The 56024-nt window shown below is 62.6% G+C and carries 52 protein-coding genes and 2 pseudogenes (1 of these 54 cut by a window edge); 34 read left to right on the forward strand and 20 right to left on the reverse strand.

Features of this window, described 5'->3' with window-relative positions; translation table 11 throughout:
* Positions 1–25 precede the first annotated feature (25 nt).
* The gene (locus NKH23_RS09325; RefSeq protein WP_352911628.1) at positions 26–367 is read left to right on the forward strand and encodes a YkgJ family cysteine cluster protein; all 342 of its coding nucleotides are present in this window, start codon (positions 26–28) and stop codon (positions 365–367) included.
* A 34-nt stretch (positions 368–401) separates the two neighbouring features.
* On the opposite strand, the gene NKH23_RS09330 is transcribed toward NKH23_RS09325, so the two are convergent.
* Positions 402–1331, reverse strand: a complete 930-nt coding sequence (locus NKH23_RS09330) for an AraC family transcriptional regulator (RefSeq protein WP_353034586.1) — start codon at positions 1329–1331, stop codon at positions 402–404.
* Between the two features lie 161 nt (positions 1332–1492).
* Between NKH23_RS09330 and NKH23_RS09335 the strand changes: the two genes are divergently transcribed.
* Entirely contained in the window at positions 1493–1912 is a 420-nt protein-coding gene (locus NKH23_RS09335; RefSeq protein WP_352911270.1) for a nuclear transport factor 2 family protein, read from the forward strand.
* An 86-nt stretch (positions 1913–1998) separates the two neighbouring features.
* On the forward strand, positions 1999–2610 hold the full coding sequence (locus NKH23_RS09340; RefSeq protein ID WP_352911268.1) for a LysE family translocator: 612 nt from the start codon (positions 1999–2001) through the stop codon (positions 2608–2610).
* A gap of 6 nt (positions 2611–2616) precedes the next feature.
* Here the strand turns inward: NKH23_RS09340 and NKH23_RS09345 are convergent, their stop codons facing one another.
* The 3 genes from NKH23_RS09345 to NKH23_RS09355 are packed head-to-tail and all read right to left on the reverse strand — an operon-like array spanning position 2617 to position 4530.
* The gene (locus NKH23_RS09345) at positions 2617–3003 is read right to left on the reverse strand and encodes a nuclear transport factor 2 family protein (RefSeq protein ID WP_352911265.1); all 387 of its coding nucleotides are present in this window, start codon (positions 3001–3003) and stop codon (positions 2617–2619) included.
* Positions 3004–3020: 17 nt separating this feature from the next.
* On the reverse strand, positions 3021–3467 hold the full coding sequence (locus tag NKH23_RS09350; protein ID WP_352911262.1) for an OsmC family protein: 447 nt from the start codon (positions 3465–3467) through the stop codon (positions 3021–3023).
* Positions 3468–3519: 52 nt separating this feature from the next.
* Positions 3520–4530 (reverse strand): zinc-dependent alcohol dehydrogenase family protein, encoded by a 1011-nt coding sequence (locus NKH23_RS09355; RefSeq protein ID WP_352911260.1) that lies wholly within the window; start codon positions 4528–4530, stop codon positions 3520–3522.
* A 97-nt stretch (positions 4531–4627) separates the two neighbouring features.
* On the opposite strand from NKH23_RS09355, the gene NKH23_RS09360 reads away from it, so the two are divergent.
* On the forward strand, positions 4628–5227 hold the full coding sequence (locus NKH23_RS09360; RefSeq protein ID WP_353024987.1) for a TetR/AcrR family transcriptional regulator: 600 nt from the start codon (positions 4628–4630) through the stop codon (positions 5225–5227).
* 95 nt (positions 5228–5322) lie between these two features.
* Here NKH23_RS09360 and groL read toward each other — a convergent pair whose 3' ends face one another.
* A complete protein-coding gene (gene groL / locus NKH23_RS09365; RefSeq protein ID WP_352911254.1) occupies positions 5323–6978 on the reverse strand; it encodes a chaperonin GroEL in 1656 nt (551 codons plus the stop codon).
* Between the two features lie 62 nt (positions 6979–7040).
* Complete coding sequence (gene groES, locus NKH23_RS09370; protein ID WP_006203049.1) at positions 7041–7337, reverse strand: co-chaperone GroES; 297 nt, start codon at positions 7335–7337, stop codon at positions 7041–7043.
* 218 nt (positions 7338–7555) lie between these two features.
* On the opposite strand from groES, the gene NKH23_RS09375 reads away from it, so the two are divergent.
* Entirely contained in the window at positions 7556–8491 is a 936-nt protein-coding gene (locus tag NKH23_RS09375; protein WP_352911252.1) for a bifunctional helix-turn-helix transcriptional regulator/GNAT family N-acetyltransferase, read from the forward strand.
* A 40-nt stretch (positions 8492–8531) separates the two neighbouring features.
* On the opposite strand, the gene NKH23_RS09380 is transcribed toward NKH23_RS09375, so the two are convergent.
* Positions 8532–9920, reverse strand: a complete 1389-nt coding sequence (locus NKH23_RS09380) for an FAD-binding oxidoreductase (protein WP_352911250.1) — start codon at positions 9918–9920, stop codon at positions 8532–8534.
* A 150-nt stretch (positions 9921–10070) separates the two neighbouring features.
* Here NKH23_RS09380 and NKH23_RS09385 point away from each other — a divergent pair, with 150 nt between their 5' ends.
* The 5 genes from NKH23_RS09385 to NKH23_RS09405 all read left to right on the forward strand — a co-directional run bounded on the left by NKH23_RS09385 (position 10071) and on the right by NKH23_RS09405 (position 17496).
* Positions 10071–10979, forward strand: coding sequence for a LysR substrate-binding domain-containing protein (locus NKH23_RS09385; RefSeq protein ID WP_353034588.1), 909 nt, complete (start codon positions 10071–10073; stop codon positions 10977–10979).
* A 156-nt stretch (positions 10980–11135) separates the two neighbouring features.
* Entirely contained in the window at positions 11136–11615 is a 480-nt protein-coding gene (locus tag NKH23_RS09390) for a MarR family winged helix-turn-helix transcriptional regulator (protein ID WP_352911623.1), read from the forward strand.
* A complete protein-coding gene (locus tag NKH23_RS09395) occupies positions 11612–12790 on the forward strand; it encodes an HlyD family secretion protein (RefSeq protein WP_352911245.1) in 1179 nt (392 codons plus the stop codon). The genes NKH23_RS09390 and NKH23_RS09395 overlap by 4 nt, the downstream gene beginning before the upstream one ends.
* 312 nt (positions 12791–13102) lie before the next feature.
* Positions 13103–14638 carry a DHA2 family efflux MFS transporter permease subunit gene (locus tag NKH23_RS09400; protein ID WP_292653931.1) on the forward strand — a complete coding sequence of 512 codons (1536 nt, stop codon included), beginning with the start codon at positions 13103–13105 and terminating at the stop codon, positions 14636–14638.
* A 173-nt stretch (positions 14639–14811) separates the two neighbouring features.
* The gene (locus NKH23_RS09405) at positions 14812–17496 is read left to right on the forward strand and encodes an EAL domain-containing protein (protein WP_352911243.1); all 2685 of its coding nucleotides are present in this window, start codon (positions 14812–14814) and stop codon (positions 17494–17496) included.
* 45 nt (positions 17497–17541) lie between these two features.
* On the opposite strand, the gene NKH23_RS09410 is transcribed toward NKH23_RS09405, so the two are convergent.
* From NKH23_RS09410 to NKH23_RS09420, 3 genes are all read right to left on the reverse strand, one after another.
* A complete protein-coding gene (locus NKH23_RS09410) occupies positions 17542–18060 on the reverse strand; it encodes a CAP domain-containing protein (protein WP_352911241.1) in 519 nt (172 codons plus the stop codon).
* A gap of 151 nt (positions 18061–18211) precedes the next feature.
* Positions 18212–19051, reverse strand: coding sequence for a hypothetical protein (locus NKH23_RS09415; protein ID WP_352911239.1), 840 nt, complete (start codon positions 19049–19051; stop codon positions 18212–18214).
* A 516-nt stretch (positions 19052–19567) separates the two neighbouring features.
* Positions 19568–19933 carry a winged helix-turn-helix transcriptional regulator gene (locus NKH23_RS09420; RefSeq protein ID WP_352911237.1) on the reverse strand — a complete coding sequence of 122 codons (366 nt, stop codon included), beginning with the start codon at positions 19931–19933 and terminating at the stop codon, positions 19568–19570.
* A 108-nt stretch (positions 19934–20041) separates the two neighbouring features.
* On the opposite strand from NKH23_RS09420, the gene NKH23_RS09425 reads away from it, so the two are divergent.
* Together NKH23_RS09425 and NKH23_RS09430 are read left to right on the forward strand one after the other, a co-directional pair.
* Positions 20042–20746 carry a glutathione S-transferase family protein gene (locus NKH23_RS09425; RefSeq protein WP_352911234.1) on the forward strand — a complete coding sequence of 235 codons (705 nt, stop codon included), beginning with the start codon at positions 20042–20044 and terminating at the stop codon, positions 20744–20746.
* 143 nt (positions 20747–20889) lie between these two features.
* Positions 20890–21714, forward strand: a complete 825-nt coding sequence (locus NKH23_RS09430; protein WP_352911232.1) for a DUF2189 domain-containing protein — start codon at positions 20890–20892, stop codon at positions 21712–21714.
* 6 nt (positions 21715–21720) lie between these two features.
* Here NKH23_RS09430 and NKH23_RS09435 read toward each other — a convergent pair.
* A pseudogene (locus tag NKH23_RS09435) lies at positions 21721–22352 on the reverse strand (LysE family translocator).
* Between the two features lie 262 nt (positions 22353–22614).
* Here NKH23_RS09435 and NKH23_RS09440 point away from each other — a divergent pair.
* On the forward strand, positions 22615–23475 hold the full coding sequence (locus tag NKH23_RS09440; protein WP_352911229.1) for a TIGR01459 family HAD-type hydrolase: 861 nt from the start codon (positions 22615–22617) through the stop codon (positions 23473–23475).
* Positions 23476–23484: 9 nt separating this feature from the next.
* Positions 23485–24468, forward strand: a complete 984-nt coding sequence (locus tag NKH23_RS09445; RefSeq protein ID WP_353034591.1) for a bifunctional riboflavin kinase/FAD synthetase — start codon at positions 23485–23487, stop codon at positions 24466–24468.
* A 77-nt stretch (positions 24469–24545) separates the two neighbouring features.
* On the opposite strand, the gene NKH23_RS09450 is transcribed toward NKH23_RS09445, so the two are convergent.
* Positions 24546–25100 (reverse strand): HdeD family acid-resistance protein, encoded by a 555-nt coding sequence (locus NKH23_RS09450; protein WP_352911224.1) that lies wholly within the window; start codon positions 25098–25100, stop codon positions 24546–24548.
* Positions 25101–25451: 351 nt separating this feature from the next.
* Here NKH23_RS09450 and NKH23_RS09455 point away from each other — a divergent pair, with 351 nt between their 5' ends.
* Positions 25452–26357, forward strand: coding sequence for an alpha/beta hydrolase (locus NKH23_RS09455; RefSeq protein WP_353015992.1), 906 nt, complete (start codon positions 25452–25454; stop codon positions 26355–26357).
* A gap of 200 nt (positions 26358–26557) precedes the next feature.
* Positions 26558–27370, forward strand: coding sequence for a MipA/OmpV family protein (locus NKH23_RS09460; protein WP_352911219.1), 813 nt, complete (start codon positions 26558–26560; stop codon positions 27368–27370).
* A gap of 16 nt (positions 27371–27386) precedes the next feature.
* Here the strand turns inward: NKH23_RS09460 and NKH23_RS09465 are convergent, their stop codons facing one another.
* A complete protein-coding gene (locus NKH23_RS09465) occupies positions 27387–27821 on the reverse strand; it encodes an RES family NAD+ phosphorylase (RefSeq protein WP_352911216.1) in 435 nt (144 codons plus the stop codon).
* Between the two features lie 2 nt (positions 27822–27823).
* A complete protein-coding gene (locus NKH23_RS09470; protein ID WP_254817430.1) occupies positions 27824–28198 on the reverse strand; it encodes an Xre family toxin-antitoxin system antitoxin in 375 nt (124 codons plus the stop codon).
* A gap of 301 nt (positions 28199–28499) precedes the next feature.
* On the opposite strand from NKH23_RS09470, the gene ileS reads away from it, so the two are divergent.
* Together ileS and NKH23_RS09480 are read left to right on the forward strand one after the other, a co-directional pair.
* Positions 28500–31481, forward strand: coding sequence for an isoleucine--tRNA ligase (gene ileS, locus NKH23_RS09475; RefSeq protein ID WP_352911212.1), 2982 nt, complete (start codon positions 28500–28502; stop codon positions 31479–31481).
* 195 nt (positions 31482–31676) lie between these two features.
* Positions 31677–32357: a hypothetical protein gene (locus tag NKH23_RS09480; protein ID WP_352715085.1), complete on the forward strand. Its 681-nt coding sequence runs from the start codon at positions 31677–31679 to the stop codon at positions 32355–32357.
* A 70-nt stretch (positions 32358–32427) separates the two neighbouring features.
* On the opposite strand, the gene NKH23_RS09485 is transcribed toward NKH23_RS09480, so the two are convergent.
* Positions 32428–32880, reverse strand: coding sequence for a nucleoside deaminase (locus tag NKH23_RS09485; protein WP_292653914.1), 453 nt, complete (start codon positions 32878–32880; stop codon positions 32428–32430).
* A gap of 76 nt (positions 32881–32956) precedes the next feature.
* On the opposite strand from NKH23_RS09485, the gene NKH23_RS09490 reads away from it, so the two are divergent.
* The 5 genes from NKH23_RS09490 (at position 32957) to NKH23_RS09510 (ending at position 39288) form a co-directional block, all read left to right on the forward strand.
* Positions 32957–34885 (forward strand): pseudouridine synthase, encoded by a 1929-nt coding sequence (locus NKH23_RS09490; RefSeq protein WP_353034593.1) that lies wholly within the window; start codon positions 32957–32959, stop codon positions 34883–34885.
* Positions 34866–35420 (forward strand): 16S rRNA (guanine(966)-N(2))-methyltransferase RsmD, encoded by a 555-nt coding sequence (gene rsmD, locus NKH23_RS09495; protein WP_352911208.1) that lies wholly within the window; start codon positions 34866–34868, stop codon positions 35418–35420. Before NKH23_RS09490 ends, rsmD begins: the two co-directional genes overlap by 20 nt.
* A gap of 97 nt (positions 35421–35517) precedes the next feature.
* On the forward strand, positions 35518–36882 hold the full coding sequence (locus tag NKH23_RS09500; protein WP_352911205.1) for a M16 family metallopeptidase: 1365 nt from the start codon (positions 35518–35520) through the stop codon (positions 36880–36882).
* 289 nt (positions 36883–37171) lie between these two features.
* Positions 37172–38422: a M16 family metallopeptidase gene (locus NKH23_RS09505; RefSeq protein ID WP_352911202.1), complete on the forward strand. Its 1251-nt coding sequence runs from the start codon at positions 37172–37174 to the stop codon at positions 38420–38422.
* Positions 38419–39288, forward strand: coding sequence for a patatin-like phospholipase family protein (locus NKH23_RS09510; RefSeq protein ID WP_352911199.1), 870 nt, complete (start codon positions 38419–38421; stop codon positions 39286–39288). The genes NKH23_RS09505 and NKH23_RS09510 overlap by 4 nt, the downstream gene beginning before the upstream one ends.
* 91 nt (positions 39289–39379) lie before the next feature.
* On the opposite strand, the gene NKH23_RS09515 is transcribed toward NKH23_RS09510, so the two are convergent.
* Positions 39380–40276 (reverse strand): MBL fold metallo-hydrolase, encoded by an 897-nt coding sequence (locus tag NKH23_RS09515; protein WP_352911196.1) that lies wholly within the window; start codon positions 40274–40276, stop codon positions 39380–39382.
* 146 nt (positions 40277–40422) lie between these two features.
* On the opposite strand from NKH23_RS09515, the gene NKH23_RS09520 reads away from it, so the two are divergent.
* Positions 40423–41325 carry a LysR family transcriptional regulator gene (locus NKH23_RS09520; protein ID WP_353015990.1) on the forward strand — a complete coding sequence of 301 codons (903 nt, stop codon included), beginning with the start codon at positions 40423–40425 and terminating at the stop codon, positions 41323–41325.
* A gap of 65 nt (positions 41326–41390) precedes the next feature.
* Here the strand turns inward: NKH23_RS09520 and NKH23_RS09525 are convergent, their stop codons facing one another.
* The gene (locus tag NKH23_RS09525) at positions 41391–41933 is read right to left on the reverse strand and encodes a dihydrofolate reductase family protein (protein ID WP_352911192.1); all 543 of its coding nucleotides are present in this window, start codon (positions 41931–41933) and stop codon (positions 41391–41393) included.
* A gap of 229 nt (positions 41934–42162) precedes the next feature.
* Complete coding sequence (locus tag NKH23_RS09530; protein ID WP_352911621.1) at positions 42163–43893, reverse strand: adenylate/guanylate cyclase domain-containing protein; 1731 nt, start codon at positions 43891–43893, stop codon at positions 42163–42165.
* Positions 43894–44519: 626 nt separating this feature from the next.
* Here NKH23_RS09530 and NKH23_RS09535 point away from each other — a divergent pair.
* Positions 44520–45419 (forward strand): HNH endonuclease, encoded by a 900-nt coding sequence (locus NKH23_RS09535; protein WP_352911190.1) that lies wholly within the window; start codon positions 44520–44522, stop codon positions 45417–45419.
* A 148-nt stretch (positions 45420–45567) separates the two neighbouring features.
* On the opposite strand, the gene NKH23_RS09540 is transcribed toward NKH23_RS09535, so the two are convergent.
* Entirely contained in the window at positions 45568–46491 is a 924-nt protein-coding gene (locus NKH23_RS09540) for a LysR family transcriptional regulator (RefSeq protein ID WP_353025037.1), read from the reverse strand.
* A gap of 185 nt (positions 46492–46676) precedes the next feature.
* Between NKH23_RS09540 and NKH23_RS09545 the strand changes: the two genes are divergently transcribed.
* From NKH23_RS09545 to NKH23_RS09560, 4 genes are all read left to right on the forward strand, one after another.
* Entirely contained in the window at positions 46677–47429 is a 753-nt protein-coding gene (locus NKH23_RS09545; RefSeq protein ID WP_352911187.1) for an SDR family NAD(P)-dependent oxidoreductase, read from the forward strand.
* 31 nt (positions 47430–47460) lie between these two features.
* Complete coding sequence (locus NKH23_RS09550; RefSeq protein WP_353015237.1) at positions 47461–48060, forward strand: NADPH-dependent F420 reductase; 600 nt, start codon at positions 47461–47463, stop codon at positions 48058–48060.
* A gap of 83 nt (positions 48061–48143) precedes the next feature.
* Positions 48144–48557 carry a nuclear transport factor 2 family protein gene (locus NKH23_RS09555; RefSeq protein WP_352911184.1) on the forward strand — a complete coding sequence of 138 codons (414 nt, stop codon included), beginning with the start codon at positions 48144–48146 and terminating at the stop codon, positions 48555–48557.
* Positions 48558–48665: 108 nt separating this feature from the next.
* A complete protein-coding gene (locus tag NKH23_RS09560; RefSeq protein WP_353034596.1) occupies positions 48666–49298 on the forward strand; it encodes a class I SAM-dependent methyltransferase in 633 nt (210 codons plus the stop codon).
* 234 nt (positions 49299–49532) lie between these two features.
* Here NKH23_RS09560 and NKH23_RS09565 read toward each other — a convergent pair whose 3' ends face one another.
* Positions 49533–50519: a 5'-nucleotidase gene (locus tag NKH23_RS09565; RefSeq protein ID WP_352911178.1), complete on the reverse strand. Its 987-nt coding sequence runs from the start codon at positions 50517–50519 to the stop codon at positions 49533–49535.
* Between the two features lie 363 nt (positions 50520–50882).
* Here NKH23_RS09565 and NKH23_RS09570 point away from each other — a divergent pair.
* The 5 genes and pseudogenes from NKH23_RS09570 to NKH23_RS09590 all read left to right on the forward strand — a co-directional run.
* Positions 50883–51039 (forward strand): annotated as a pseudogene (locus tag NKH23_RS09570) (LacI family DNA-binding transcriptional regulator); the annotation flags it as partial.
* 204 nt (positions 51040–51243) lie between these two features.
* Complete coding sequence (locus NKH23_RS09575) at positions 51244–52653, forward strand: DUF6600 domain-containing protein (protein ID WP_353034598.1); 1410 nt, start codon at positions 51244–51246, stop codon at positions 52651–52653.
* Positions 52654–52902: 249 nt separating this feature from the next.
* Positions 52903–53952 (forward strand): LacI family DNA-binding transcriptional regulator, encoded by a 1050-nt coding sequence (locus NKH23_RS09580; protein ID WP_352911173.1) that lies wholly within the window; start codon positions 52903–52905, stop codon positions 53950–53952.
* 70 nt (positions 53953–54022) lie between these two features.
* Positions 54023–55276, forward strand: a complete 1254-nt coding sequence (locus NKH23_RS09585; RefSeq protein ID WP_352911170.1) for an ABC transporter substrate-binding protein — start codon at positions 54023–54025, stop codon at positions 55274–55276.
* Between the two features lie 172 nt (positions 55277–55448).
* A protein-coding gene (locus NKH23_RS09590; RefSeq protein WP_352911168.1) for a carbohydrate ABC transporter permease crosses the window boundary here: on the forward strand, positions 55449–56024 show its 5' portion. Its footprint extends 351 nt past the window's final position; the window shows 576 of its 927 coding nt (coding positions 1–576); the start codon lies at positions 55449–55451; its stop codon lies off the right edge, out of view.

Here is a 56024-nt window from a genome sequence, read left to right on the forward strand (position 1 = left end):
GAAATCCGCGCCAAGGCCGCTTGCCTTGGCGGTCGCGGAGGATTTTTCGTCGCCACAAGAGGGCGCCGGTCCGGTTGCCTTCGATTGCCAGACCTGTGGCGCCTGCTGTGCCTACTCGTCCAGATGGCCGCGCTTCTCCACCGAGGATGACGCGCAGCTCGACCTTATCCCGCAAAAATACGTGGCTGCCGACGAAGCCGGCATGCGCTGCGACGGCGCGCGCTGTTCGGCACTGTGCGGCGAGGTCGGCAAGTCGACCGCCTGCGGCATCTACGAGATCCGTCCTGACGTCTGCCGCGCCTGCATGCCGGGCGATGACGACTGCCTGATGGCGCGCCGGGCTCACGGACTGCCGACGCTTGAATGACGGCCCTCGGGCTGGCGTCCCAGTTTGAATTTCTTCAGTCAGATGATCGAAAGTCGCTGCGGTAGAGGCCGGGCGATCGTCCGGTCAACCGTTTGAATGCCTGCGAGAACGACGGCACCGATTCATATCCGACGGCGCGCCCGATCTCGCCAATGTTCTGGTTCGTTTCCCGCAGGGCCTTGGCGGCAAGGTTCATCCGCCACCGGGTCACATAGGACAGCGGCGGCTGTCCCACCAGTTGAGCGAAGCGACGCGCGAAGGTGGCCCGGGACTGTGCTGCGCCGCTGGCAAGGGAAGCGACAGTCCAGGGATTGCCCGGCCGCTCGTGGATCAGCCGCAAAGCTTGCGCAATGCCTTTGTCGCGCAAGGCGCCAAACCATCCCCCCGTTCCGAGTGGCTGATGTTCGATCCAGGCACGCAACAAGAAGATCAACGTGCTGTCGAGAAGGCTTGGGGCGACAATGTCGTGGCCGCCGAGATCGCCTTTCGCTTCGACCTGCAGAAGTTCCAGGGCAAGCCGCAGCGGCTCGCTGGTGCCTATCTGATTTCGGGTCAAATGAATCAGCGGAGGAAGCAGCGAAACCATCGGGTATGGCCCGACGCCGTCGAGTGAATATCTCGCACAAAGAAGAGTTGTCGCGGGGCGCTCGCTTTTCGGTTCTGGTCCGCTCTGATTTGCGGAAAGGACGGCGGATATCGATGCCGTCGGTGCATCCGCCGGATTGCAAAGGGCATGCCCGATACCGCTCGCGACAAGGATGACATCTCCCTGGTCTAAGCGGATCGGCACCTTTTCACCGGCTAGCCGCAGCCAGCATTCGCCGTTCTGTATGACGTGGATGGCGGCATTCCTTGTCGGATCCACCGAAATACCCCATGGCCGATGCAGGGTCGCGCTGCCGATCATGGCGCTGCCAAATCTCAGCGAAGCAAGAACTTCGGACAAGGCGTCCACGAGAACCATCCTCCAACGATGAATAGGACGACGCTATTAGACGATCGGATAAGAATCTAGCGGAATAGCGTATCGACCATCTCACAATCGCGACAGATTATGTTGGCAATGTTGGCGTGCGGACGCTCCTGTCCACGCCGGGCAGAAGCAGGCACCTGACGGAGCAAAACATGCGTGACGAACCATCAAATCCACTTCCAGCCAAGGCTCATAGTTCGCTCGAGACCAACAAGATGATCGTCCTGGACTTCATCGACAAAGCGGTAAACCAGGGCAACATCGAAGCTGCTTCGATGCATTTTGGCGAACGCTACATACAACACAATCCGAACATTGCGGATGGTGGGGAGGGCTTCAAAGCCTATCTGCAGCAGCTCAAACAGTCATTTCCCCTCGTGAAGGGAGAGGTGAAGCGGATTTTTGCCGAAGGGGATTTCGTCATCGTGCACATGCACGCAAAACGTGAACCGGAGGAGGAAGGCTTGGCCATCGTCGACATTTTCAGGCTGAACGAAAGTAAGCTCGTCGAACACTGGGAAGTTCGGCAGCCCATTGCCGATAGCAAGCTGCACGCCAACAGCATGATCTGAATGCGCATAGGCTCTCAGGCTGGCTTGTGCCCGCACGTTTCGCTGACTACGCTGCCGGCGGCAGGGCCAGCACCGGGAGACCATCCGTGAGCATCGAATTTTTGTTGACGTCGCTGATTGTCGTGGCTTCGCCCGGTACCGGCGTTCTCTATACGCTGAGCGCCGGGCTTTCACGTGGTGTGCGGGCCAGCATCATTGCCGCTTTCGGCTGCACGCTCGGCATCATTCCGCACATGGCGGCCGCCATCACCGGCCTGGCGGCTCTGCTGCATACCAGTGCCGTCGCCTTCGAGACGCTGAAATATCTGGGCGTCGCCTACCTGCTCTACATGGCCTGGAACACGCTGAAGGAGAAGGGCGGCCTGAGCGTCGACGAAAATGTCGCGCCGCGCTCGGCCGGCAAAGTGATCGCCTCCGGCATTCTGATCAACATCCTCAATCCGAAGCTGTCGATCTTCTTCTTTGCCTTCCTGCCGCAATTCGTCAGCACCACCGAATCGCATGCGCTGTCGAAGATGCTGGAGCTCAGCAGCGTCTTCATGGTGCTCACCTTCGTGGTCTTTGTCGGCTACGGCGTTTTTGCGGCGTCAATCCGCAGCCATGTCGTGTCGCGGCCAAAGGTGCTGACCTGGATGCGCCGCACCTTCGCCGGAGCCTTTGTCATGCTCGGCGCCAAACTGGCGCTGGCGGACCGGTAGACAGCTTTATGCCTTCACGTAGCCCATGGCCTCGACGATCTGCCCGTCCGCCACGCGCATCAGGTTGACGCCGCGCAGCGAATTGCCGTCGGCCATCCAGTAGCGCCAGCGGATCGTCGCCCGGTCGCCGGCGACGAAGGTTTCTTCGATGTCGAAGCGCGTGCCGGGTCCGGTCGCGATCGCCGACCACAGTTCGACGCAGGCGCCCTTGCCGATGCGGCGGGCACCGTCCGGGGCTGGCGTGGTGTTCTCGATCACGCAATCTTCCGCCACCAGATCGTCGAGCGCCGACGGGTCGTGGCGCTGGAAGACGTCGTTGTAGCGCCGCATGATTTCGGCCGTTTCGGCGGAGCGTTCGGCTGCGGCGATATCGATGATGAGTTCCTGTGTCATTGGATATTCCTTTCCCTTCAGTGATCAGTAGCGGCCTCGATGAGGCGGGCCTTGAGCGTGATCACGGCGACGCCGGCCAGCGCCCGCGACACGAGGCAGCTCTCCTTGGCGGTCTGCGCCAGCCGCTCGAAATCCGCCGCCGCCAGCCCGGCGACGCTTGCCTCCGTCTCCAGTTCGATACGGGTCAGCGTCGGTCCGGCCGCGGTGGCGCCGAGATGCGCTTTCGCGATCGTGTGGATGTGCGCGGGAGTGTGACCTTCGCGGCCGAGGATGGCGCTCAGCGCCATCGAGAAGCAGCCGGCATGCGCCGCCACAATCAATTCCTCCGGGTTGGTACCGGGACCGTTCTCGAAACGCGACGGGAAGGAGTAGGCACCTTCGAAGACGCCGCTGCCGAGCCTCAGCCGGCCCGAACCTTCCTTCAACGATCCCTGCCATTGGGCCTCTGCTTCACGAATGGTCATTGTGTCTCTCCTTTTAGTTTGAGGGTTGATCAGTTTTTTGGGGGCGAACCAGTCAGGCGCCGTCGACGACCACTTTTCCGAAGACGTCGCCTTGCTGGAAATAGCGGTAGGCGTCGTTGGCCTCGTCGAAGGCGAACACCTTGTCGATGACGGGCTTGAGCCGATGCACCGAGATGGCGCGCAGCATGGCTTCGAGGTTGGTGCGATTGCCGACGAACAGGCGGCTGATGGTGGCGAGGCTGCGCTGGTAGACCGGGCCGGGGATCTGCACGGTCCCGCCTTTCGCATCCTGTATGGTGAGAAGCACGATGCGCCCGTAAAGGGCGCAGGCGATCATCGATTGTGCGAAGGTCGGCGGGCCGCCGGTCTCGACGACGAGGTCGATGCCGCCGGTCTGCTCGCTCACCGCAGCACCCCATTCCGGCATGCCGGCTGTCGAGACGACGAGGTCGGCGCCGAGCGCCCGCAGCCGGTTCAGCTTCTCGTTGCGCGAGGTGACGGCCACGACACGGCAGCCGAGCAGCTTGGCGAATTGCAGCGCAAACAGCGCGACGCCACCTGAACCGATGACAAGAACCCATTGGCCGGGCTTCGGCATCTCGGCCGCCGTCACGGCATTCCAGGCGGTCAGGCCGGCGCAGGTCAGCGTCGCCGCTTGATGCCAGTCGAGATGATCGGGAAGCGGCACCGCCCATTGCTCGTCGAGCACGGCGTATTCAGCCAGCATCCCGTCCAGCGTGCAGCCAAGTTGGTCGATAAGACCGGCATTGATGCGGCCATCGATCCAGCGCGCAAAATAACTGCCGGTGACGCGGTCGCCTACGGCAAAGCGGGTGACGGCCTCGCCGAGGGCAACGACTTCGCCGGAACCGTCGCTCAGCGGGATAACGCCTTGGCGCGGCGCCAGCGGATAGGTGCCGTTGAGGATCATCGTATCGCGGCGGTTGAGCGAGGTGGCGCGGACACGCACGACGATCTCGTGCGGCTTCGGCGTCGGCTGCGCCTCGTCGCGCATCACCAGGCCCTTGGTCCCGCTCGTTCCTTCAAGGCGATAACTGCGCATCTGCTTCTCTCTATATGTAGACTGATCTACATATTATGTAGACCGGTTGTCATATTCGAGGCAAGGCCTATAATGCTCACTCCTGGCAGAGGTTGACATGGCGAACGACACCCGCACCCGCATACTCGAGACGACGGCGCTGCTGCTTAGGCAGCGCGGCTACCACGGCACGTCGCTCAGCGACATCTTGAGCGCCTCCGCTGCACCGAGAGGCTCGCTCTACTTTCACTTTCCGGGCGGCAAGGATCAGCTGGTCATCGAGGTGACGCGCGACAGCGTCGCCGATGTGACGCAGAGGCTAGACGCCGCGCTCGCTGCCGAAAAGGACCCGGCGGTGGCTGTCCACCACATCTACCAGTCGGTCGCGCGCATGCTGGAAGACAATCAGTTCACGCTCGGTTGCCCGATCGCGCCCGTGGTGTTGGACTCGCCGAACGACATGCCGGAACTGGCCGAGTTGTGCCGGTCGGCTTTCGAGCAATGGATAGGCCTGCTCGGGGCCGCCTTCGTCAGGGCTGGGGTGCCCGAGCGCCGCGCGCATGCGCTGGCGCTGCTGGTCGAATCATCGCTGGAAGGGCTGATGGTGATCGCGCGCGCCACCCACGACCGCGCCCCGGTGCTGGCGGTAGCCGATGAGGTCGCCGCGCTGATTGAGGGGGCATTGCTGGCTAAGGGCGCCGCTGCCGCGGTGCATTGACGCCGCTGTTTGAGCTTAGCGGCTTGCTCTCAAAGCAGAAAGGGCGACCTCTCGGTCGCCCTTTCCGTATCTGAAGACTTGATGGATTGCTTGGATTAGAAATCCATACCACCCATGCCGCCCATGCCGCCGCCGCCCATGCCGCCAGGCATGCCGCCGCCAGCCGACTCCTTCTTCGGAGCCTCAGCGATCATGGCTTCGGTGGTGACCAGCAGGCCAGCGACCGAGGCCGCGTCCTGCAGAGCCGTGCGCACAACCTTGACCGGATCGACGATACCCATGGTGATCATGTCGCCATATTCGCCGGTCTGGGCGTTGTAGCCGAAGGTCGCGCCCTTGTTCTCGAGGATCTTGCCGGCAACGATCGATGCTTCCGCACCGGCGTTGGACGCGATCTGGCGGGCCGGAGCCTGCAGCGCGCGACGCACGATGGCGATGCCCGCGGTCTGGTCGGAGTTGGCACCGGTTGCCTTGATGGTCAGCGAAGCGCGCAGCAGTGCGACGCCGCCGCCGGGAACGATGCCTTCTTCGACGGCCGCGCGGGTCGCGTTGAGGGCGTCATCGACGCGATCCTTCTTTTCCTTAACTTCCACTTCGGTCGCACCGCCGACGCGGATGACGGCAACGCCGCCCGCCAGCTTGGCGAGACGTTCCTGCAGCTTCTCCTTGTCGTAGTCCGAGGTGGTCTCTTCGATCTGCTGCTTGATCTGGGCGACGCGGCCCTGGATCTCGGCCTTCTTGCCGGCGCCGTCGACGATGGTGGTGTTCTCCTTGGAGATCGACACCTTCTTGGCGCGGCCGAGCATGTTCAGGCCGACATTCTCGAGCTTGATGCCGAGGTCTTCGGAGATGACCTGGCCACCGGTGAGGATGGCGATGTCTTCCAGCATGGCCTTGCGGCGATCGCCGAAGCCCGGCGCCTTGACGGCGGCGATCTTCAGGCCGCCACGCAGCTTGTTGACGACGAGCGTGGCCAGGGCCTCGCCTTCGACGTCTTCCGAAATGATGACCAGCGGCTTCGAGGTCTGCACGACAGCCTCGAGGATCGGCAGCATGGCCTGCAGGTTGGAGAGCTTCTTCTCGTGGAGAAGAATGTAGGCGTCTTCCAGATCCGCAACCATCTTCTCGGCGTTGGTGACGAAGTAGGGCGAGAGATAGCCGCGGTCGAACTGCATGCCTTCGACGACTTCGAGCTCGGTCTCGGCGGTCTTGGCTTCCTCGACGGTGATGACGCCTTCATTGCCGACCTTCTGCATCGCTTCCGCGATCATCGAGCCGACCGAAACATCGCCATTGCCGGCAATGGTACCGACCTGGGCAACCTCTTCCGAGGTCTTGATCTTCTTGGCGTTCTTGATCAGCGTCGCGACCACGTCGGCGACGGCGAGGTCGATGCCGCGCTTGAGGTCCATCGGGTTCATGCCGGCGGCAACCGCCTTGTGGCCTTCCTGGACGATCGACTGTGCCAGAACGGTCGCGGTCGTGGTGCCGTCGCCGGCGATGTCGTTGGTCTTCGAAGCAACTTCGCGGACCATCTGCGCGCCCATGTTTTCGAACTTGTCCTCAAGCTCGATTTCCTTGGCGACGGTGACGCCGTCCTTGGTGATGCGCGGTGCGCCGAACGACTTGTCGATGACGACGTTGCGGCCCTTGGGGCCGAGCGTGACCTTCACTGCGTCGGCGAGGATGTTGACGCCGCGCAGCATGCGCTCACGAGCGTCGCGGGAGAATTTTACGTCTTTGGCAGCCATTTTTAGCTCCTGGCAGGGGCTTGAATTGAGCCCGAAGATTTAAGTGAGGGTGTGGCCGATATTCAGCCGATGATGCCCATGATGTCGGATTCCTTCATGATCAGAAGGTCTTCGCCATTGAGCTTGACTTCGGTGCCCGACCACTTGCCGAACAGGATGCGGTCGCCGGCCTTGACGTCCAGCGGGACGAGCTTGCCGGCTTCGTCGCGGGCGCCGGAACCGACGGCGATGATCTCGCCTTCCTGCGGCTTTTCCTTAGCCGTATCGGGGATGATGATCCCGCCCGCGGTCTTGGATTCGGATTCGACCCGACGAACGACCACGCGGTCATGAAGCGGGCGGAACTTCGACTTTGCCATTTTTTATTCCTCGATGAGAATGGTGAGAACAGTTCCTCCGTCCGGCGGCGCCGGACATGTGGTTAGCACTCATCTTGGAGGAGTGCTAACGTGGCGCTGAAATAGGCTGGCAACTCGCGCGAGTCAAGGCGCCCGGTGAGCATCATCAGGACAATTGCTTCAAACAGGATCCTTGACTAAGTCAACTAAATGGCTGATCTTGCCGGGAGGAGGATGCCATGACCATTCATCATCACCCAGGCAACGAGCAGGTCGACGCGGTGCGGGCCTTCAACCGCTTCTATACCCGCCAGATCGGGCTGCTCGACGAAGGGCTGCTGAAAACCACCTTCTCGCTGACCGAGGCGCGGGTGCTCTATGAGCTGGCGCATCGCGATGGCCTGACCGCCACGGATCTTGGGCGCGACCTCGGCCTCGATGCCGGTTATCTCAGCCGGCTGCTGAAGAAGTTCGAGGAGCGTGATCTGGTCGAGCGCGCCACGATCGAGGCGGATGCGCGGCGCTCGTCGATCGCGCTGACCAAGGCCGGGCGGCAGGCCTTCGCTCCGCTGAACCAGGGTTCGCACGACCAGGTCGCGGCTTTGCTCGAACGGCTTTCGGTTGCCGAACAGGACAGGCTGGTCAAGGCCATGCAGACGGTGCAGCGTTTGCTGGGCGGAAGCGCCGAGCCCAAAATTCCCTATATGCTGCGGCCTCTGCAAGTCGGCGACATCGGCTGGATTATTCATCGCCAGGGCCTGCTCTACGCGCAGGAATATGGCTGGGACGAAACCTATGAAGCGCTGGTCGCCGAAATCCTCGGTGCCTTCGTCAAATCCTTCGATCCGAAATGGGAACGCAGCTGGATCGCCGAGCGGGAAGCGGAGGTCGTCGGCTCGGTCTTCGTCGTGCGCCAGTCGGACGAGGTGGCGAAGTTGCGCCTGCTCTATGTCGAGCCGTCGGCGCGCGGCCTCGGCATCGGCAAGCGGCTGGTCGAGGAATGTGTCGGCTTTTGCCGCGCCAAGGATTACAGGACACTGACGCTGTGGACCAACGACGTGCTCGCCGCCGCCCGCCACATCTATGAGGCTGCGGGCTTTAAATTGTCCAACGAGGAGCGCCATCATTCCTTCGGCAAGGATCTGGTCGGCCAGAACTGGAATTTGGAGTTGTAGCAGCGCTACAGAATTCCGGGCATCGGCCTGCGGCGGTCGCTCAGGTTGTTGGCTTAATGTTTTGGTTCAAGCGAAAGAAATTGGTAGGATCATACTTGTTTTTTAGTGCGGCCAACCTCGGATAATTCTCGCCGTAAGCTGCCAGAACCCGATCAGTGCCCTCTTCGCCGAGATTGTTGGCATAGACGCCGCCGGTCGAGAACGGTCTCATTGCATCCCACAGGTCACGCGCCCATCGGATGTGCGTTTCGTCGTCAGACGGATTGTCCCAGATCGATATCGGGAAGCAATCGTAAAGTGCATCCCGGTTGGCGTAGGGCGTTCCGTCCATCGGTACTCGCGAGATGGCGCCGCCAACCTGCTGCAGGACCAGAAGCGATTCGCTGGGTGCAGTCATGTAAGCCGCAAGCATGGTATCGATCGCCTGATCTGTGATTTCGCGCATGAACTGCGCCTTCCAGTAGTAGCGCCGCCCGCGCGGAAAGAGGCTGTCCCCGGCCGATTGGATTTGAAGATAGGGGACAGGAGCAATCTGGCGCTCAACCGGCCGACCATACTCTCTCAGAGGTTGAATGATTTGCTGGCCCTCGTCGAGCGGGCCGATGTAGCACGCCGATATGCTGAAGAAGCGCTCGCCCGAGGGCGCCGTGACAAGTGCTGCATCCAGGCTCAGCTCATCTGGGGCGCCGCTCGAGAACGCACGGTAGAACCGCATCGCTTCGCGTGCCTCTTCGTAGCGGTATAGCATCGATCCCGCGATGAGGAGCGGACCCACGGGATGGAGCTTGTATTCGAAAGTCGTGACTATTCCGAAATTGCCGCCGCCGCCCCGAATGCCCCAGAACAAATCTGCATTTTCGGCCGCGTTTGCCGTGAGCAACCGGCCGTCCGCCGTCACGATTTCGACAGCGACAAGGTTGTCGCAGCTCAGTCCATGTTTGCGGCCAAGCTTGCCGAAACCGCCGCCGAGTGTCAGTCCGGCTATGCCGGTATCCGCGTTGACACCCATGGTCGTCGCAAGACCATGGACCTGTGTGGCTGCGTCGAACTCGCCCAGGTTCAAGCCAGCTTCTGCGCGCGCAACACGGCGGATCGGGTCGACTTCGATCCGCTTCATGCGTGACACATCGATCACCACGCCGCCGTCGCATACCGAACTGCCGGCGACGTTATGACCACCGCCGCGGACGGCGACGAGGAAGCCTTGCGATCGGGCGAAGTTGACGGCCGTGACGACATCGCTGGATTCGGCGCAATAGAAGACAGCCGCCGGCCTCTTATCGACCATGCCATTCCAAACTCTGCGCGCCTGGTCATAGCCAGGGTCGTCCGGAAGGATCAGATCGCCGCGAATCGCCTGCCTGAGCCGGGCGATATCTGGCGCCTGCAACGTCGGCTCGGAACCGTCTATAAGCTTGAACATGCTCATCGAGGGATACCCTTCGTGATCTGGCACGGTTGGACAGGCCGCTTTCGTTCACCGACATGTGTCGGATCATAATGATCTCATGCGACGCCATTCGCTGCAAAATCGAATATCTCAGTCGCTGGATGAGCTAAATTCATCTAAGCTGCCTGGATGAGAAAACTTCCGCCGCTCGGGTCGCTTCGCGCCTTCGAAGCCGCTGCCAGGCTGATGAGCTTCAGGAAGGCCGCGACGGAACTCGGAGTGACGCCAACGGCCATCAGCCACCAGATTCGATTGCTGGAGGAGGTCTGTGGGCAACTGCTGTTCCGGCGGCGCCCACGACCGCTGGTGCTCACAGGCGTGGGCGAACGGCTATTTCCGGTAATTTGCAGCGGCTTCGACGCTTTCGCTGCGGCAATAGCATCAGCCTCGGCCCGTGTTGGCCAACGCCCGTTGCGCGTGACGAGCCCAAATGCATTTGCCAGCCGATGGCTGGTTCCGCGCCTGTCGAAGTGGCGCGAACAGCATCCGAACATTCCACTGGAGATCATCGGGACAGACGCCGTTCTCGACCTGCGAGGCGGTGACGCCGACGTCGCGATCCGCTATGCGCGCAGGATGCCGCGCGATGTTCCCGCGCAGGAAATTTTTCGGGACGCATTCTTTCCGGTATGCAGCCCGGAGCTGTTCGCAGGAGGCGACCGACAGATCGAGCGCGCCGCCGATCTGCTGCAATACCCGCTCATCCATTTCAATTGGACGAACCGCGACCCGGAAGCGCCGACTTGGCAGCGATGGCTGGCGATCGCACGCTCGATCGATCCCAGCATCCCCAATGCCAACCAGGCATGGGACTTAAGTTTCCGCGAAGAGCTGCACGCGATTGACGCGGTAGCGGCAGGCCAAGGCATCGCTATCTGCAGCGATGTGGTCGTCAGTGGCGAACTCGAGGCTGGCAGGCTGGTCAAGGCACATGATCTCTCTCTGCCAGGCTATGGCTTTTACCTTGCCTGCGTAGCCAATCACCCCCGACAAGCGCATGTCGAAGCCTTTTCCGCCTGGATGAGATCGATAGTCTGAGCATCTGAACGCCGATCTTCTGCATACTCGTCACAAGCGCCCGGGGTGATAAATTGCTAACCACGATCGCCCTGCACTGACTGCCATGCACACTTGCCGGCTTCTGGCATAATCCGGCTCCTTGAATTATGAGCACGCTTATTATATATGTCGCTCATGGTTTCCGATGGCATCGACAGATTGGGCTTTTTGATCCACGACGTGCAGCGCCTGATGCGCAAGCGCTTCGAGGCGCGCGCCAGCGGTTTTGGCCTTTCTTCGGCGCAATGGCGGCTTCTGGTCCGCGTCGCCAAGGAGGCGGGTGTCGCGCAGGCGCGGCTTGCCGAGCTTCTGGAAATCGAGCCGATCAGCGTCTCGCGTCTTGTCGATCGCATGGAGGAGGGCGGCTGGATCGAGCGCCGTCCGGACGCAACCGACAGGCGGGTGCGCATGATTTTCCCGACCGCCAAGGCGAACGCGGCCTACGCCCACGTCAAGAGCCTTGCCGGCGAGGTTTATGAGGAATCGCTCGTTGGCGTTTCGCCGGAAGATCGCCGCGTCCTGGTCAAGGCGCTGGAGACAATGGTGCAGAATCTTGCAGATGGTGACACGCCGCCCTCGGAAAAAGTGAAGAATACGGAAGGCGCAGCAGCATGAACGCGGTAGCCAAAGTAGATGAGAATGCGGCCAAGCTGGAGATGGAAGCTCCCGCGAAGCCGGCGGCAGCTCCGGTAACGGTCGCTGCGCAGGTAGCTCCGGCGCCGGTGGCGCCGAAGAAGAAGCGTCGTGCCGGCCGCTTCCTTTTGATGTTTGTGCTGCCCGCTGCGTTGATCGCCGGCGGCAGCTATGTCTGGGTGACCGGCGGCCGCTATCAGGAGACCGAAAACGCCAATCTGCAGCAGGCCAAGGTGTCGATAGCCGCCGATGCGGCGGGCCGCATTGTTCAGGTCGACATTTTCGACAACCAGTCTGTCAAGCAGGGCGACGTGTTGTTCGCCATCGATCCCGAGCCCTACCGGATCGCGTTGGCCCAAGCCGACGCGGCGGTGGCGGGCGCGCGGCTCAATGTCGAGCAGCTGCGTGCGGCCCATAGCCAGGCGCTGGCGCAGGAGAAGTCCGACGAAAGCCAGGTCCAGTACGCGCAGTCGCAATATGACCGCGCCGCCGACCTTGCCCACAAGGGCATCAACGCCAAGTCGTCGCTGGACGAGGCCAAGAACGACCTCGACAAGGCCAAGCAGCAACTGGCCGTGGCCCAGCAAGGGATCGTCAGCGCCAAGGCGGCACTTGGCGGCAATCCCGACATCGAGACCGACAAGCATCCAACGGTAATGGCGGCGCTCGCCGCACGCGACAAGGCGGCCTACGATCTGGTCCAGACCACGGTCAAGGCGCCTGCCGACGGCATCGTCAGCCAGGCCGCTTCGTTCAAGGTCGGCCAGTATGTCGGTTCGGGCACGCCGCTGTTTTCGCTGGTCGAGACCGGCGACACTTGGGTCGACGCCAATTTCAAGGAAACCCAGCTCACAAACATGAAGCCGGGCCAGAAGGCCGAAATCGTGGTCGACACCTATCCGGGCAAGACGTTCGAAGCCACCGTCAAGGCGATCGGCGCCGGCACCGGGGCCGAGTTCTCGCTGCTGCCCGCGCAGAACGCCACCGGCAACTGGGTCAAGGTCACGCAGCGCATTCCGGTCCGCCTGGAATTGGCCGATGCCGACGCCAAGATGGCGCTGCGCACCGGCATGAGCGCGACCGTCACGGTGGACACCGGCGTTTCCCGCGGGCTGCCGAGCATTTTCCGCCGCGCCACGGCAGGCGAGGCCAAGTAAGGAGGCCTAACAGCGGCCGCATAGCAAACAGCGAGATGGATGCAGGTGACAGGATTGGTCCGAGGGAGGCGCAGGAAAAATTGAATGCGTAGACGGGCTGCACTCTAGCCTCCCTGAGCAGACAACTCCGCTCAGGATCTTCGGTCCTCAGGTTTCCGGGCGGCAGGCGCCCGCTTTGTCGAGACGCTCAGTCGATGTATCCCCCACATCGATGCTCGCGTCCCACCGCGATGAGGGTCTCTCTACAGCGAGGGCCTCGCCGTCCGGAAACCTAATGTACACGTTTTTGTTACCTGCTGGAAGTTTTACGTCATGAGCAGCCCAGAACCCTTTCGCGAAGTACCGCACCGCGGCCTGATCACAGTTGCGCTCATGCTGGCGACGATCATGCAGGCGCTCGACACGACGATCGCCAACGTTGCGCTGCCGACCATGACCGGCGATCTCGGCGCCTCCCCCGACAACATCAACTGGGTGCTGACCTCCTACATCGTTGCCGCCGCGATCATGACGCCGGTGACCGGCTGGCTGGCCGATCGCTTCGGCCGCAAGGAGCTGTTCCTGACGGCCGTGGTCGGCTTCACGGTCTTCTCCATGCTGTGCGGCATCGCCTGGAGCCTGGAGACCATCGTTCTCTTCCGGCTGATGCAAGGCGTGTTCGGCGCGGCCATCGTGCCTCTGTCGCAGACCTTCCTGCTCGACATCAACCCCAGGGAACGCCACGGCCAGGCAATGGCCATCTGGGGCGCCGGCATCATGCTGGGACCGATCCTTGGCCCGACGCTGGGTGGCTGGCTGACCGAGAATTTCAACTGGCGCTGGGTGTTCTTCATCAACCTGCCGGTCGGCATCATCGCCTTCCTCGGCATGGCCGCATATCTTCCCAGCGTCGCCCGGCGGGTGCGCAGCTTCGATTTCTTCGGCTTCACCATGCTCTCGCTCGGTGTCGGCGCGCTGCAGCTGATGCTCGATCGCGGCGGCGAGGTCGACTGGTTTTCCTCGATCGAGATATGGATCGAGCTTGGTCTTTCCATCACCGGCTTCTGGGTATTTACCATACATACGTTAACGGCGGAGCACCCCTTTATCGACCCGAAGATCTTCCTCGATCGCAATTTCGTCACCGGGCTGGCGTTCATCTTTGTCATGGGCGTGCTCATCTTGGCGAGCATGTCGCTGCTGCCGCCAATGCTGTCGACCATCTTCGGCTATCCGACCCTCACCATCGGCATCGTCCTGGGGCCGCGCGGTGTCGGCACGATGATTGCGATGCTGTTCGTCGGGCGGATCATGCACAGGATCGATGCCAGAATCCTCGTCGTCATCGGCTTCCTGCTGACCGCGCAATCGCTCTACACGATGTCGAGCTTTTCGCCGCAGATGGACAACTGGCTTATCCTCAGCTCCGGCGTCATCCAGGGCCTTGGAATGGGAATGGTGTTCGTGCCGCTGTCCACCGTGGCCTTCGCCACGCTCGACGCACGCTTCCGCACCGATGCAACGGCGTTGTTCAGCCTGGTGCGCAATCTTGGCTCGTCGATCGGCGTGTCGGTGGTGACGGTTCTGCTGGTGCGTAACACGCAAATCAACCACGCGGAGCTCTCGGCCTATGTCAATCCGTTCAATCCCAACCTCTGGGCGGCGTCGCCGGCAGCGGCGGGCGGCGATCCGACGGCGCTGTCGCTGATGGATCGCATGGTAAACATACAGGCGATGATGATCTCCTACGTCAATGACTTCAAGCTGCTGATGATGATGACACTGCTTGCCGTCCCGTTTGTTTTCCTGCTGCGCAAGCCAAAGGCTGCGCCGCCCGCCGGTGGGGCGCCTGCCGCGCACATGGACTAAGCCTCAGGGCTTACCGCAACCGCGACCGGCTCGAGGCTCCGTTGCCTGTACCGGTCGCGTCGGCATTGAGCCGGTTCACCTGCCATTAGTATATCCGGACCAATATGCAGTCGCTTTTGGGTTAAAGGCGAGCCTCCTTTGCTTGCCTCAAGCATCAGCGGGAGGAATTGTGTTTGGCCACGAAATCATCCAGGCAAACCGCCGAAGCGCCCGAATCCGCCAATTTGACGACTCTGGCACAACTGGCGACTGCCTCATATGAGGCCCTCGAGCGCGAGCTTCGCGCCACGATTGCGGCACTTCAGGACCAGGCGCTGCGGTTCCAGACCGCGATCGAGAACATCTCGCAAGGCATCTGCTTTTTTGACGCCGATGAACGGCTGATCCTGTGCAACCGCCGCTATGCGGAAATCTATCGCCTTGCGCCGGAGCAGTTGCAGCCGGGCCTGGCTCTGCGCGAAATCGTCGAACGTCGCGTCGCTGTCGGGACCTCGCCGATGAAAGCGGACGCCTATCTGCCGTTGGCCCGGGCAGTCAATTCCGGCACGGCTTCGAGAAACTGGTCAGCCGTGCTCGCCGACGGCCGGACAATTCAGGTTTGCCACCAGCCGATGCCCGACGGCGGCTGGGTGGCCACGCACGAGGACATCAGCGAGCTCAGCGCCAACCGCTTGGTCGTCGACGAGCGTATCTCGTTGCAGACGCTGATCGACCTGGTGCCTGACTACATGTGGGTGAAGGACACCGAAAGCCGCTTCGTCGTCGCCAACCGAGCCATTGCGTCCGACAGCGGTCGAGACAGCACGAGCGACATGATCGGTCTGAGCGACTTCGACCTTCATGCGCCGGAACTTGCGCAGAAATTTCGCCTCATCGAGCAGCAACTGATGCGCGATGGACAACCGATGATCGACGAGGAGGAGTTCGTCGTCGATGCGTCAGGCACCGGCAAATGGTTCCTGTCTACGAAACTGCCGTTGCGCAACGTTCAAAACAACATTTTTGGCCTCGTCGGCATTGCCCGCGACATCACTGCGCGCAAGCAGGCCGAAATCCTGCGCGACGGGCAGGCGCATATCCTCGAGATGATCGCAAAGAGTGCTCCCCTCGACGACGTGCTCGAGCGGCTCATGCATCTGGTCGAATCCCAACTGGCGGGGATATTCGGTTCGGTCTTGCTGCTCGACAAGGATGGCACCCATTTGCGCCACGCCGCTGCGCCGAGCCTGGCGAGAGACTACACCGACGCCGTCGACGGCGCCGCGGTCGGACCCAAGGCAGGGTCTTGCGGAACCGCAGTCTATCGGCGCGAACCGGTGATCGTCGCTGACATCATGCAGGATCCGCTTTGGCAGGATTATCGCGAACTCGTGCGGCCGCACGGTTTGCGTTCATGCTGGTCGACCCCGATCCTGTCGCATCAGGGCGTCGTGCTTGGCGTCTTTGCGATGTATTCGATGACGGTGCGCGAACCGACCGAGGCCGAGACCCGCCTGATCGATTTCACCACGCGCATCGCCGGGATCGCCATCGAACGCAAACAGGCCGAAGACCGGATCCACTTCATGGCCAATCATGACGTGCTGACCGGGCTTCCCAATCGCGCCTTGCTCGAGGACCGGCTTTCGCAGGCCGTCTTGTACGCCCAGCGATACGATCGCTGGGTGACGGTGGTGTTCATCGATCTGGACAATTTCAAATTCGTCAACGACACGCTCGGCCACAATGCCGGCGACGAGCTTCTGAAGATCGTCGCAAGTCGCATGGTCGACTGCGTCCGGGCGACCGATACCGTCGTGCGGCTTGGCGGCGACGAATTCGTCGTCGTGCTTTTCGACCAGCCGGCGAACGTCGATCTCGTCTCCGAGACCTTGCAAAAGCTCAGGGCTGCACTCGCCGAGCCAGTTCAGCTCGGAGCGCATCTTGTACGGGCGACGGCCAGCATCGGCATTGCCAACTATCCCAAGGATGGGACGGATCCCGATACGCTGCTGGCAAATGCCGACGCGGCGATGTATCGCGCCAAGGAGTTCGGCCGCGACAATTTCCAGTTTTACGCTCCCGAGTTCAACACCAGGGCGCATGAAAAATTCGTGCTTCAGGAAGAGTTGCGAAACGCCTTGGCGCGTTCGGAATTCACGCTGCTCTACCAGCCGCAGGTGGACCTTCGATCAGGTCGGGTTTTTGCGGTCGAGGCATTGATACGCTGGAACCATCCAACGCTTGGCACGGTAATGCCGACGATGTTCATCCCGACCGCCGAGGAGACAGGTCTGATCGTACCGATCGGCGACTGGGTTCTGAATGAGGCGTGCCGGCAGAACAAAGCCTGGCAAGACGCAGGGCTGCCGCCCTTGACCGTTTGCGTGAATGTGTCGCCGCGGCAATTCAGGGAACGCAACCTGATCGATCGCATCGTCAGCGCGCTGAAGGACAGCGGCCTGGAGGCCAGGTATCTCGAGCTGGAGGTGACCGAGAGCCTTATCATGCAGGATATCGAGCTCGCCGTCGCGACCATGAACGCCCTGCAAAGCCTGGGTGTCCAGATCTCAATCGATGATTTCGGCACAGGCTATTCTAGCCTCAGCGCACTCAAGACCTTTCCCGTGGCGCGGCTGAAGATCGACAAGTCCTTCATCAACGATCTTGCCGCCGACGAGAACGACCAGGCTGTGGCCAGCGCGGTGATTTCATTGGGGCAAAATCTCAACCTGAGGGTCATCGCCGAGGGCGTTGAGACAGATGATCAGGTTGCCTTCCTGCGCAGGAACAATTGCGACGAAATGCAGGGCTATCATTTCAGCAAACCGGTTTGCGCGCAGGACATCGAGGAATTGCTCGGCGGCCGCAAAGACTGACGGGTCGGTCATCCGGCAGGGCCTCCGCCGATCAATGGCGCAAGCTTATCTACCGAGCACAAGGCACCAGTAGCGAAGCGTGCTGTCGCGGCCGTCGCGTACATAAGCGAGGCCGAAGCGGGTGAAGCGCGGGTCGAGCATGTTGCGGCGGTGGCCTGGCGAATGTACCCAGATATCGAAAAGCTTCTGCTGGTCGAAGCGGCCTTCGGCTATGTTTTCGGCAGCAGCGCCGGCAATGCCGTTGTCTTTGACGCGCGAGGCAAAGTCCTTGCCCCAGCCGGTGGTGTGGTTCATTCGGCCGCCGCGCGCCATGTAGCCGGCCTGCTGCAGCGCCGCCTGCTCGAGCCGCGCATCGGGGACAAGCGGTCCAAGACCGGCTGAGGCTCGAATGCCGGTCAGGGTGCCGGCGGCGGAAGCAGAGACACCGGCGCCTTCACCGGTGGGCAGCACGGCGGTGGCGCAGGCGACGAGCCCGGCAACGGCGCCAAGGCCGGCAGCTCTGAGCAGCATGCGCCTGTTTAGGCCAGGTTTGCCTTCATCATTTTCGATTTTCGCAACGGTCATTCCCGCCTGACATAGCGGTGATCATGGCTTTTGCCGGGCAGGGGACCAGAATCTCGCGCAAGCCGACCCGCAGCGCAACAAAAGGGCCGAGCTCCGCTGACGACGCCCCCACTGATCCAAGGCGCTAGTGCGGGGGCGAGCGCAGGCGGGTTCAGTTGGTGCTGGTTGTGGCGGTGAACCCGCACTGCTTCTGTTCCATATCGATCTGCTTCGTGATGCGAATGGCGTTCTGTGCATAGGCCTCCGTCACGGAGCCACTATTCACGGTCTTGTCCTTCAGCGGACTCACGCCTGCGCAGAGGTGGAAAACATGCGGCTCGGCGGACTTCGCGGCTCCGTTTTCGGGCGCGATCCAGTAGACGACATCCTGACCGGCGGGGTGGCTCGCGTTCTTCGTCGCCGCCGCCACCGCGGCGGTGTCCGTCGCGATCGCCTGCGCCTGAACGGCGACATCGGGCGAACAGGCGGTGGTGGGCTGCCCCGACTTGATCTGGGCTGCGCATGCGTTCATATCCTGGGTGTACTGTTCGACCGACGGGGGTTTGAAACTGATCCCCGTGACCGTCGCGAGCACGGCCAGCGCAGCGCCGACACCGCCGGCAATCTTCTTGGTCCGCGGATCCATGTTTTTGTCGGTGAGGATCAGGAAAACCAGCGGGAGGAAGGCAATCAGCGTGATGATTGCGCCGAGCTGGTTTTGGAAGAAGAACCTGGCCGCGTCGGATGCACGGGCCGGATCGTGCCTGTTGGCCGCCTTCCACAGCAAGTTGCCGGCGATTGCGAAAATCGCGATGCCGACCAGAAGGCCGATGATCAGCGGCAGGTGTCCCTGGTCGAACTTGTTCTGGCGAAGCAGCATAATTCCGTAGATCTCGCCGCCAATGGCGACGATCCACGAGAGTGCGGCGAAAAGGCGAAGACGCGTGGCGGAGGACTTCTGGCCCTGCGTCGCTTGCCAATCCTTGGTAACGTCTGGCTTGTTGTCGGTCATTGACCAGATCCCCTGATATCGACACTTCTGCGGGCGGCGTTAGACCAGAAGGCCAACCCGCCCCGCGCAGCGGCATTGAACGAGCGCCACCCGCCTTAGCGACGCGGCGAAAATGTGAGCGCCACGGCAGCCTCATCGTCATTCATATTGCGCATGAGTGAATCCGTCCATACCCACGGAGGCAGACGCCTATGCGGCGATGGCTCCGTTCTTCTTAATCTCTGGCTCGAACTTGACGCTGCCTTCCCTCGCTTGCCTCGCTTTTCTGGCGATCCGGTGGAAGCCGCCGTGGTCACAGGGCCGGTCGAAAGCAACGTCGGCAGATCCGAACTGAGGCCGGCTCGATGGTCCAAGGACCTAAAAGCGGCCAGTCCGCTTGCGGCCCAAAATGCGACGTTAGAGTATCTGCTCGGCAATGAGCTTCTGGCGCTGCCGGTGCATTTCGGTATTCGGCCCGGATCCGACCCAAAGCGGCTGTCCAGCCTCGGGTGGCAAGCGTCCGATTTTCACCACCGGCTAGGCGGCTGTGTCCAGACTCGTTTCCGGCGTCGATGTAGCCCGGCCGGCCCGGTCGTCCTCGGTATGTTCCCACCAGTCGCCCAGGGCGTCGATGAGCGGCACAAGCTTGAGCCCGGGCTCCGTGAGGTCGTAATCCACGCGTAGCGGATAGCCGGCATGCGCCGTTCGCCGCACGATCCCGGCTTCCTCCAGCTTGCGCAGTTCGAGCGCCAGGATGCGGTGCGACACTGTCGGGTTGTCACGCCTCAGGTCGCTGAAGCGCTTGGTACCATCCTTGAGATAGTAGAGCAGCAAGGTGGGCCAGCGACCGCTGAGCACACGCATTGTCTCTTCGATCGGGCAGCGAGAGACGACATCTTTCATGGCGGGAACCTGGTTACAGAATAGTGCGTAATTTACATGGGGCGACCAGCGTTTAGGGTCAAGTTTCGCTGCGCAGCGTAATCCCTAAATCATGGAAGAGACAAAGAAATGGAACCTATCCTCCTTTACGGCTTCCCGCTGGGAAGTTCGATGGGGCTTGTCGCTGCATTTGAACGCGTCGGACAACCCTACCGCCTGTGTCGTGTCGACATGCTCACTGAGATGAAGAACGATGCCTATGCCAGCATCAACGGCCGTCAGGAAACGCCGGTGCTGATCACGGACGAGGGCAGGGTGCTCACCGAGACCATGGCGATTGCCGCTTGGCTCGAAGCCCGCGACACGCAACGCCGTATCAGCTTCGAGCCCCGCTCGCCAGAAGCCGACCGGATGCATCAGCTGATGGCTTTCGTGAACACCGGTTTCACCGCCGCTTTCACCCCGCTCTGGGCTGCATATGAAATGGAGTCGGCCGATCCGGTGCTGCTGGCAACCTTGCGTGACTTTGGCCGCAAGGTCGTTACCAACCGCCATGATCAGCTTGAGGCGATGATCCTCGACACGGACTTTCTGGTCGGCGGCCGGCTGACGCTTGCCGATACCACGTTGATCGGCGTGGCGCGCTGGGCGGAGTTCCACCAGGCGGTCGACGGCACGGCTTATCCCAAGCTGGCGGCGCTACGCCGCCGCATCGAAGCTGATCCGGCCGTGCGATACGCGCTCGCTGTCGAAGCTGGCGAAAAGCCCGCCGGGTCCGGCGCTTGCCTCGGTCACGTGCCGCTGGCCGAGGTGATCGATCGCTTCGCGGCCTAATCTGTTCGTTCAGCCGCCCGGCGCCCCGGCGCCGGGCGGTCGCGACAAGCGTGCCGAGATCGGATATCATATCGCCGTTCTTGAAGTGGCAGCTGCGGGCGGCCATCCTGGCGGTGACCGCCCCGACACACGGGAGAAAGGTTATGGCCGGCTTTCATGTCATGGCGGACGCAGGTGGAATGCATGTACAGCCCACGGTGCGCCGCATCAGCACCGAGGATCTGCTCGATGCGCTCCGTCTCGGCGTAGAGGATTTCTGGGCCAAGCCGTCGCACTACGTGTTCCTGTGCCTGATCTATCCGGTGGTCGGCCTGATCCTGACGCAGTGGACGTCGGGCTCGAACGCCATCCAGCTCATCTATCCGCTGATGTCCGGCTTCGCTTTGGTCGGTCCGTTCGCTGCTATCGGCCTTTACGAAATCAGCCGCCGGCGCGAGTTCGGCATGGATACATCCTGGTGGCATGCGCTCGACGTGCGCCACTCCCCGGCGCTGCCCGCGATTGCGGTCATCGGTATCATGCTGGTGGTACTGTTCCTGCTCTGGCTGTTCACCGCGCAATCGATCTACACCAGCCTGTACGGCAATCAGCCTCCGGCCTCTATTGTCGGCTTTATTCGCGAGGTGCTGACGACCAGCAAGGGCTGGATGCTGATTCTGCTCGGCAACCTGGCCGGGTTCGCGTTCGCCGCGATCGTGCTGGCGACGACTGTCGTCGCCTTTCCGCTGCTGCTCGATCGTGACGTCGGCGCGGTCTCGGCAGTCGAGACGTCGGCAAGGGCAGTTATGACAAACCCGCTGCAGATGGCGCTGTGGGGCCTGATGGTCGCCGTGCTCCTGGTCATCGGCTCGATCCCGCTATTTGCCGGGCTTGCCGTTGTCATGCCCATCCTTGGCCACGCGACCTGGCATCTTTACCGCAGGGTGGTCGAACCGGAGCGGGCACAGCAGGTCAGGCGGCCGATGTAGGACCGATCAGCGTTGCGCGTCGGTTGCCATCTTGACGGCCAGCGCGGTCAGCACCGTGCCCATCATCCAGCGCTGGATCACAATCCATAAGGGCCGCCCGGCGAGGAAAACGGCGATCGAGCCGGCCGTCACCGCGATGATGGCATTGACGGTCAGGCTGATCGCGACCTGCGTGGCACCGAGCACCAGAAGCTGCGACAGCACGTGGCCCTTGCCGGGCTGATGAATTGCGGCAGCAGCGACAGATAGAGCACTGCCACCTTCGGCTTGAGCAGGTTGGTCATCAGCCCCATGGCGAACAGCTTGCGCGGTCTGTCTTTCGGCAGCTCGCGGATCTGGAAGGGCGAGCGCCCGCCGGGCTTCACCGTCTGCCAGGCGAGCCACAGTAAATAGAGCGCGCCGGCAAGGCGCAGCACGTCATAGGCAAAGGGCACGGCGAGCAGCAGCGCGGTGATGCCGAACGCCGCCGACAGCACGTAGAACAAAAAACCGAGCGCCACGCCGCCCAGCGAGATCAGCCCGGCTTTCGGCCCTTGCGACAGCGAGCGCGAGATCAGATAGATCATGTTCGGGCCGGGCGTCAGCACCATGCCGAGGCAGACCAGCGCGAAGGCAAAGTGGTTGGCGGGTTCAGGCAAGAGCGCATCTCCGGGTGGGGACACTCACCACACGCTTCCATCACCCGCAAGGGCATGAGGGCAGGAGCCTTTGCGCCAGCGCGCCGGGCCCCCTGCCTTAGTCGCCAATCCCATCGCCTTCAGCCGACGATGTGTCCCGTGCGACAATCGTGCGGACACAACGAAAGCTGGTGACATGGCGAAGCGCTTCGGCTAATCCGGGCCGGCCGCTACGGACCGTCGGTCGCGGCGCTTGCAACCATCATGATACAAGGACAACGGCATGGCGGATTCGCCCGACATCATCGGTTCGCTCACAGACCTGTCGGGAGCCTATTCAGCCATCCTGTGCGACGTCTGGGGCGTGGTGCACAATGGCGAATGGCATTTCCCCGCGGCGGCTGCCGCGCTGATCACTGCTCGCGCGGCGAAAATACCTGTCGTGCTGATCACCAATTCGCCGCGCCGCAGCGCCGACGTGGTGGCGCAGATGAACGCCATCGGCGTTCCTCCCGCCGCCTACGACCTTGTCGTGACGTCCGGCGACGTTACACGCGACCTGATCGCCGAAGGGCCGCGAAAGATCTTCCATATCGGCGCCGATCGGGATTTCACGCTCTATGAGGGCCTCGACGTCGAACTCGTCGAGGAGTTCGAAGCATCCGGTGTGGTCTGCACCGGCCTGTTCGACGACGAGGTGGAGAAGCCGGAAGATTATGCCGATCTTCTGCAGAGGCTGCGTGCCAGAAACCTGCCCTTCATCTGCGCCAATCCCGACATCGTCGTCGAGCGCGGCGAACGCATGATCTGGTGCGCAGGCGCTTTGGCCCGCGAATACGCACAGCTTGGCGGGCGCACGCTGATCGCCGGGAAACCTTATGCGCCGGTCTATGACGTCGCCATGAAGGAGATCGCCGACATTCTCGGCCGCCCGGTCGAGCGTTCACAAGTTCTGGCCATCGGCGACGGCATGATGACCGACATCAAGGGCGCGGCCGACAATGGCTTCGACGTGCTTTACGTATCGGGCGGCATCCATGCCCGCGATTACGGTGAAGCGCTGCAGCCGGATCCGGCCAGGCTCGCCGCCTTCCTGGAAAAATACGGCTACAGGCCGGTCGCAGTGATTCCCAGGCTGCAATAGGTTCAAGCCATGACGGCCATGTTCGAACGCATTTCCGCAACCGCACCGCTGCCGGCCCATCTGCGCGGCGGCGTGGTGGCGATCGGCAATTTCGACGGCGTCCACCGCGGCCACCAGGCGGTGCTCGAACGTGCGCGCGCCGAAGCGGAGCGTCGCGGCGTACCTGCCCTGGTGCTGACCTTCGTGCCGCATCCGCGAAAGGTGTTCAGGCCGGACATGCCGCTGTTCGTGCTGACGCCGCCGCCGATGAAGGCGCGGCTGTTGTCGCATCTGGGCTTTGCGGCGCTGGTCGAGCAGCCGTTCACACGCGAGTTCGCCTCCTTGTCGGCGGAGGCTTTCGTCACCGGCGTGCTCGAGCGCAACCTCGGCATAAGCCACGCCGTCACCGGCTTCGATTTCCACTTCGGCAAGGACCGCCAGGGCGGCCCGGCCTATCTGATGGCGGCCGGCGAGCGCCACGGCTTCGGCGTCACGCTGGTCGATGCGTTTCGCGACGAAAGCGCCGAGGTGGTGTCGTCGAGCCGCATACGCACGCTGCTGTGCGAGGGCAATGTGGCCGAGGCCGCCGGCCTGCTCGGCTACCGTTTCACCGTCGAGGCGGAGGTGATCGGCGGCCAGCAGCTCGGCCGGACGCTCGGTTTTCCGACCGCAAACATGAGGCTTTCGCCGGAAGCCACCCTTAAGGAAGGGATTTATGCCGTCCGCTTCCGCCGCGCCGACGGTTCGCTTCATGATGGCGTCGCCAGCTTCGGCCGCCGGCCGACCGTCGATGACAATGGCGCGCCGCTGCTGGAGACCTTCGTCTTCGACTTTTCCGGCGACCTCTACGGCGAGATTTGTGCCGTGTCCTTTTTCGGCTACCTGCGTTCGGAGGTGAAGTTCGACGGGCTTGACGCGCTGGTCGCCCAGATGAAGCGCGACGCGGCTGAGGCGAAGGCACTGCTCGCCGGCGTCAGGCCGCTTTCCGGGCTCGACGCGGCCGTAGCTTTTTAGAGCATCGTCCCGAACTGAAGGTCAGCGAAGCAAAAAGTGGGAACCGGTTTTCCGATAAATCATGCTCAAACCAGAATTTATCTCTTCAGCGCCAGGCCAAGGGCGATGAAGGTCCAGCCCTGGAAGATCAGGTCGACGGCCAGGAACAGGCCCAGCACCCACACGCTGTTGACCGGCCAGCCCATGGCGATGACCAGTCCCGCCAGTGCGCTGATGATGCCGGCTGCGACCACCCAGCCCCAGCCCGGCTGCGGCCGGTGGCTGTAGCCGACCCAAGCCCTGAGCACGCCTGAGGCAAGCAGCGCGACCGCCAGGAGGAAGGTCAGCACCGTCGAGGCGAGGACCGGATTGTCGAAGGCGAAGAAGCCGGCGACGGCGTAGAGGAGACCGCTGAGCAGCCAATAGAAGAAGCGGCCCCATGTCTTCACGCCGAAGGCATGGATGATTTCGACAACGCCGGCCATCAGCATCAGCCAGCCCACGACAAAGACGGAGGCGACGGTTGCGATGAACAGATTGCCGAAGGCGATGCCGCCGAAGACAAGCAGCAGCACCCCGAGCGCGACGAACCATCCCCATTTCGCCCGCGTCTGGCTGATCGCATCTTTCAAGGCATCGCCGTGCAGTGTCATCGCCTCTCCCTCAAGACTACTTGCCCTTTTTTGCCGGCTTTGAAGGTAACGCCGATAGGCCTTCTCGTAAAGCGAGCAGGGTGTGAGCGCCACACTCCCGAGCGATCCGCTTGCCAGACCTCCGCTTTTGACCCGAAGCGGCCAAATATCAGATGGAATATTCGATCATGTGCGGGGAGTGGGCCAGTGCTAAAAGATGACAAGCGGGTTTACGGGCGACCCGTCGTCCCGTGTATTCGCCATGGCGCAAGTGTAACGAAAAATTTCCAGCGCTGGCATTGGCCCTTTGTCGATGACGTGTGGCTGCCGCTGTATGCCGTTTTCAACGCTTGGCAAGACTAGGGAAGCAAAATGGGCGATGTGGACGAACACCTCGATCTGACAGAGATCAACGCCGTCCGGAGGTTGTTGACCTCAAAGCCGCGAACGGTCCGCTGGGACGAACGCCGGGCACGGCTCGACGAAGTCGGTTCGGTATGGCCGATTGCGGAGGACATCCGATGCGAGCATGTGGATTTCGATGGCCTCGCGGGCGAGTGGTCCCTGGCGCCTGGGAGTGACCGGAATAAGGTTCTGCTCTTTTTCCACGGTGGTGGCTACTGCTCCGGCTCTCTTAAAAGTCATCGTCGAATGGTTACCGAGGCAGGTCGGGCAATGGGAATGCGCACCCTCGCGATCGACTATCGACGCGCACCGGAACATCCTTTCCCCGCACAACATGAAGACGCACTCACGGCATGGCGCTTTCTGAGGCGGCAAGGGATCGCGCCGGATCGCATTGTGGTTGGCGGCGACAGTGCGGGCGGCAACCTCACCCTGTGCCTGGTCAGTATATTGCGCGCGGCAGGCGAGCCCTTGCCGCGATGTCTTTGGCTGGTTTCGCCCTGGACGGACCTTTCGATGTCCGGCGCGACACTATCAACGAAGGACGCGATCGACCCTATCATCCACCGGGCGTATTTAGAGGAACTGGCAGCCGCCTATGTTCCCCATAGTGCTAGTCGGCGCGATCCGCTGATCTCGCCTTTGTTCGCCGATCTGAGCGGATTTCCCCCAATGCTTATACAAGCCGGTTCGGCCGAGACGCTGTTGTCGGACGCAACTCGGCTCGCGGAAGCCGCTGGCGCTGCTGACGTCAAAGTACGTCTCGAAATTTGGCCGCATATGATTCACGCTTGGCCGGTTTGGAATGCGGGGTTGAGTGCCGGTCGGCGCGCTCTTCACAGCGCCGGCATGCTTGTCCGCGAGTATTTATAACCCTTGCAGAGGCAACTGCTGGCGTATTCCAGACGTCTTGATCTGGGATCTTGGTGCGCCAGTACAGTTCGCTGCAATCCGGAACAGGCCGGCCAACGCCGCCAATGTTACGGACATTAAGTCAAATTTTACCGAACTGGCGCCATGGCTTCAGTCAAGGCTGGTTGTATTGGCCAACGCGTTCGACGTATGGAGTAACGATGCGGTCTGTCCCGACGATCCCGACGGTCTTGGCCGCATTCATGCTCGGCACCTGCGGCGTTGCCAAGGCAGGCGAGGGCACCTTCGGCTGGCTGTCCGGAGACTGGTACCTGACGGTCGGCGCCACCGGCATGGTTGCCCCGAATTTCGAGGGCGGCAAGAAATACCTGCTCAGCGCCTCGCCGATCATCTCGCTCGGCAAGGCTGGTCCCGCGGCGCGCTTCACGTCGCGCAACGACAATATCTCATTGGCATTGATCGACGATGGCGGCGTCCGCGCCGGCCTGACAGGCAAGTTCCTGTTTTCCCGCGACGGTGGTGACGCCGACGAATTGAAGGGTCTCGACCCGGTGCGCTGGGGCGGGGAGGCTGGCGGCTTCTTCGAATTCTATCCTTTGGATTGGCTGCGTGCCCGCGCCGAATTGCGGCACGGCATTCGCGCCCACAACGGCTTTGTCGCCGACATCGCCGCCGACGCCTTTTACGATGTGACGCCCGATGTCAGGATTTCGGGCGGACCGCGCGTTTCGTTCGCCTCATCGGACTATTTCGACGCCTATTACGGCGTTGATGCCAAGGAGTCCCTGGCCTCGGGGCTCAGCGAATATCATCCCGGCGGCGGGGTGAAGTCGGCGGGCATCGGCGGCGCGGTGACCTGGAAGGTGACCGAGCCGATGACGGCCAGCCTGTTCGGCGAATATTCCCGCCTGATGGGCCCGGCCGCCGATTCCAGCCTGGTCAAGGAGCGCGGCTCCAGGGATCAGTTCATGATCGGCGTGTCGACGACCTATCGCTTCGATTTCTCGATGTGAGCGGGTAGGCGTCGGCTCATTTGATCAAACGGCTGTCGAACGGATAACGGTATAGGGCCGCAATCGTAATGCGTGACGCATCGTCATGGGTCGGGTTGAGCAGATAGTTGTTTGCTTTGCGCATTATGATCGAAGGAATTTTCATGAGCGCGTAACGATTGGCCGAGAGAAAGTCCGTGCCCTGTCGCCGTGTCGATTCCATGTCCTTGTCCCAGCCGTCATGGATAACCGGTTCGGTCATTTCTATTCCGTCCGGAACGTCGATTTCGATAAGCTGGTAGGTTTCCGGAACGGTTTCGCGCGTCGCATGCACCAGTATCTCCAGCAGTGCCGTGGAAGGGTGGTCGGTGCAATAGACGATGGGCATCCCGCGCCTGTTCCATCTTCCATCAACGAGCGTTCCGCCACGACCCGAGAGATCCGCGAAATTGGAGATGCGCCAGATGCGCATCGTCAGGCAAGCATGCCAAAGTCGATGCGGATAAGCTCTTCGGAAACGACGTGGGCGCCGGTCTCTGTCTCGAGGAGATCGATCGGCCTTGCACCATCCAATGCTATGATCTCGCTTCTCAGCCAACGCTGGGCTTTCTCATGGCTGCCGAATACCCGATCCGCCTGCTCGGCGATGCGTTCTAGGCGCAGGGCGCGGTCGGATTCAGCTGGCGAAAGCGGCTCGGCATGTTCCTTGCGACGCGCCAGCGTGCGGCGGGGGGCAACGATACGATAGAGTTCTTCGCTACTGAAACCCAGACTGCGCAGATGATCGATCTTGTCCGTAGGGACGGAAAAGTCGTGTGTTGCGCGAATTGCCCTTGCTGCGACCGACATGAACGTCTCCTTGGCACTGCAGGCCATTTGCCTGCAAATGTATGCGCAATTGGCACATAGCGCAAGGAAGCATCAGAGTTCGGGCTTTGCAATATCGCCTCTGTCGGTTAAAAGCCCAGCCATGACGAGCTTTTCGCGCCTTCTCGCGACTGCGATACGAATTACAGGCCCGGTGTTCCGGGCGGCCTGACGGCCGCCGGAGCCGCCGGGAATCTTGCGCGCGGCCTCTCGCGCTTTTTCCAGATCATGATAGTTCAACGCCCGGGCCCTTTTGCCGCCGGGCAACGCATATGGCAGACGAATGACTGATACCGAGACGATCGACTATTCCAAAACGCTCTACCTGCCGCAGACGGATTTCCCGATGCGCGCCGGTTTGCCGGAAAAGGAACCGCTGCTGGTCAAGCGCTGGCAGGATATGGACCTTTACCGCAAGCTGCGCGAAGACGCAGCCGGCCGCGAAAAATACGTGCTGCACGACGGCCCGCCGTATGCGAATGGCAACATCCATATCGGCCATGCGCTGAACAAGATCCTCAAGGACGTCATCACCCGCTCGTTCCAGATGCGCGGCTATGACTCGAACTATGTGCCGGGTTGGGATTGCCACGGCCTGCCGATCGAATGGAAGATCGAGGAGCAGTACCGCGCCAAGGGCAAGAACAAGGACGAGGTGCCGGTCAACGAGTTCCGGCAGGAATGCCGTGAGTTTGCGGCGCACTGGATCAAGGTGCAGGGCTCCGAATTCCAGCGCCTCGGCGTCGTCGGCGACTTCGACAATCCTTATACGACGATGGCTTTCCACGCCGAGGCGCGGATCGCCGGCGAGCTGCTGAAATTCGCCATGTCCGGCCAGCTCTATCGCGGCTCCAAGCCAGTGATGTGGAGCGTGGTCGAGCGCACCGCGCTGGCCGAGGCAGAGGTCGAATACCAAGACTATGAGTCGGACACGATCTGGGCGAAGTTTCCGGTCGTCAGCCTCGCTCGCCAGGTCATCAACATCGAGGATGGGCAGCCAGCCTTGGATCCCAAGCTGACGCAGACGTCGCTCGATCTGCTTGATGCCAACGTCGTCATCTGGACGACGACGCCGTGGACAATCCCCGGCAATCGCGCCGTCAATTACTCGCCGCGCATCAACTATGGTCTCTACGAGGTTACGGCGGCCGAGAACGCCTTTGGTCCTCAGCCCGGCGAAAAGCTGATCTTTGCCGAGAAGCTTGCGGACGACGCTGCCGCGAAGGCCAAGGTCACTCTGAATCGGCTTCGCAACGTTGGCGCCGAAGAGCTTGAAAACCTTACGCTTTCGCATCCCCTCAAAGCTCTAGGCGGCGGCTACGATTTTCCCGTGCCGATGCTCGCCGGCGATCATGTCACCGACGATGCGGGCACCGGATTCGTCCACACCGCGCCGGGACACGGCCGCGAAGACTTTGACGCCTGGATGGATGCAGCCTCTGATCTTCGCCAGCGCGGTATCGACACTGCGATTCCCTTCACGGTCGACGATGCCGGCTTCTTCACCAAGGACGCGCCGGGCTTCGGCCCGGACCGCGAGGGTGGAGCGGCGCGCGTCATCGACGACAATGGCAAAAAGGGCAATGCCAACCAGGCTGTCATCGACGAGCTGATCAAGCGCAACGCGCTGTTCGCGCGCGGCCGGCTGAAGCATTCCTATCCGCATTCCTGGCGCTCAAAGAAGCCAATCATCTTCCGCAACACGCCCCAATGGTTCGTCTATATGGACAAGGAGCTTGGCGACGGCACGACGCTGCGCAGCCGCGCGCTGAAGGCCATTGACGATACCCGCTTCGTGCCCGCCGCCGGCCAGAACCGCATCCGCGCCATGATCGAGGAGCGCCCCGACTGGGTGCTGTCGCGCCAGCGCGCCTGGGGCGTGCCGATCGCCGTCTTTGCCGATGCCGATGGCAATGTGCTGCGCGACGAGGCGGTCAACCAGCGCATCATGGACGCCTTTGAGAAGGAAGGCGCCGACGCCTGGTTCGCCGCCGGCGCCAAGGAGCGGTTCCTCGGCAATCACGATGCCTCGAAATGGCAGCAGGTGATGGACATCCTCGACGTCTGGTTCGATTCGGGCTCGACGCATGCCTTCACGCTTGAAGGCCGGCCGGACCTGAAATGGCCGGCCGACGTCTATCTCGAAGGCTCCGACCAGCATCGCGGCTGGTTCCACTCCTCGCTGCTCGAAAGCTGCGGCACCAGGGGCAGGGCGCCCTACGACACCGTCGTCACCCATGGCTTCACCATGGATGAGGAGGGGCGGAAAATGTCGAAGTCGCTCGGCAACACCGTCGTGCCGCAGGACGTCATCAAGCAGTCCGGCGCCGACATCTTGCGGCTGTGGGTGGTGACGACCGACTATTGGGAAGACCAGCGGCTCGGCAAGAACGTGCTGCAGACCAACATCGACGCCTACCGCAAGCTGCGCAACACGGTTCGCTGGATGCTGGGCACGCTCGCCCATGACGACGGCGAGGAGGTGCCGCTGGACAAGATGCCGGAGCTGGAGCGGCTGATGCTGCACCGGCTCGCTGAACTCGATGAAGTCGTACGCTCAGGCTACGACGCCTTCGAATTCAAGCGCATCACCCGCGCGCTGCTCGACTTCATGGTGGTCGAGCTGTCGGCGCTCTATTTCGACATCCGCAAGGACGCGCTTTACTGCGAAGCGCCTTCCAGCGTGAAGCGCAAGGCTTCCGTCCAGGTGGTGCGCCATCTCTTCGACTGCCTGGTGAAATGGCTGGCGCCGATGCTGCCCTTCACCATGGAAGAGGCTTGGCTCGACCGTCATCCGGATGCGGTCTCCCTGCATCTCGACCAGTTCCCGGAGATCCCGGCGGACTGGAAGAACGAGGCGCTGTCGGAGAAGTGGCGCAAGGTGCGGCAGGTCCGCCGTGTCGTCACCGGCGCGTTGGAAATCGCCCGTGCGCAGAAGGTCATCGGCTCTTCGCTGGAAGCGGTGCCGGTCGTCACCCTCGACGATGCCGTGCTCGAAGCGGCGATCGCCGATGTCGACATGGCCGAGATGGCGATCACCAGCGATCTGGTAATCGTGCACGGCAAGGCGCCGGCGGGCAGCTTTACCCTCGACGACGTCAAGGGCGTCGCCGTGGTCGTCGAGAAGGCGGAGGACCGCGGCCTGGTGAAATGCGCGCGCTCCTGGCGCTACACCGCCGATGTCGGCTCAGATCCGGAATTCCCCGATGTTTCGGCCCGTGACGCCGCTGTCCTGCATGAGCTGAAAGCTTTGAGCCGCCTCTAAGGCGGTGCACAAATGCCACGGCGGGCGGCCGATCGGCCCCCGCGCGTTGCCCTTAACGAGTGGTTGAGGTAAACACGCGAAACTCCGGACGACAAATTGTCGCCGGAATTCCGTCGGAAGAGCATAGGCGATGGGGACCGGACCTTTCTTTGGCCGGCGGCAATCGAGAGGCTGTCTACAGTGGGACTTTTTGGCATGACCGAGAGAACTTACGCGCGCGTTGCGCTGCTAGCGCCGCTTGTCGTATCGGGCCTCGCTTTGTCCGGCTGCATGGGCTCGCCCACTTACGGGACCGACAAGACCGCGGGCGCGCAGCTTGCCGGTGACCTCACCGGGGCGTTTTCCTTCGCACCCAAGCGCAAGGATAGTATCGACTACAAGCCGCGCCCCACGCTGGTGAAGCCAGGACCGGGGCAGAAGGAAGTCTTGCCGCCGCCGCAGGAAAGCATCGAGACGGCAAGCGCCGAATGGCCCGAATCGCCGGAGCAGCGCCGTGCCCGCCTGCGCGCCGATGCCACGCTGCATCAGGACGACCCGGCCTACCAGGCGCAGGTCATCGATGACGTGCAGACGGATCCGGCGTCGGTCAAGGCCGCGCTGAAGCAGTCGGGCTCGAGCCACCCGCCAGCCTGGACTCCGGCCGATTCGGACAAGGGCCGCGCCGCGGAAATCATGCGCCGCCGGGCTGAAGGCAAACAGGGCGACCCGACCACCCGCAGATATCTGAGCGAGCCGCCGGTGCAATACCGCGCTGCTGCCGACACTGCGCCGCAGGGCGACCTCGGCGAGGACGAGTACAAGAAGGAACGACGCCTCAAGAAGGAGGCGGCCGCCAAGAGCAAGAGTGGCGGCATGTTCGACTGGCTGCCTTGGTAGCCTGACGGCGCCAGAGACTTTCTGGCCTGGATGGTTGACTTGGATTTGGACCGTCTGGCGGACCAGAAAATCAGGGTCCGCGTCGCTCGCGAAAAAAGTCTTTCAGCAGCGCTGCTGCAGCGTTCTCGGCCATGCCCGGATAGATGTCGGGCACATGGTGGCAGGTCGGTGACGTGAAGAAGCGAACGCCGTTGACCACTGCGCCGCCCTTCTCGTCGGCAGCGCCGAAATAGAGCCGGCGCAGCCTGGCGAAGGAGATGGCGCCGGCGCACATGGCGCACGGCTCCAGCGTCACATAGAGATCGTGGCCGCTGAGCCGCTCGCTGGAAAGCTTGCGGCAGGCCTCGCGGATCGCCAGCATCTCGGCATGGGCGGTGGGATCGGCGAACTCGCGGGTGCGGTTGCCGGCACTCGCAACGACCGTATCGCCGCCGACGACGACCGCGCCAACCGGCACTTCGCCACGCAGGGCGGCGGCTTCGGCTTCTTTCAGCGCCAGCGCCATGAAATCCTGCCGCTTCACGCGGTTTCCATTCCGATTATCTCCTCGCCACTAGAGCGCGATCCTGTTACTACCCGCGCAAACGAGCAAAGGCCACATGGACGACAAAAACAAGAAATTCCCGCGCAAGGCCGGCCCGAAACCGGCGGGGCCGCGCGGTCGCGATAGCGCTCGCGGCAAGGGCGGCAAGCCGTCCTTCGGCGCCAAAAAACCTTATGCTCCGCGCGGCGACCGGCCGGCGGCGGCCGAAGGCGAACGGCCGAAGCGCGACTTCAAAGGCGGCGACAGGCCGTTCAGCAAAGTGCCGCGTCCGGAAGGCAAGCCTTATGAAAAGCGCGAGGGTCCACGCAAGCCTTATGCGCCGCGCGGCGACCGGCCAGAAGCTGCCGAAGGCGAGCGGCCGAAGCGCGACTTCAAAGGCGGCGACAGGCCGTTCAGCAAAGGGGCGCGTCCGGAGGGCAAGCCTTATGAAAATCGCGAAGGTCCGCGCAAGCCTTACGCACCGCGCGGCGACCGGCCGGCAGCTGCCGAAGTCGAGGGCGGCGAGAGGCGCTTCGACCATCCCAAGCGTGACTTCGGCGATCGTCCCAAACGTGATTTTGGCGGCGATCGACCCCATGGGGCACAAAGGGCACAGGCGGCATCGGAAGGCGGCTTCAAGCCGCGCCCGCGTCGCGTCGAGGCAACGGAAGAAGCCGGCGAACGCATTGCCAAGCGGCTGGCGCGTGCCGGCCTGGCCTCGCGCCGCGACGCCGAGGAACTGATTGCGGCCGGCCGCGTCAAGGTCAATGGCAAGGTGTTGTCCTCGCCGGCCTTCAACGTGATGCCCGGCGACATCATCCATCTCGACGGCATGGAGATCCCGCCGATCGAGCGCACCAGGCTGTTCCTGTTCCACAAGCCGGCCGGCGTGGTCACGACAAACCGCGATCCCGAAGGCCGCAAAACCGTCTTCGACGTGCTGCCGCCTGGGCTGCCGCGGCTGATGACCATCGGCCGGCTCGACATCAACACCGAAGGCCTGCTGCTGCTCACCAACGATGGCGGCCTGTCGCGGGTGCTCGAACTGCCGGCCACCGGCTGGCTCAGGCGCTATCGCGTGCGCGTCCACGGCAAGGTCGAAGAAAGCGCGCTTGCCGGCCTGCGCGAAGGCCTTGCCGTCGACGGCGTCTTTTATGGCGCCATCGAAGCGACGCTCGACCGCGAGCAGGGCTCGAACGCCTGGCTGACACTCGGCCTGCGCGAAGGCAAGAACCGCGAGGTCAGGAACATCCTGGGCTCGCTCGGTCTCGACGTGACGCGGCTGATCCGTATTTCCTACGGGCCGTTCCAGCTCGACGATTTGCCGGACGGCCATGTGCTGGAGATCAAGGGCCGCGTGCTGCGCGACCAGCTCGGTGAGCGCCTGGTCGAGGAATCAGGCGCCAATTTCGATGCCGATATCGCCAAGCCGTTTTCCAACAAACCGGTCAGGCGTGAGCGGGAGGAGGAGCCCGAGCGGCCGAAATTCACCCGCGACGGCGAACGCCGGCCGATCGGCGAGGGCGGCCTGATTAAGAACCGCAAGCGCCGCGAAGGCAGCCGCGACGAAGCGCTCGGCAAGCTGTCGACAAGCCCCGACAGGAGCTTTGGGCCGAAAAAGAGCTTTGGCGAGCGTGGCCCCAGACCTGAACGCGGCGACTTCGGGGACAAACCCCGTGGCGACAAGCCTCGTGGCGGCTTCGGTGGGAAGAAATCCGAACGCGAGCAGCGGCCGATCGAGCCGCCGGGCCAGCGCAAGGCCAATGTCTGGATGGCGCCGGGCGCACGGCCGATCGGCAAGGGCAGGGCTGAGGCAGATGCCGCCAAGGCGGCAGAAAACAAGGCGCGCAAGGCCTCGTTCAAGCCGTCTTACGGCAAGCCCGGCGGCAAGCCGCAAGGCGGCGGCGCAAAGCCGTTCGGAAAGCCACGCGGCGAGCGTCCGGATAGTGGTGGCGACCGGCCGCGTGGCGGCCCGAAGGGAAGCAATGCGGATCGTCGGCGGTGAGTTTCGCGGGCGTCCGCTGGCGACGCCCCGCACCTTTGCCATCCGCCCGACGACCGACCGCACGCGTGAGGCGGTCTTCAACGTGCTGACGCATCGCTTTCCCGAAAAACTGAACGGCGCGCGCGTGCTCGACCTGTTCGCCGGCACCGGCGCGCTCGGCCTCGAAGCGCTGTCGCGCGGCGCCTCCTACGCTGTCTTCATCGAAGAATCCGCCGAAGGGCGCGGCCTGATCCGCACCAATGTCGAGGTCTTCGGCCTCACCGGCCGCACCAAGATATTCCGCCGCGACGCGACGGGCTTGGGCGAGGCGGGCACCATCGCCGCATTTGGCCTGGTCTTTGCCGATCCGCCCTATGGCAAGGGCCTTGGCGAACGCGCTTTGCGCTCGGCCAAGGCCGGCGGCTGGCTAGCCCCTGGCGCGCTCTGCGTCATCGAGGAAGCGGCGGCGGCGCCGTTCGAGGCAGGGCTGGGCTTTTCGGTTGTCGACGAGCGCAACTATGGCGAGACGGTCATCCGGTTCATCGAGGCCGCCTGAGTTCGGCTTCCACGATGGCGCCTTCAAAATGACGAACAATTCGCTTTGCCTCGACCAGCAACCCCGCCTATCGTCCCATCACAAACCGGAGCCATCTATGACATTTCAGGCTGAATGGCTGCGCGGAACGCTCTTGGGACTGGCTCTGGTGATGGCCGCGCCGGCTCTGGCGGATAACAATCCTGACGATAGCGTCGTGACCGATTTCCTGCTCGACAACGGCATGGAGGTCGTCGTCATCCCCGATCACCGCGCCCCGATCGTCACCCATATGGTCTGGTACAAGATCGGCAGCGCCGACGAGCCGCCGGGCAAGTCCGGCATTGCCCATTTCTTCGAGCATCTGATGTTCAAGGCGACCAGCGAGCATGCGGCCGGCGAGCTCGACCGCGCCGTCGCTTCCATCGGCGGCTCGGACAACGCCTTCACCTCCTACGACTACACCGCCTTTCACGAGACGGTGGTGCCGCAGGCGGTCGGTGAGATGATGGGCTTCGAGGCCGACCGCATGCGCAATCTCATCCTCAACGACGATGTCATCAAGACCGAGCGCGACGTCATCCTCGAGGAGCGCCGCTCGCGCATCGACTCAAATCCGCAGGCGGTGCTCGACGAGGAGATCGACGCCACGCTGTGGCAGAACCAGCCCTACCGCATTCCGGTCATCGGCTGGATGCAGGAGATGGAGAAGCTGAACCGCACCGACGCGATGGCCTTCTACAACAAATACTACACGCCCAATAACGCCGTGCTGGTGGTGGCCGGCGATGTCGAGCCGGAAACGGTCAAAGCGCTGGCCGAAAAGACCTATGGCAAGGTCGCGCGCGGCCCGGATCTGCCGCCGCGCATCCGCCCGGTCGAGCCGGAACAGAACACCAGGCGTACGGTGACGCTGACCGACGGGCGCGTCAGCGTTCCGAGCTTCACCACGCAATGGGTGGTTCCGTCCTATCACACGGCAAAACCGGGCGAAGCCGAAGCGCTCGACGTTCTGTCCGAAATCCTTGGCGGCGGCAACCGCAGCCGGCTCTACCAGGAGCTTGTCGTCAGGCAAGGCATCGCCGCCGAGGCTGGCGCCTTCTTCCAGGGCACCATGCTCGACGACACCAATTTCACCGTCTATGGCGCGCCGCGCGGCGATGCCAAGCTTGCCGACATCGAAGCCGCGGTCGACGCCGAGATCGCCCGCATCGCGAAAGACGGCGTCACCAGCGACGAGCTGGAAAAATCCAAGGACCGTTTCGTCCGCTCGATGATCTTTGCCCGCGACAAGCAGGAGGACATGGCCAACATCTACGGCTCGACGCTCGCCACCGGCGGTAACGTCCAGGATGTCCAGCAATGGCCGGACCGCATCCGCAAGGTCACCGCCGACCAGGTCAAGGCGGTCGCTGCCCGCTATCTCAATCTCGACCACGCAACGACCGGCTATCTTCTGCCGCAAACCCAGGCTGGGAATTGATTTGATGATGAGCCAGCATGGTCCCGCTCTGCCTTCTCCCCTCGTGGGCTCCTCCCCTTCTCCCCTTGTGGGAGAAGGTGGCCGAGCGAAGCTCGGTCGGATGAGGGGTGTTCCAGCTTGGCACCAACGGCACTCCGTCCAACACCCCTCAACCGTCTCGACGCTTCGCGCCGATCCACCTTCTCCCACAAGGGGAGAAGGGAAGCGCGCGCACGCCGGTCCTCTTCTAGCAACCCTCATCCTCTCCCTCGTCTTCCTCGTCCTGCCGGCGCTTTCCGCCCGCGCCGCCATGAACATCCAGGAGGTGACCTCGTCGAAGGGCATCACCGCCTGGCTGGTGGAGGATTATTCGGTGCCGATCGTCGCCATTCGTTTCGTTTTCGATGGCGGCGCGACGCAGGATCCGCGCGGCAAGGAAGGGCTTGCCAATCTGATGAGCGGCCTGTTCGACGAAGGCGCCGGCAACCTCGACAGCGAGGCCTTCCAGATCAAGCTTGACGATGTCGGCGCCGAGATGAGCTTCGATGCGCAGCGCGACGGCATCTACGGCTCGATGCGCATGCTGGCCGAGCAGCGCGACGGCGCCTTCGACCTGTTGCGCGTGGCGGTCAACCAGCCGCGCTTCGACCAGGTGCCGATCGACCGCATCCGCTCGCAGATCCTGTCCGGCATCATCGCCAACGAGCGCGATCCCGACACGCTCGCCCAACGCAAATGGCTGGACGCGATCTACGGCCGGCATCCCTATGCGCGGCCCGACCAGGGCACCAGGCAAAGCATCGCGACGATCACGCCGGCCGATCTCAGCGCCTTCCACAAGGCGAATTTCGCCCGCAACGGCCTGCATGTCGCGGTGGTCGGCGCCATCGACGCCGAGACGCTGAAGCAGAAGCTCGACCTGGTGTTCGGCAGCCTGCCGGAAAAGCAGGCGCTTACGCCCGTTCCCGACATCGACCTGAAGCTCGGCCAGCAGCTCGAGGTCGTTTATGACCAGCCGCAGGCCTCGCTGCAACTCGCCTATCCCGGCGTGAAGCGGAATGCGCCGGACTTCTTCGCCGCCGTGCTGATGAACGAGATCCTCGGCGGCGGCACCTTCACCTCGCGGCTGTTCGACGAGGTGCGCGAGAAGCGCGGCCTGGCCTATAGCGTCAGCTCCGACCTCGTCGACCACCAGCATTCCGAGGCGCTGTCCATCACCACCTCGACCCGCGCCGACAGGGCGGCCGAGACGCTGGCTGTGGTGCGCGACGTGGTCAAGCGCATGGCCGAGGAGGGGCCGACCGAAGCCGAGCTGGCGGCGACCAAGAAATACATGATCGGTGCCTATGCCATCAACAATCTGAATTCCTCCGGCGCGATTGCCTCAACGCTGGTCGAGATCCAGCTCGGCAAGCTCGGCATTGACTACATGCAGCGCCGTGCCGCGCTGATAAACGCGGTGACGCTGGACCAGGTCAAGGCGGCGGCGAAGAAGCTGCTCTCCGCCGAGCCGGCGGTCATGGTGGTCGGGCCGAAGCTCGGCGCGGCCAACAAGGGATGAGCCCTAGCTTCGGCATCGCCTTTGGCGGCGGCGGCGCGCGTGGGCTGGCGCATATCCATGTCATCGAGGCGCTGGACGAGCTGGGCATAAGGCCGGCGGCAATCGCCGGTTCGTCGATCGGCGCCATCATGGGCGCCGGCATGGCCTCGGGCATGACCGGCAAGGACATCCACGACTATACGCGCTCGATCCTCGGCCGCCGCGCCGAAGTGGCGACGCGCATGTGGCGGGCGCGGCCCGGCACTTTTGCCGAGGCGGTGCAGGGCGGCTTGCGGGTCAGCCAGTTCAATGTCGAGCGCATCCTCAAGGCATTCCTCCCCGACGCCATTCCCGAGACCTTCGCCGAACTCAAAATACCGCTGAAGGTGACGGCAACCGATTTCTACGGACACAAGCTCGCGGTGCTCGACGAAGGCGAGCTGCATTCGGCGCTGGCCGCCTCGGCGGCGATCCCGGCGGTGTTCCGCCCGGTGATGCGCGACGGCAGGCTGCTGATCGACGGCGGCATCTACAATCCCGTGCCGTTCGACCTCATCGAGCTCGACGCCGACATCATCATTGCCGTCGACGTGGTCGGCGCGCCGACCGAGGCCGGGCGCAAATTCCCGACCTCCGTCGACCTGATGTTCGGCGCCACGCAGCTGATGATGCAGTCGATCATCGCCAGCAAGCTCAACCAGAGCCGGCCCGACATTCTGATCCGGCCGGCGGTGTCGAAATACCGGGTGCTCGATTTCATGAAGGTCGAGGCGCTGATGGCCGAGACGGTGGCGATCAAGGACCAACTGAAGCGCGAGATCGAAAAGGCGGTCGAGGCCTGCACCAAGGCCGAAACCAGCAAGCGCACAAACCGTCTCGGCGGATGACAGCCGTCAGTCGTCGGGCGTCAGCGCCCGCTGGACCATGAGCGTGTATCCTTCGTAAGTGGCGCGGATCAGCTCGAGATTGGCGCCAATCTCAGCCCCACTTCATCTCGCCGGTGGCGACCTTGGAGCCGATGTCGAGCGCGACGCCCATGCCGAGGCCGGGGAAGCGGGCTTCCATGGCGCTCTTCAGCGCGGCAGCGTCCTTGGCCTTGGCCAGTTCTTCCTCGAAAGCGACGAGATAGGCCCTGGTGTGCTCGACGCCCGAAAGGTCCGTAGCGGCCTCAGGCGCCATGTGCCCGGGCACGACGATCGCCGGCTTGCGCGCCGCGATCTTTTCGAGATTGGCAAGCCAGGCGGCGCGCAGTTCCCTGGTCGGCGTGTCGGCGGTCCAGACATGCACGCCGGCAAAGATCATCACCCCGCCGAACACCGCGTTCAGCGACGGCACGAAGAGATAGCGCCGGTTGGCGAGGCCTTCCGCGGCGACGATCTCGATGCTCTCGCCATCGACGCTGAGCGCCTTGCCGTCGAACGCTTCGGGGATGACGACATCGGCCAGCGCCTGCGGGCCATTCTCCTTCAGCTGCGGCCCCCAGACGGCAAGCTTCTTTTCGACATTGCCGTTGATGGCGGCCACCGTCTCGGCCGCGGCGATCACCCGTGCCTGCGGGAACGCCTGCCTGATCGGCTTGAGGCCGAAATAATAGTCCGGGTCGGACTGGCTGACATAGATGGTGGTGAGCGTCTTGCCCGTCGCCTTGATCGCCTCGGCCACGGCCCGGCCGTCGGGGTAGGTGAAACCGCCATCGATCAGCACGGCTTCGGCGGCGCCGGAGACCAGCACCGGGGCGCGAAAGAAGCCGTTTTGCCCAGCGGGAAAATGCTTCCAGGAAAGCCCGCCGGCCGCATGGCCGAGCCCGGCGGGAGCAAAGACCGCGGCAGCGCCGGCGGCGAGGGTGGTTTTCATGATGGCTCTCCGTGTGAACATGGATGTCTCCTGGGAATGCGGAACTCGGCGGCGCGCAGCCTCGATGCCCGCAAGATTGCAAAAGCGGAATGCGTATTGAAGGCCGACAAAATAGACGTAATGTATGCCATTGCCTGACAATGAGCTGCACCTGCCATGAGCGAAGCATGAACCTGAACCGTCTGGCCTATTTCGCAGCGGTGGTCGATGCCGGATCGTTCACGCGGGCCGCCGAGCGGCTGGGCATCACCAAGGCGGTCGTCAGCCAGCAGGTAGCTCGGCTGGAGCGCGATGTCGGAACGACGCTGCTGATCCGCACGACGCGGCGCGTCCATCCGACCGAGGCCGGCCGGACATTCCATGCCCGCTGCCTGCAGGTCCTGCAGCAGGCCGAGGATGCCTTCGACGAGCTCGCGCAGGCCGCCGCCGAGCCGACCGGCACGCTGCGCATCGCCGCGTCTAACGACTACGGCACGTCGGCGGTGGTGCCGGTGGTCGCCGCCTTCAGCGCGCGCTATCCCGCCTGCCGGGTGGAGCTGACGCTGGGCGACGAGACGATCGACCTGGTTTCCGGCCACATCGACGTGGCCATCCGCGTCGGCTGGCTGGCCGATTCCAGCCTGCAGGCGCGGCGCATCGGCACCTTCCAACAATTCATGGTATGCGGCGCCGGCTTTGCAGGCCGGTTCACCGCCGGCGAACCGCAAGATCTTGCCGGGCTGCCCTTCGTCGCCAACATGGCGCTGCGCGAACCGCTGCTATGGCAATTTTCGCGCGGCGATGACGAGCAGGCCGTGCGCATGCAGGCAACGATTGCGATCGACGCGACGCCGGCAGTGCTGGCGGCGGTCCGCGCCGGCGCCGGCCTGTCGGTGCTGCCGGACTTTTTGGTGCGGGACGAGCTGGCCGCCGGGCGGCTGGTGCAGATCCTGCCCGAGTGGCGGCTGCCCTCCGGCGGCATCTACACAGTCTACCCCGCCGCCCGCTTCCGCCCGCCCAAGGTGATGAGGTTTGTCGAGATGCTGATTGCGGCCGTGCAGAAGGTGGAGGCAGGCGGGCGGGGGCGGTAGATTTGGGCGAGGCGCCCTTGGCCGAAGCTGCCAATCTCCCCCTCAAGGGGGGAGATTAGCCTTCATCACGGCTTGCCCATTCCAGCCGCATATTCCAGCGCCACCACGCCGTTGCTGAATTGCCTGGCCGAAATCAGCTCGAGCGGCAATTGCGCGCCGGGCGGGAACAGCAGCTTGCCCTGGCCGACGGCACCGGGGTAGCTGAGCAGCCTGATGCGGTCGACAAGGCCGTGGCGCAGCAATTCCTGCGCGACGCTGAGGCTGCCATGCACATAGATGTTGCCGCCGCTGCCTTGCTTCATCCCTCTGACCGCGTCCGGCAAGGCGCCAGTCAGCAGCTCTGCCGGCTGCCAGTCGAGCGCCGTCAAGCTGGTCGAGGCGACATATTTCGGCAGTGCGTTGAAGCGGTCGGCAAAATCTCCGGTCTCCTTGGGCCACGAGCCGGCAAAGATCTCATAGGTCGTGCGCCCCAAAAGCATGGCGCCGCTATCGGCAAGCTCGTCGTCCTTGAATTTTTGCATCTCGTCGTTCCAGGCGACGCTCGGCAGCTTCTCGACCTCGGCGATCCCATCGACGCTGATGAATTCGGTGACGATGAGTTTTCGCATGGCGGGTTCCTTTCTGCCGGAGGCGGGCGCGGGTCTTGTGCGAACTGCGCCATCAACTAGCGCGGCGCTTTTTCAGGGGCAGGGCTTTCCCCTGTTCGCTTCCAAAGACCGATACCGTGGGAGAAGCTTCTCCGGCCTGCCCGTCGTTCAGTCATGCCACAAGGTCCGTATCGGAGGCCGGTCTTTTTTGCCTGTCCCCGATTGGATCTGGTTCGTAGTTACCGGCTGCCTACAGGTGGGCAATACCGGCTTTCAGCAGTCCTTCGCGGACGTGCTGCACATCAGACTCCTGGGCATAGTGCAGGGTGGCGATAAATGAATCGAGGTCGAATTGGGGATCGAGCGTTCTGATCTTGCCTAGATGCGCCGCGGCCGCGATTTCGTCGCCGAGCCAGCCGTAGCAGGCAGCGGCGAAAGCGTGCTGAACCGAGTCCATGGTTGACAGATGCATGAAAGCTTCGATCGCCTCGCCATACTGGCGCGCGGCGAAATGCGCCTTTCCCAGATGGCTCCAGAACCTCTCCGGGTGGTGCGGGTTCAACTGCATTGCCTTGCGGATCCATTCAATTCCCTCTTCCGGCCTCCCCAGCCACGTCAATAACTCGCCTTGCTGCACCACCACGAGGTCGTAATTGGGATTGAGGGCCAGCGCCCGCTCTTGATGGTAGCGCGCTGTGGTCAGCTCATTGTTGTTCACGTTCACTGCGGCGAGGATGCGGTGGACATCGGCATCGTTGTTGTCCAGCGCCAGCGCCCTGTCCAGCGCTGCCTTAATGTTGTTCCAGACGGCATCCCTGTCTTCGCACCAGTTATGGACCCAGGCCTGGCCAAGAATGCAGGCCCGCCAGGCATGGGCATGGGCATAATCGGGGTCGAGCGCGACGGCCCTCTCTATCAAGGTTTGCGCGCGTTCATTATCCGCAATCGTGCTTCGGTGATGCAGCACCTTGGCAGCAAGCACACATTCATACGCGGCCATATTTGCAGGTTTCGCCCGCGCGAGCTGGTCCCGCTGAGCCGCCTCGACACGACCGGGCAGCGTGGCTGCGATCGCCGCGGTCACCTCATCCTGAATCGCGAATATGTCGTCCAGCTTCCGGTCATATTTGTCTGCCCAGATATGAGCGTCATTCGCCGTGTCGATGAGCTGAACCGTCACGCGCACCCTGTCGCCGATCTTGCGGACGCTTCCCTCCACCAGGTATTGGACGTCGAGTTTTTCGGCCACCTCGCGCACATTCACGGCGCGGTTCTTGTAGACGAAGGCGGAATTGCGCGAGATGACGAACAGCTCATGGTGGCGGGACAGTTCCGTGATGATGTCCTCCGTCAGTCCGTCCGCGAAAAATTCCTGCTCGGGGTCGCCGCTCATGTTGCTGAATGGCAGCACCACTATCGAAGGTTTCGAGATGGATCGCTTTGCCTCGACTTGTGGCAGGACAGGACTGTCAAACCCAACGCGATAGAGGCGAACCGGGCGGCTGATGTTCTTTAACGTCTTCTCGCCCAGGTCCTCCATGGCAATTTCGAGACGGTCGGCAATTTGGGTCGCCACCGCTGCGGTCACGCAGATGCCGCCGACGTCGGCGAGTTGCTCGATGCGCGAGGCAATATTGACGCCGTCGCCGAAAATATCATCATCGTCGAAAATGATGTCGCCGAGATTTATGCCGATCCTGAATTCGATGCGCCGTTCTTGCGGCACATCCGAATTGCGCCGTTTCATGCGCTGTTGGATTTCCACGGCGCATTTCACGGCATCGGTCACGCTCTGGAACTCAACGAGCATGCCGTCTCCGGTGGTCTTGATGATCCGGCCCTTGTTCTTCGCGATGGCGGGATCGACCAGTTCTATGCGATGGGTGCGAAGGCGTGCGAGCGTGCCGGATTCGTCGGCCTCCATTAGCCGACTGTAGCCCGCCATATCGGCAGCCAGAATTGCGGCTAGTCTCTGTTCCATCGCTGAACCAAAAACCAAGCCTATACTTCCTGGGCTGCCAAATCCAGCAATTTGGGTTGGTGGCTGAATCACGAAGTCTTCCTACCGCAGCAGCAAGAAAGGGCGCCTTCCGCCTGGTGGCTGCGAACTCGATCGCATCAATCGCCGGAGACGCCCCGATCCACGCGGCGTCAAACTCGTCGACGCGACATATTTCGGCAGCGCGTTGAACCGGTCGGCGAAGTCTCCGGTCTCCTTAGGCCACGAGCCGGCAAAAATCTCATAGGTCGTGCGCACAAAAGCATGGCGCCGCTGTCGGCCAGCTCGTCATCCTTGAACTTTTTGCATTTCATCGTTCCAGGTCACGCCCGGCAGCTTCTCGACCTCGGCAATGCCATCGACGCTGATGAATTCGCTGATGATGAGTTTTCTCATGGGGGGTCGTTTCTGTCGGGGGACGGATGGGACGGGGCTTTTGCGACAGGCCCGGTGAATTAGAGCCGCGTTCTGTCATGGGGAGGGGCGTTCCCCATTAGCTTCCAAAGACCGATAGGTGGGGAAAAGCTTCTCCGACCTGGACTAAGCTCCCAAGGTCGGATGATATTACCTGGGGCAGGCATCTCCAAAGAACAAATTGTAGAAAGATCATGGGGTTCGGGGTCTTCATTCACCGGTCAGATTCGATCTACAAAGACCACCCGGCTGAGCAATACCAGTTTCCTAGCCAATATCTGCGCCGGGTTGAAGCATGCGTCGGCGACTGGATCATCTACTATGAGCCCAGCAAGGTAGAAGAGAGCCGCGGCTATTTCGCCGTAGCCAAAGTCCAACAGGTCATCCCCGATCCTGCGAAGCCTGATATGTACCTCGCTCTGATCGAGCCCGGAACCTACCTCGATTTCGTCAATCCTGTTCCGTTTAACGGCGCGAATGGCATCGTTGAGAAGAGTGTACTTAACGACGAAGGGCGGATTTCCGGTCGCGCCCAATCGGCGGTCCGGCCAATCAGTCCAACCGACTTCAACCGCATTATCGATCTCGGCTTGGACAGTAATGAGTTATTGCTGCCGCGCGTTGATGAGAGCGGCACGTCGCTTGGCTTTCAGGATGAGCCAGCGCCGTTCGAGTTCGAGCAGAGCCGTGACCGCGTGAGTTACATTGGGTCACGAATCGTACGAGATCGTATTTTCCGCCGCATCGTCTTGCGCGCCTATGACGAACGCTGCGCGATTACGGGACTCAAGTTGATAAATGGCGGCGGCCGAGCAGAGGTTTCCGCGGCGCATATTCGACCGGTTGAAGCGAACGGTCCCGATATTGTCAACAATGGGATCGCACTGTCCGGTACAGCGCATTGGATGTTCGATCGCGGATTGATCAGCCTATCCGACGATCTGGAAATCCTGATCTCGCGACAGGTTAATGACCTCGACAGCGTGCAGGCGTTCGCAAACAAGACTCGCCGTGCACTTCCGCCTCGCCGACAGTCTGAGCGCCCGCATCCTCGTTTCTTGCAGTGGCACCGCGAGAACTGCTTTAAGCAGTGAGGCGCCGCCGGCGTGTTGGTGGGTGAGTTGGAACGGCCACTTTTGACCACTTGGCGACCTTCATTGTCCGCTTCTCGAATGGCAGCAATGCGCCTTACATTCGGTCATTCGTGCCAAAGTTTCCTTGCTCCTAGAAGCCGCCATTCGGTCATCTAGCCGGCGACAGCTGCACCGTCGCCTCGCGCGATATGGACAGCCCTCCGAGAAGCGGAGCGTACGCGGCGAGCCTGCGGGATACGAACTCCGTGAAGAGCCGCACGCGCTTCGTCTTGCGTGTTTCACCCTGTGTGAGAAGCCAGAGCGTTCCGTACATGTGCAGATCGGTGCCCGGCACCCTCACCAGTAGGGGGTCGGCATCGCCAATGAAGCACGGCAGTGTCGTCATCCCGAGCCCTTGCCGTACAGCAGCGATCTGCGCCTCGCCGTCCGTGGTCCTGAATGGGATCCTCGTGGTGCGAACCTCACCCTCGCTGGCCCATTCCGGAATTCCATGAATGCTTATGACGATCCACCGGATGGGATCAGGCGCGCCCGCACGCCATGCGGCTAGTCGATCGCAGGACATGTAGACGCCGCCGAACAGCTCCGGTCCCTTCTGGCCGTGAAGATTGAGCGGCAGGGTTTTGCGGTCGTAGACGACGCGGATGGCGACGTCGGCCTCTCGGTTGGTCAGATTTGCGAGCTCGCCGGACGACAAGATCTCCATCTCGATGTCCGGATGCAGACGCGCGAAATCGGCGAAGTCCGCGATGAGCAGGTGTGTCGCGAGGGACGGAGCCAACGTCACCCGCAGAAGCCCGCGCACGCTCTGGTCGCGCCCGAAGACGCGCGTCTCCAGCTGGTGCGACGACGCTTCCATCTGGTTCGCGAGCTCGAGGACCTCCTCGCCCGCAGCCGTCAGGCGGTAGCCCGAAGGCAGCTTTTCGAACATCTGCGCCCCGAGGCGGTCCTCGAGCTGGGCGATGCGTCGCAGCACCGTCGCGTGGTTGACGCCGAGGCGCTTGGCGGCAGCCCGCACCGAGCCTCCGCGCGCGACGGCAAGAAAGTAGCGAATGTCATCCCAGTCGATCATGGTGCAATCCGGCACCGCGCGGTGCGCCTTCCAAGCCCATTCTAACACACTGATCTGTAGTAGCTGGATCATTTTCGCACCACCGATGTGCGCGATTCCGCACTCACCGCCTGACTTCGGCGAACCCATTTTGAGGATCTCGATGAAACCTCACCGTACAGCCAATCAGCGAAAGACAAAAGATTATGAAAGCACTCGAAGGTAAAATCGCAGTCATCACGGGCGGAAGCAGCGGGATCGGGTTAGCGACAGCCAAGCGCTTCGTGGAAGAAGGTGCGCACGTCGTGATCACCGGGCGAAGAGAGAAAGAGCTGAAGGAGGCCGCAGCCTTCATTACGAGAAACGTTACGGCGGTCGTCGGCGACGTGTCGCGCTTGGAAGATCTGGACCACCTCTATGCCATCGTGAAAGAGAAACATGGTCACATCGACATTCTCTTCGCGAACGCGGGCGCAGGGACAATCGCACCGCTCGCGGTCGCTACTGAGGCCCATTTTGACCAGACCTTCGATGTGAACGTGAAGGGTCTGTTCTTTACGGTGCAGAAGGCCCTTCCTCTCTTCAAAGACGGCGGTTCGATTATCCTGAACTCTTCAGTGTCGAACGTGTTGGGGGTTCCAGGGTTTAGCACCTACGCCGCGAGTAAGGCTGCTGTGCGCAACTTTGCGCGCGCTTGGACACTGGAGCTGAAAGACCGCAAAATCCGCGTGAACGCGATGAGCCCCGGGCCAATCGAGACCCCCGCCTTAGAGACAACGACAGGCCTTACCCCCGAGCAAGCCGAGCAAGCGGCCGCCCAGTTTGCGTCACAGATCCCAATGGGTCGCAGGGGAAAGCCAGAGGAAATTGCGGCTGCCGTCACCTTCCTCGCCTCAGATGAAAGTTCTTACATCACCGGCGTGGATCTGGCGGTCGATGGAGGCATGGCGCAGGTCTGACCCGGCGTTAACACAGGATCGGAGAAGCATTATGAGTTACGCACTTATCGGCTTCGGCAAGATCGGTCACGCTCTCGCCAAGGCGTTTGCCCGCAAGGGCATCGAAGTGTCCGTGGCAACCACGCGCGACCCGGAAAGCTTTGCATCCGACGCGGCCGCGATCGGACCCACGATCATCCCCAAAACACTGGCGGAAGCGGTCAAGGCGGACATCATCTTTTTGGCGGTCCGTTTCGAAGCGCACCCGGATGTCGCGAAGGCGCTCCCCAGCTGGCAGGGCAAGACGATCATCGATGTGACCAATGCCTACGGCGTGCCCCCTGAGGAACTGGGAGGACAGCCTTCGTCCAAGTTCGTCGCACAGGCCTTCACTGGCGCAAGACTGGTCAAGGGCTTCAACCATTTGATCGCTGCCACCCTTGACCAAGACCCGGCCGTGCATGGTGGCAGGAGAGTCGTGTTCCTGGCGAGCGACGATGACGCTGCCGCAGCGGAGATTGGTGCGCTCGCGGAAAAGCTCGGTTTCGCGCCGATCAAACTTGGCGGGCTTTCGGAAGGCGGATTGCTAGTCCAGGCGCGCGGAAATAGCTGGGGTCAACTGATCTTCAAGGACTTGGTCAAGTTCGACTGATGAACACGACGTGCCAACCGGCAGGGCCACGATGCACGGATCGGATCGAGCACGATGCGATCCGTGCGAAATGGAGAAGTTCCATGAGCATTGAGAAGAACATCCAGACGGTGAAGGACTTCTTCGCCGCGATCGGCCGCGGCGACAGGGAGGCTCTGCTGGCGCTGGCCGCCGAAGACATCGAGTGGATCATCCCGGGCGAGGACTGGCCGCTGGCCGGAACGCGCCACGGACACGCCGGGATGGCGGATTTGCTTGAGACGGCATCCAAGTCGATAGAAACGTCCACGGAACCCCGGGAGTTCGTAGCGCAAGGAGACCGGGTCCTCGTCGTCGGCTTCGCGAGGGGAAAGATCAAAGCTACGAACAGGACGTTCGAGGACGACTGGATCTTCGCCATCACGGTCCGGGATGGTAGGCTGACCAACATCCGGGAATATGTCGACACGCAAGCACTGGCCCGGGCCTCGCAGATGGACGCGTCCGGGCTCGCGTAGCGCTGGCCCTCTGCGGCCATCGGCTCGGGGTAGACGGTGGATCAGCCGTGGATTGCCCGCCTCGCACGCCGCCCGCTCGTCGAATGCCTAACCGTAAGGGAGATTCCGATGTACGACCAATCCAAGCTATCCGAGTTGATCCGGTTCGCCCGCATCGATGCGGGCTCCACCGTCATCGACGTGTACCCTGGCGACGGAGACTGGACGCGCCTCTTCTCCGACATCGTCGGACCAGAGGGGCGGGTCTACAGCTTCGTGCCGGCCGAGGTCGCCCACTTCAAGAACGATCCGGTCGGCCGCATCCAGACGCTCTCGAAGGAGCCGGGCCGAGGGAACGTCGAGGCCGTCTCGGCGGACCTCGTGGCGATGCCGGAGGTCACGCAGCCAGCGGATGTCCTGTGGTTGCACCTGTTCTACCACGATCTCCACACCGCGCTGATTCAGGCCAGGGGCGCGACGGCGGCCCAGTTCAATCGAGCGGTCTATGAGCGGCTGAAGCCCGGTGGGTCCTACGTCATCGTAGACCACGCCGCCGCCGTCGGGGCGGGCACGAGCGACGCCCAGTCGCTGCATCGTATTGAGCCTGCATCCGTTCGGCAGGAGGTGGAGGCGGCTGGCTTCGTACTGGACGCGGAAAGCACCATCCTCGCGAACAAGGACGATTCGCACTCGATCAAGGTCTTCGATCCCTCGATCAAGGGCGAGACCGATCGCTTCGCCTATCGGTTTTTGAAGATCTGACACTAGGCCACTCGCCAACGATGAGGTCGGCTCTCGCACGGGACGCGGCTTTGACAAATGCGACGACCCATTGTGGGTCGGTTTCGGAACGACCGCTTTACCGCAGAAGTTGGTTGAAACCGGATCGTCCGCTAACGGCCCAATCGAGACGCTCGGGTCATACTCGCCAAGCGTCCGCTCGTGGCGCCTTGTTGACCTTGGACCAAGAGAGACGCGATCTTAAAACACGCCGAGTCAACCTGCCGGTATCACCGGTGCAGCCGGATCGTGCGGTCCAGGAACATGGCCGGCGGGGACCACTGCCGCCGCGCCGAGTACGTGCTTCTCTTGGTCGTCGAAGAAAATGTGCGCACCGAGTGCCTTTAATATAGGTGCTTTCTCACGGCTTCCGACGAAGTGCGCCTCATCGGCAGGTGTCCCCCAAGCCCTCAGCGTGCGAATGACACGCTCGTGGGCAGGGGCGTTCCGAGCCGTGACTAGTGCGATGCGGACCTTGCTTACGTTACCCTCATCCAGGAAAACTCGCCGCAACGCGGACAGCTTATGAAGAAAATTTCCAAACGGGCCGCGCGCCATTGGATTGCTCGCGTTCGCGGTCTCATGAGCTAGGAAGGCGTCCAATCCATCCTCTTTGTAGATCGCGTCGGACTCGGGACCAAACACGACAGCATCGCCGTCGAACGCGACCCGGACCTCGCCCGAGGGCGTTTCGGCACGGTCCTTAGGTGCCAAGCCGAGCCGGGCGGCAGCCGCACCGCCAATTACCGCTCCTTTTACGTCCGCGTCCGCGTTCGAGAGAAATAGGTCGATGCCCCACGCCGGTACAAAGGGCGCAAGCGACCGCCCGCTAGTAAAACTACCCGTCTTAACGACAAGCCCGTGGTGATCGATCGACTTGAAGGCCCGGAGCGAGAGGTCTGGCGAATTCTGCGACAAGAGGATCACCTCGACATAAGGCGCCGCGCCGGGATCGTTCAGCGCGAGTAACCGCTCGACCACCTCGAAGCCGGCGCCCCTGCCGAGGATGACTCCCTCCCGTTCGAGCTGCATAGCGGCATAAGCCTTGACGCCGTACTCCTCGAATATGCGATGCTCTTCCTCCAAGTCAAAAAGCGCGCGCGTAGAGATACCGATGCGGAGAGGGCTAGATCTAAGCGCAGCCGCTGGATCGCGATTTCCCTTGTCGTCCTCGGCCCTAAGCGCGGCATCCATGACTTCCATGTGCGCTAACTCCCGACCTGGGCCCGCCTTGGAGGAACCCCTTTTCACAACTGCGTATTTCAAAGCATTGGAGACGTGTGATTAACTTACCTAAGTCTACTACCACAACTGGGTTGCCATCATCCTATCAGTCAAGCGACTAATCGCCCGCTGCTTGAGGGTTTTCAAACTCCGCGCTGGCCGCGAGCGTCTGTTCTTGGGCGCAAGGCGGTCGTTGACTGGTAACCGCTGCTCGCCTCACCCACCCCACTATACCCGCTTGCATTCCCAGCATTCGCATCTTAACCTCCTCTGGGAAAACCTTTTCTCAGTCCTTCAAGCGTCGCCAACCACCCAAATCGACACGCTACTGGCCTCTCCGTTGCCGGCGTCAGCGTTGCAACCGCCTCAAAAGCGCTTAACGGGCAGGGGCGGATGACTGCCGAGACGCGCGAGCGGATTCGTGAGACGGCGCAGCGGCTGGGTTTTCGCCCGAACAGCCTGGCGCAGAGCCTGTTGCGGCGGCTCCTTTACCGTCGGGCCCGCTGACCAACGACCTATCGCCGCGCCTTCGCCGCGCATTTGTGACGGTCACCGCCCTCATGAAGCAACTCTGATATTTGGTATCATGGTGCGATGCCAAGCCGTTGCCGGAGGGGATGCGGGTAACGTCAGCAAAGTGGAACAATCCGGCAGCCGGCGGGTTTGTAGGATGAAGGGCGATCTGTTTCGGAGGAAGATTACGATGAAACGCGTCCTTGCCCAAATTGCGGTGCGACTGATGCTCGGCGGCGTAACCGCCTGTCTGCTCACGGTCGTCCAAATTCCCAACCCGATCATGCCGTTGTCGCTTGTGTCCGAGGCAAGGGCTGCCACCACCGTTTCGATCAGCACATTCTACGAAGACCTGTCTTCCTATGGTGATTGGGTCTCGTATCACGGAGCGACCGTTTTCGTGCCGGTTGATGTACCTGACGGTTGGCGTCCGTATACCGTTGGACACTGGGCCTATACCGAGCAGTATGGCTGGCTGTGGATATCCGACGAGCCATTCGGCTGGGCGACGTACCATTACGGCCGGTGGGGCTATGCCGACGATATCGGCTGGTACTGGGTTCCGGGCACCCGTTGGGCGCCGGCATGGGTGAGTTGGCGTCGTGACAGGGAGCACATGATTTGGGCTCCGCTGCCGCCGCGCCGCGATCCGGATTTGATTTCAATCGAGGTGACCTTCGACACGACGCCGGATTATTACTGGGTTGTGGTCCCCACCCGCGAATTCCTTGCTGCGGACATTTCTACCGTCGTTATCCGGGATGAGCCGGAGTTTGTGCGCATCGTCGAGGCGGCCGAGCCGGCCGGCGACGTGACGATCCAGAACAATGTGGTGATCAACAAAGTCATTGATGTTGATGTGATCGAGAAGGAGACGAACCAGGAGGTGACTGCCGTCAAGGTCAGCAAGACCGACGCGCCCGAGCAGTCCGGCAAATTGGAAAACGATACGGTCACGGTCTTTCAAGGTGAGGTGAAAGCCGATGCCGATGCCAAACCAGCTAAGCTCAAAGACATCGAGGAGGTGAAGCAGGTTCAGGCTGGCCGCAAATCGAAGCCGACCGAAGGCGCAGCAACGAGCGAACAGGCCGAGCCGGAAAAGACCGCCAAGCCTGAGAAGCCGACGGCCAAGGAGCAGCCCGCCGCCGGGCAGCAGCAGGCTGAGCCCGAGCAGGCGGCCAAGCCTGAGAAGCCGAAGACCAAGAAGCAGCCCGCCACGGAACAGCAGCAGGCTGAGCCCGAACAGACGGCCAAGCCTGAGAAGCCGAAGACCAAGAAGCAGCCCGCCGCCGAGCAGCAGCAGGCCGAGCCGGAACAGGCGGCCAAGCCTAAGAAACCGAAGACCAAGAAGCAGCCCGCCGCCGAGCAGCAGCAGGCCGAGCCCGAACAGACGGCCACGCCTGAGAAGCGGAAGGCCAAGAAGCAGCCCGCTGCCGAGCAGCAGCAGGCTGAGCCGGAGCAGGCTGCCAAGCCTGAGAAGCGGAAGGCCAAGGAGCAGCCAGCGGCCGAGCAGCAGCAGGCCGAGCCCGAGCAGGCGGTCAAGCCCAAGCCACAGAAACAGAAAAACAAGGCGTGCGATCCACAGACTGAGAACTGCTAGCTCTGCGGGTAGACTTCGGCACCGCGATTATTCGATCGCGGTGCCCGTCGTGGACCTAGGGCAGACATTCGCAGTTGCCTGCCCGAACAACCAGGCCATTCCCCCTTGCCATCCCCACATCCTTCGTCCTAATCTCCCTCTGAGAAAACCTTTTCCCAAATCGCCCCGCAGCCGCTGACCCCACCATTCAGCACCCGCAGGGGCCATAAGAGAAAAGCTTTTCTCAATGGGAGGATCGAAATCCAAATCATGGCGTCCGATGCGCAGCCAACGCCCGCCAAACAGCCGGTCACCTTGCGCGAGGTGGCCGCCATTGCCGGCGTCAGCGTCGCCACGGCGTCAAAAGCGCTGAACGGGCAAGGGCGGATGACGGCCGAGACGCGGACCCGTATTCGCGAGACGGCGCAGCGGCTTGGCTTTCGCCCGAACAGCCTGGCGCAGAGCCTGCTGCGGCGGCGCTCCTTTACCGTCGGGCTGTTGACCAACGACACCTATGGCCGCTTTTCGCTGCCGCTGATGGCCGGCGTTTCCGATGCGCTGGTCGATGCCGGCGTCTCGGTGTTCCTGTGCAATGTCGAGGACGACCCGCGCCTTGCCCAGCTGCATGTCGATGCCATGCTCGACAAGCGCGTCGACGGCATCATCGCCACCGGCAAGCGCATCGACCGCCATCTGCCGGTCGACCTCGCCAATCTCGGCATTCCGGCGATCTACGCCTTCACCGAGCCCGATCCCAACGCCATCGCGTTCGTATCCGACGATGCCGGCGGGGCGCGGCTGGCGGTCGAGCACTTTTGCCGCCTCGGGCGGCGGCGCATCGCCCATGTCAGCGGTCCCGCAAGTTTTGCCGTGGTGCACGCGCGGGCGCAGGCCTATCGCGAGGTGCTGGCCGAGAACGGCCTGCCCGTCATGGAGCCGCTGCTCGGCCCGTGGTCGGAAGCCTGGGGGCATGAGGCGGTCAGAAAACTGTTCGACGGCGACGACGGCACGGGCGAAAAGCCCGATGCGGTGTTTTGCGGCAACGACCAGATCGCGCGCGGCGTCATCGACGCTTTGCGCGAGCGCGGTATCGGCGTGCCGGACGAGGTCGGCGTCATCGGCTTCGACAATTGGCAGATCGTCGCCGAGGCGACCCGCCCGCCGCTGACCTCGGTCGATATGAATCTCGCAGCACTTGGCCGCGAGGCCGGCCTTGCCCTGCTTTCGCTCGTCGGCGGCGAACCCGCTTTGCCGGGCATCAGAAAACTGCCGTGCCGGCTGGTGGTGCGTCAGTCATGCGGCCGTCCGCCGGACGGCTGAACGAAACGGGCCGTGTCGATAGTCACCTGCTTGGGGGCGCGGCTAAATTAGAACCATGTGGAGGAGAAGCATGAGAACCACCATTACCGGGCTCGCCATCGCCGCGAGCATTCTGGGCACGCTGGCAACAGCCGGCTCGGCCGCCGCCGACACCGCCAACATCTGGGTTCGCGCCGACGGCTCGAACTTCATGCCGCGCATCGTCGATGCCTTCAACAAGGGGCATCAGAACCAGATCAAGCTCGACATCATCCCCAACGCCGAAATCATCCCGAAATACGGTGCGGCCGCCGCCGGCGGCACGGCGCCCGACGCGCTGTCGCTCGACCTGATCTACACGCCGTCCTTCGCCGCCGCAGGCCAGCTGGAGGACATCACCGACTGGGCGAAATCGCTGCCTTATTTCGCCAGCCTGTCGCCGGCGCATGTCAAGACCGGCACCTATAAGGGCCGCATCTACGGGCTGCCGTTCTCGGCCGATAGCTCGGTGCTGATCTGGAACAAGAAGTTGTTCAAACAGGCCGGCCTCGACCCTGAAAAAGGCCCGACCAACTGGGCCGAGATCGAAGCCGATGCCGAAAAGGTCAACGCGCTCGGCGGCGACATCAAGGGCTTCTATTTCTCCGGCAATTGCGGCGGCTGCAACATCTTCACCTTCACGCCGCTGATCTGGGCCTCGGGCGGCGACATCCTGACGGAGGACGGCTCGAAGGCGACGCTGGACACGCCGCAGATGCGCGGCGCCATCGACCTCTACCGTTCGATGGTCAAGAAGGACCTGGTGCCTTCAGGCGCGCAGACCGACACCGGCTCCAACTTCTTTGCCGCCTTCGCCACCGGCAATATCGGCATCTCGCCCTCCGGCGCTTTCGCCATCGGCGCGCTCAACACGCAATATCCCGATATCGACTACGGCATCACCTTCCTGCCGGGCAAGGATGGCGGCTGGTCGTCGTTTGCCGGCGGCGATAATTTCGTCGTCACCAAAGGCACCACCAAGGTCGCGGTGGTGAAGGAGTTCCTCGACTTCGCTTATTCGCTCGAAGGCCAGACCATCCTGGCGAAATACGGCAGCCTGCCGGTGCGAGGCGACATCGCCAATGAGGCGTTGAAGGACCTCGACCCGCGCTACAAGGTCGCCGCCGAAGCCATGGGCAAGGGCCGCACGCCCTATTCGGTGGTGTTCAACGACCTGATCAACTCGGCCAACGGTCCGTGGAACCAGATGATGAACGAGGTCTTCTTCGGCGAAGACGTCGACGGCGCCATCGCCAATGCGCAGGAGACCATGCAGTCGATCATCGATTCGGCGCCGCAGAAGTAAAGCGCCACCTCCCCCTCGAGGGGAGGTCGGACCGAAGGTCCGGGTGGGGTCGTTGCGGCAGTGCTCGACGCTTTCTTTTCTGTTGGAGCACTTCGCAGGCGACCCCACCCCGGCCTTCGGCCGGACCCTCCCCTCAAGGGGGAGGGGGACGTCCCACCAATGGAAGACCCGCATGACCACCATCACAGCAATCTCCGCCCCGGCGCGCCCCAGAAAACTCGTCGGCGCCGGGCGCCGGCAGTGGATCGGCCTGCTCTATGTCGCGCCGGCCGTCGCTCTTGTCGTCGTCTTCTTCATTGTGCCGCTTTGCATGACCGCCTGGATGTCGCTGCACAACTGGCCGCTGATGGGCGCGCATAGCTTTGTCGGCCTCGACAATTATTGGGCGATCCTGCGCGATACGCGTTTCTGGAACGCGCTGAAGTTCACCGGCTACTACACGGTGGTGGTGACGATCGCGATCTTTGCCGTCGCCTTTCCGCTGGCGCTGTTCATCGAAAGGCCGCGGCAGCTGACCGGCTTCTACCGCACCTCCTTCTTCATGCCGGCCGTCATCGGCTTCGCCTCGGCGAGCCTTTTGTGGTCGTGGCTGCTCAACGTCGATTCCGGCCTGTTCAGCCCGGCCGCTTTCGACCTCGGCCTGACCGAGAAGAAATTCAACCTGCTGGCGACCTTCCAACCGGCCTTCTGGTCGATCATCGCCATGGTGGTGTGGAAGGTGGCGGGCTTCACCATGATCATCCTGATG

Source organism: Mesorhizobium sp. M1328 (genome assembly GCF_040318075.1).
GTDB lineage: Bacteria > Pseudomonadota > Alphaproteobacteria > Rhizobiales > Rhizobiaceae > Mesorhizobium.

Bases quoted from the DNA above. Each gene is read 5' to 3' on its own strand.
- NKH23_RS09330 (WP_353034586.1), bottom strand. From the start codon at position 1,331: ATGGTTCTCGTGGACGCCTTGTCCGAAGTTCTTGCTTCGCTGAGATTT.
- NKH23_RS09335 (WP_352911270.1), top strand. From the start codon at position 1,493: ATGCGTGACGAACCATCAAATCCACTTCCAGCCAAGGCTCATAGTTCG.
- NKH23_RS09345 (WP_352911265.1), bottom strand. From the start codon at position 3,003: ATGACACAGGAACTCATCATCGATATCGCCGCAGCCGAACGCTCCGCC.
- NKH23_RS09350 (WP_352911262.1), bottom strand. From the start codon at position 3,467: ATGACCATTCGTGAAGCAGAGGCCCAATGGCAGGGATCGTTGAAGGAA.
- NKH23_RS09355 (WP_352911260.1), bottom strand. From the start codon at position 4,530: ATGCGCAGTTATCGCCTTGAAGGAACGAGCGGGACCAAGGGCCTGGTG.
- NKH23_RS09360 (WP_353024987.1), top strand. From the start codon at position 4,628: ATGGCGAACGACACCCGCACCCGCATACTCGAGACGACGGCGCTGCTG.
- groL (WP_352911254.1), bottom strand. From the start codon at position 6,978: ATGGCTGCCAAAGACGTAAAATTCTCCCGCGACGCTCGTGAGCGCATG.
- groES (WP_006203049.1), bottom strand. From the start codon at position 7,337: ATGGCAAAGTCGAAGTTCCGCCCGCTTCATGACCGCGTGGTCGTTCGT.
- NKH23_RS09375 (WP_352911252.1), top strand. From the start codon at position 7,556: ATGACCATTCATCATCACCCAGGCAACGAGCAGGTCGACGCGGTGCGG.
- NKH23_RS09380 (WP_352911250.1), bottom strand. From the start codon at position 9,920: ATGAGCATGTTCAAGCTTATAGACGGTTCCGAGCCGACGTTGCAGGCG.
- NKH23_RS09385 (WP_353034588.1), top strand. From the start codon at position 10,071: ATGAGAAAACTTCCGCCGCTCGGGTCGCTTCGCGCCTTCGAAGCCGCT.
- NKH23_RS09390 (WP_352911623.1), top strand. From the start codon at position 11,136: ATGGTTTCCGATGGCATCGACAGATTGGGCTTTTTGATCCACGACGTG.
- NKH23_RS09395 (WP_352911245.1), top strand. From the start codon at position 11,612: ATGAACGCGGTAGCCAAAGTAGATGAGAATGCGGCCAAGCTGGAGATG.
- NKH23_RS09400 (WP_292653931.1), top strand. From the start codon at position 13,103: ATGAGCAGCCCAGAACCCTTTCGCGAAGTACCGCACCGCGGCCTGATC.
- NKH23_RS09410 (WP_352911241.1), bottom strand. From the start codon at position 18,060: ATGACCGTTGCGAAAATCGAAAATGATGAAGGCAAACCTGGCCTAAAC.
- NKH23_RS09415 (WP_352911239.1), bottom strand. From the start codon at position 19,051: ATGACCGACAACAAGCCAGACGTTACCAAGGATTGGCAAGCGACGCAG.
- NKH23_RS09420 (WP_352911237.1), bottom strand. From the start codon at position 19,933: ATGAAAGATGTCGTCTCTCGCTGCCCGATCGAAGAGACAATGCGTGTG.
- NKH23_RS09425 (WP_352911234.1), top strand. From the start codon at position 20,042: ATGGAACCTATCCTCCTTTACGGCTTCCCGCTGGGAAGTTCGATGGGG.
- NKH23_RS09430 (WP_352911232.1), top strand. From the start codon at position 20,890: ATGGCCGGCTTTCATGTCATGGCGGACGCAGGTGGAATGCATGTACAG.
- NKH23_RS09440 (WP_352911229.1), top strand. From the start codon at position 22,615: ATGGCGGATTCGCCCGACATCATCGGTTCGCTCACAGACCTGTCGGGA.
- NKH23_RS09445 (WP_353034591.1), top strand. From the start codon at position 23,485: ATGACGGCCATGTTCGAACGCATTTCCGCAACCGCACCGCTGCCGGCC.
- NKH23_RS09450 (WP_352911224.1), bottom strand. From the start codon at position 25,100: ATGACACTGCACGGCGATGCCTTGAAAGATGCGATCAGCCAGACGCGG.
- NKH23_RS09455 (WP_353015992.1), top strand. From the start codon at position 25,452: ATGGGCGATGTGGACGAACACCTCGATCTGACAGAGATCAACGCCGTC.
- NKH23_RS09460 (WP_352911219.1), top strand. From the start codon at position 26,558: ATGCGGTCTGTCCCGACGATCCCGACGGTCTTGGCCGCATTCATGCTC.
- NKH23_RS09465 (WP_352911216.1), bottom strand. From the start codon at position 27,821: ATGCGCATCTGGCGCATCTCCAATTTCGCGGATCTCTCGGGTCGTGGC.
- NKH23_RS09470 (WP_254817430.1), bottom strand. From the start codon at position 28,198: ATGTCGGTCGCAGCAAGGGCAATTCGCGCAACACACGACTTTTCCGTC.
- ileS (WP_352911212.1), top strand. From the start codon at position 28,500: ATGACTGATACCGAGACGATCGACTATTCCAAAACGCTCTACCTGCCG.
- NKH23_RS09480 (WP_352715085.1), top strand. From the start codon at position 31,677: ATGACCGAGAGAACTTACGCGCGCGTTGCGCTGCTAGCGCCGCTTGTC.
- NKH23_RS09490 (WP_353034593.1), top strand. From the start codon at position 32,957: ATGGACGACAAAAACAAGAAATTCCCGCGCAAGGCCGGCCCGAAACCG.
- rsmD (WP_352911208.1), top strand. From the start codon at position 34,866: ATGCGGATCGTCGGCGGTGAGTTTCGCGGGCGTCCGCTGGCGACGCCC.
- NKH23_RS09500 (WP_352911205.1), top strand. From the start codon at position 35,518: ATGACATTTCAGGCTGAATGGCTGCGCGGAACGCTCTTGGGACTGGCT.
- NKH23_RS09505 (WP_352911202.1), top strand. From the start codon at position 37,172: ATGAACATCCAGGAGGTGACCTCGTCGAAGGGCATCACCGCCTGGCTG.
- NKH23_RS09510 (WP_352911199.1), top strand. From the start codon at position 38,419: ATGAGCCCTAGCTTCGGCATCGCCTTTGGCGGCGGCGGCGCGCGTGGG.
- NKH23_RS09515 (WP_352911196.1), bottom strand. From the start codon at position 40,276: ATGTTCACACGGAGAGCCATCATGAAAACCACCCTCGCCGCCGGCGCT.
- NKH23_RS09520 (WP_353015990.1), top strand. From the start codon at position 40,423: ATGAACCTGAACCGTCTGGCCTATTTCGCAGCGGTGGTCGATGCCGGA.
- NKH23_RS09525 (WP_352911192.1), bottom strand. From the start codon at position 41,933: ATGCGAAAACTCATCGTCACCGAATTCATCAGCGTCGATGGGATCGCC.
- NKH23_RS09530 (WP_352911621.1), bottom strand. From the start codon at position 43,893: ATGGAACAGAGACTAGCCGCAATTCTGGCTGCCGATATGGCGGGCTAC.
- NKH23_RS09535 (WP_352911190.1), top strand. From the start codon at position 44,520: ATGGGGTTCGGGGTCTTCATTCACCGGTCAGATTCGATCTACAAAGAC.
- NKH23_RS09540 (WP_353025037.1), bottom strand. From the start codon at position 46,491: ATGATCGACTGGGATGACATTCGCTACTTTCTTGCCGTCGCGCGCGGA.
- NKH23_RS09545 (WP_352911187.1), top strand. From the start codon at position 46,677: ATGAAAGCACTCGAAGGTAAAATCGCAGTCATCACGGGCGGAAGCAGC.
- NKH23_RS09550 (WP_353015237.1), top strand. From the start codon at position 47,461: ATGAGTTACGCACTTATCGGCTTCGGCAAGATCGGTCACGCTCTCGCC.
- NKH23_RS09555 (WP_352911184.1), top strand. From the start codon at position 48,144: ATGAGCATTGAGAAGAACATCCAGACGGTGAAGGACTTCTTCGCCGCG.
- NKH23_RS09560 (WP_353034596.1), top strand. From the start codon at position 48,666: ATGTACGACCAATCCAAGCTATCCGAGTTGATCCGGTTCGCCCGCATC.
- NKH23_RS09565 (WP_352911178.1), bottom strand. From the start codon at position 50,519: ATGGAAGTCATGGATGCCGCGCTTAGGGCCGAGGACGACAAGGGAAAT.
- NKH23_RS09575 (WP_353034598.1), top strand. From the start codon at position 51,244: ATGAAACGCGTCCTTGCCCAAATTGCGGTGCGACTGATGCTCGGCGGC.
- NKH23_RS09580 (WP_352911173.1), top strand. From the start codon at position 52,903: ATGGCGTCCGATGCGCAGCCAACGCCCGCCAAACAGCCGGTCACCTTG.
- NKH23_RS09585 (WP_352911170.1), top strand. From the start codon at position 54,023: ATGAGAACCACCATTACCGGGCTCGCCATCGCCGCGAGCATTCTGGGC.